Genomic DNA, 55,684 nt, shown 5'->3' on the forward strand with positions numbered 1-55,684 from the left:
GTGGCCGCGTTCGAGGGTTGGAACGACGCAGGCGACGCAGCTTCCAGCGCGGTCGCGCATCTGGACCGGGAGTGGAAGGGCGAGGTGTTCGCGGCGCTCGACGCCGAGGACTACTACGACTTCCAGGTCAACCGCCCCACCGTGTGGCTGGACAACGGTGTCCGCAAGATCACCTGGCCGACGACCAGACTGTCGGTGGTCAGGGTCGGCGGCGACAAGCCCCGTGACCTCGTGCTGGTCCGGGGCATCGAGCCGTCGATGCGCTGGCGCTCGTTCTGCAACGAGCTGCTGGGCTTCGCGCACGAACTGGGCGTGGAGCTGGTGGTGGTCCTGGGCGCCCTGCTCGGCGACACCCCGCACACCCGTCCGGTTCCGGTCAGCGGGGTCACGTCCGACGCGGATCTGGCCCAGCGGATGGATCTGGAGGAGACCAAGTACGAGGGCCCCACGGGCATCGTCGGCATCCTCCAGGAGGCGTGCACACACGCGGGCGTGCCTGCGGTGTCGCTGTGGGCGGCGGTCCCGCACTATGTGTCGCAGCCGCCCAACCCGAAGGCGACGCTGGCTCTCCTGAACCGTCTGGAGGACCTGATCGACATCCGCATCCCCCTGGGCGAGCTGCCCGAGGACGCGCGTGCCTGGCAGGTGGGCGTGGACCAGCTGGCCGCCGAGGACAGCGAGGTCGCGGAGTACGTACAGACGCTGGAGGAGGCCCGGGACACCGCCGAGCTGCCCGAGGCGACGGGCGAGGCGATCGCCCGCGAGTTCGAACGCTATCTGCGCCGCCGCGACGGCACCGGCCCGGCGGGCCCCGGCACGGCCCCCGGCGGCCACGCCACCGCGGACGGCACGGACAGCGCGTCGTACCTCCGGGACAACCCGACGCCCCGCCCGAAGCCACAGCCACCGAAGCCGCCCCAGCTGCCGAGCACGGACGACGAGGACCCCACAGAGGACTGACCGGAAGGGCCGGTGCGCGCGACGCGCACCGGCCCTTCCGCCGTGTCACGGAAGTCCGTCAGCGGTCCACGGCGACCACGGCGTACGTCGTCTCGGGCGTCGGCGTCGTCGAGAAACGGGCGTTGGGCAGATACAGCCGGTTCCGGTACGCGGCGACCGTGGTCGGCACATCGAAGTCCGGGTCGGTGATACGCCGTTGGAAGACCCCGCTGCTCCCGTCCTGGGACAGCGTGAACACGTCGACCGCGTTCTGCCGGTTCTGTACGACGTACAGCGTGCGCCCGACGAGCAGCAGACCGTCGCCGTTGGTGAGCGGCGCCGCGTCCCCGAGCCCGACGAGCTTGGTGACCCCCGTGCGCGGGTCCACCCGGTGCAGCCCGCCCACCCCTGACTGGACGACGAGCAGCGCCTTCCCGTCGGGCGTGGCGGTGATGCCGTTGGCGTTGACGACCTCGCCGGGCACCTGGCTCCAGTCGCCGCTCAGAGCGATCCGTACGACGTCACCGGCGCCCGGGAGCGCGCCGCCCCGGCCTAGCGGGAGGACGTACAGGGCCGGCTGGAAGGAGTCGGTGAAGATCGCCGCGCGCCGGGTCAGGAACACGTCGTTGGCGAACGTGGAGGTCGCCGTGGTGAGGGCGTACGAGGCGAGGACAGCACCGGTACGGCTGTCCACGACCCGGGCTCCCTGGGCACGGGCGGCGACGAACAGGCGTCCCTGGCCGTCGAGTTTGAGCCCGACGGACGGGGTGCCGGGCCCGGCCGAGATGATCTCGCCCGCGCCGGTGCGCAGGTCGGCGCGGTAGATCGAGCCGTCGCCGAGCGAGCCCAGGTAGGCGTAGGGGCCGATGCCGGTGGCTATGCCTTCCGGACGGAAGCCGTTGGGCAGGGGTATCAGGGTCGGCAGGGTCTTCGGGGAGGCGGCGGCCGGTGAGGCGACCAGGGCGGCGGAGACGGTGGCGGCGCCCGCCGCGAGCAGTCCGCGGCGGCTGACGTGGCATGCGAAGGAACCGTGTGTGGGAGCCACGGGGCTTCCTTCCAGGAAGGGACCGGCAGTTGGCCGGTCCTGCGGGTCAACTGACCCTGACACCACATCACATGTCGACTCGCGCCACAGCTTCCCCGGGAGAGTCGACAGCACCTCGACAGCTGTGGACGCACAGGGGCGCCGGGCGGCTGAACCCGCCCGGCGCCCCACGCCACTCGCTACGGGTACTCCGTTACAGCGCTACGCCCAGCAGTGCGTCCACGGCACGGGACACCACACCGGGGGCGCCCTCGTCCGTACCGCCCCGCTCCGACTGGAGGACAGCCCAGCGGTCCACGGCGGCCAGTGCGGCCGGGGCGTCCAGGTCGTTCGTGAGAGCCTCGCGCAGCTCCTCGACCAGCGCGTCGGCGGACGGCCCGTCGGGCCGGGACACGGCGGCCCGCCAGCGCCCGAGCCGCTCGACGGCGTCCGCGAGAACCTGGTCGGTCCACTCCCAGTTGTCCCGGTAGTGGTGGGCGAGCAGGGCGAGCCGTATGGCGGCCGGGTCGACCCCGTCGCGGCGCAGCGCGGACACGAAGACGAGGTTGCCCTTGGACTTCGACATCTTCTCGCCGTCGAGCGCGACCATGCCGGCGTGGACGTACGCCTTGGCCATGGGGAACTCGCCGGTCAGTGCCTGGGCGTGCGAGGCGCCCATCTCGTGGTGCGGGAAGACGAGGTCGGAGCCGCCGCCCTGCACGTCGAAGCCCATGCCGAGGTACTCCAGGGCGATGGCGACACACTCGATGTGCCAGCCGGGGCGACCCCGGCCCAGCGAACCGCCGTCCCAGCTCGGTTCGCCCTCCCGGGCGGCCATCCACAGCATCGGGTCGAGCGGGTTCTTCTTGCCCGGCCGGTCGGGGTCACCGCCGCGCTCGGCGGACAGCAGGCGCATGGCGGCGGCGTCCAGGTGGGACACCTGGCCGAAGTTCGGGTCCGACTCGACGGAGAAGTAGACGTCCCCTTCGAGCTCGTAGGCGGCGCCCGCGTCCCGGAGCCGCTCGACGAGCGGGACGATGCCGGGTATCGCCTCCACGGCGCCGATGTACTGCTTCGGGGGCAGCATCCGCAGGGCGGTCATGTCCTCCCGGAAGAGGGCGGTCTCCTTCTCGGCGAGCCCCACCCAGTCGATCCCGTCGCGCACGGCCCGCTCCAGCAGCGGGTCGTCGACGTCGGTGACGTTCTGGACGTAGTGAACCTGCCGCTTGGTGTCGAGCCACACGCGTTGCACGAGGTCGAACGCGTTGTAGGTCGCCGCGTGACCCATGTGGGTCGCGTCGTACGGGGTGATGCCGCAGACGTAGATACGGGCGACGGGACCGGGGTCGAGGGTGACGAGACCGCCGGTCGCGGTGTCGTGGATCCTCAGGTCGCGGCCCTGACCAGTCAGGGCGGGGACCTCGGAAGCGGGCCAGGCATGCATGTCATGAGCGTAACCGGACGGATGTTCCGTATACGAGCCGGACCGGGTCCAGATGGCCGGGAAGAGGGTCTTGTGAGATTCCTCCCCATGTGCAGGTGGCCCTACGGGACGCCTGCCACAGCCCCGCGCACCCTCACACGGGCGGCCACGGGATCGCCGGCCACTCCCCGCTGGGCTCCGGATGCTTCCCGGACGCCAGCAGCGCGTCCACCCGTGCGCGCGTGGCCTCGATCTCGTCGCCGGTGACCAGCTCGGCCAGCCGTACCGCCAGCGCTCCGCCCTCCCCCAGCGCGGCCTTCAGCCCCGTGAGCACCTCGACGGCCTCCGGTGTGAGGGGCTCCCCGGCCCACCCCCACAACAGCGTCCGCAACTTGTTCTCGGCGTTGAAGGTGACCCCGTGGTCGATCCCGTACAGCCGCCCCTCGTCGCCGGGCAGCAGATGCCCGCCCTTGCGGTCCGCGTTGTTGATCACCGCGTCGAGCACGGCGAGTCTCCGCAGCCGCTCGTCGTCGGCGTGCACCAGCAGTGCCGTCTTCCCCTCGCCGACCTCGGCGAAGGCGATCGCCTTCCAACCGGGGCCGGGTTCCTCACCGTCGACCAGGGCGAGCAGCCCCTCGCCCTCGTCCGCCGCCGCGTCGATCCACAGCTGGCACATCCCCTCGCCGTAGGGCCCCGCGCGCAGCACGGTCGGCGGCACGAGCCCCCAGCCGGTCGCCTCGGAGACCTCGAACGCCGCCATCTCGCGCTCGGCCAGGGTCCCGTCCGGGAAGTCCCACAGGGGCCGTTCACCGGCCACGGGCTTGTAGATGCAGGCGGCCTCCTGCCCCTCGTACGAGACCGTGCAGTACAGCGCCGCGTTCGACGCCTCGCTGATCCGTCCGCGTACGGTCAGCTCGCCCTCGGCGAGCAGTTCGGCGGGCGTGCGGGTGGCTGTCACGCTCCGCGGCGGTATCCGTTCTGGCGCGGACATACGTGTCCTTCCGGGTCGAGCGGGAGGCTGCACAGGGGGCACGGCGGCCGGCCGGCGTTGACGACGTCGAGGGCGCGCCTGGCGAAGGCACGGGCCTGCGCGCCGGTGAGCCGGACGCGCAGCATCGGGGGGCCGTTCTCCTCGTCCTGGAGGAGCCGCTCCTCGGCCTCGACGAGGTCCTCCTCGGACTCGGCGTCCAGTTCCACCAGGGCCTGCGCCTCGACGATCATGCGCTGCTCGTCGCCGTCCCAGGCGAGCGCCATGGTGCCCACCCGGAACTCCTCCTCGACAGGGGTGTCGAGGGGGCGGGTGTCGGACACCTCTCCGGGGGCCACGGCCGGGACGGAGGCGTTGCCCCCGCTACGGCGTACGACCTCGTCGAGCAGTTCTTCCATGCGTTCGGCGAGCGCGGCGACCTGGGTCTTCTCCAGGGCCACGCTGGTCACCCGAGGGCCGGCCGTGGCCTGGAGGAAGAACGTACGGCGCCCGGGCAGTCCGACCGTACCGGCCACGAAGCGGTCCGGTGGGTCGTAGAGGAACACCTGACGGGACACGTCCTGTCTCCATTGAATCGAATGATTTTCGGCATCCGCGGCGCTGCCGCGACCGCTTCACCCTACTGCTGCCGACGATCACGGTGCGCCCGCACCACCTCCGACCGCGGCGTCCTCGCCCGGGGGTTCCTCGCGCGGCGCCAGGGAGGCGAAGTCGCCGGTGTCCCCGAGGCGGACGAGAAAGGGCCTGAGGCGGGTGTAACGGATCGCGGTGATGGAACAAGGTTCTACGGACACCCGTTGAAAGAGGTCGAGATGAAGCCCGAGCGCGTCCGCGACCAGGGACTTGATGATGTCGCCGTGCGAGCACATGAGGTAGACGGCGTCGGCGCCGTGATCGGCCTCCACGCGCGCGTTCCACTCACGTACGGCTTCGGCCGCGCGCGTCTGCATGGCCCGCATGGACTCACCGCCGGGAAAGGCGGCGGCGGACGGGTGGGCCTGGACGACCTGCATCAGCGGCTCGTCCGTCAGCTCGGCGAGTTTGCGCCCGGACCAGTCCCCGTAGTCGCACTCCGTGATCCGCTCCTCGGTGTGCGGGCGCAGTTCCGGCCTGGCTTCGAGAAGCGGCCGGATCGTCTCCTGACAGCGCTGGAGCGGGCTGGTGACGACCTCGGAGATCGGCAGTTCGGCGAGGCGCCCGGGCAGTGCGGCGGCCTGCGCGGCGCCCCGCTCGTCGAGGGCGACGCCGGGTGTACGGCCGGCGAGCACTCCAGAGGTGTTGGCGGTGGACCGTCCGTGCCGGACGAGGATCAGCGTGGGCATGCGGCCCAGGGTAGGCGTACGGCTCCCGCAGGGCGGCCGGGGTGCTTTTCCGGCCGGGCGGCGGGAGAATGCGCATCGTGATCGTCGACTGCGCCATCTACCGTGACGGACGCCGTACGGAGGAGCCCGCGGACTTCTCCGACGCCCTCGACGAGTGCCGTGCGGACGACGTCGGCGACGCGTTCGTCTGGGTCGGCCTGCACGAGCCGACGGAGAAGGAGTTCGAGCAGGTCACGCAGGATTTCGGACTGCACCCCCTGGCCGTCGAGGACGCCCTCAAGGCGCATCAGCGGCCGAAACTGGAGGTGTACGACGACTCGCTGTTCATGGTGCTCAAGCCGGTCGGGTACGAACCGAAGGCCGACATCGTCTCCTCGGGCGAGATCATGGTCTTCATCGGCGACTCCTTCGTGGTGACCGTGCGGCACGGCGAGGAGGCGCCCCTCGCGGCAGTACGGCACCGCCTGGAGGCGGAGCCCGAGATGCTGCGGCACGGCCCCACCGCGGTGCTGTACACGATCGCCGACGCCGTCGTCGACCACTACGTGGAAGTGGCGGACGAACTGGGCACCGACCTGGAGGAGTTGGAGGCGGAGGTGTTCTCACCGTCGGGTGGGGGCTCGCGCCACACGGCGTCCCGCATCTACACCTTCAAACGGCAGATCCTTGAGTTCCGCCGCGCCACCGGCCCCTTGGCGACACCGCTCGGCAGGCTCTCGGGCACGGGCCTGTTCGGCGCGCGCGTGCCCTTCGTCCACGAGAAGGCCGAGCCCTTCTTCCGGGACGTCAGCGACCACCTCACGCGCGTGAACGAGTCCGTGGAGGGCCTGGACCGCCTGGTATCCGACGTGCTGTCGGCCCACCTCGCGCAGATGAGCGTCCGGCAGAACGACGACATGCGGAAGATCTCCGCGTTCGCGGCGATGGCCGCGTTCCCCACGATGGTCGCGGGAATCTACGGCATGAACTTCGACCACATGCCGGAACTCCGCTGGGTCTGGTCGTACCCCGCGCTGATCGCGGGGATGGCCGTGGTGGAGGTCCTGCTCTACCGGATGTTCAAGCGCCGGGGCTGGCTGTAACACGGTTGTCTGGCCGCCGTGCCCCGTTGGGCGGCACGGCTCAGGCGAACTCGGGCGACACGGTCGCCGGGCCGCCCAGGGCGTCGCGTCGCTCGGGCATCCGCAGGGAGACCATGCGGCGCCAGCCGACGGCGCGCTCGTAGACGTACACCGCGCGGATGCCCGCCGCGAGGAGCGCCGTCTTGGGCCTCCGCCAGCCCAGGACACGCCCCATGTGCGACATCACCGCGAGGCTGACGTCCCGGTAGACGCGGATCTCGGCGAGCGCGCACTCGCGCAGCGTCCGCTGGATGGCCCGGCCGTGGCCTGCGGCCGCGAAGCGGAGGAGTTCCTCGTGGCAGTAGGCGAGGTGGTTGTCCTCGTCGCGGGAGATCATCCGCACCGCGCGGCCGAGGTCGGGGTGGTCACCGAAGTGCCTGCGCAGCAGCTCCATCTCCTCGGAGGCGCGCTGCTCGGTGACGCGGCTGTGGGCGAGGTAGGTGACGATGTCCCGCACGGTCAGCGGTTCGTCGCTCTTGAGCTTCTCGTGCGGGAGACCGATGCCCCGCCGCTCCAGCAGCATCGTGTAGTCGGTGTCGGCCGGGACGTCGACGGGCTGGAGACCACGCTTCTTCATGAGGGCGTTGAAGATCCGCCCGTGCTTGTCCTCGTCCGCGCCGTGGCGGCTGATCCTGGGGGCGAGTGCGCGTTCACTCGCCGGGACGAGCGCGGCGATCCGGGCGTTCTCCCAGCCGCCCTGGGACTCCCCGCCGGCCGCGATGGAGCAGAAGAGGCGGAAGGAATCGTCGTTGTCGAGGATCTCCTGGAACAGGCTCCTGGCCGAAAGCATCAGAGGCACCTCTCGCAGGTCTGCGGTGTTCCGCGAACGTGGAGGAACGTTGAAGAACGTGTCAGACAACGAGTCAAATGCGGTACCTGGAACGCTGCAACAGCTGTGCCGGACAACTCCGCCGAAAGAAGGACCAGCGGGGGCGCGCCGGGACGTAAGTACAGGTGTCCGGAGGGTGCCGGGGCCGTAACCACCGGGTCCGCGGCGCGTTGTGCTCCGTGACGGCCGTGGCGGGGAAGACCCCCCGAGCCCCCACCACGGCCGCGGAACTTCTTGCTCCTTCTCCTTCCCCTACGCGAGTCCGGCGCGCTCCAGGGCGTCGGTGCCGGCACGGAGCGAGGCGAGGCGCTCGTCGAGCGTGAAGCCGGCCGGGGCGAGGGTGAGCGTGGTGACACCGGCCGCGGCATAGGCCTGCATCCGGTCGGCGATCCGGTCCACCGAGCCGAGCAGCGTCGTCTGGTCGATCAGGTCGTGCGGAATGGCCGCCGCGGCGCCTTCCTTGTCGCCGGACAAGTACTTGTCCTGGATCTCGGCGGCTTCCTTCTCGTATCCCATGCGCTGGGCGAGCTGGTTGTAGAAGTTCTGCTTGCGGCTGCCCATGCCGCCCACGTACAGGGCGGTGTACGGCCGGAAGGTGTCGGCGAGCGTCGCCACGTCCTTGTCGTCGCCGACGGCGAGCGGCAGCGTCGGGCAGACGTCGAACCCTTCGAGGGTCTTGCCGGCCTTCTCGCGCCCCGCGCGCAGGTACTGGATGGCGGTGTCCTCGATGTGCGCGGCGGACGGGAAGATCAGCAGCGCCCCGTCGGCGATCTCGCCGGTCTGTTCGAGGTTCTTGGGACCGATCGCGGCGATGTAGAGCGGGATGTGCTCGCGCTCGGGATGCACGGTCAGCTTGATGGGCTTGCCGGGGCCGCCGGGCAGCGGCAGCGTCCAGTGCTCACCGTCGTGGGAGAGCCGCTCACGGCTCATCGCCTTGCGTACGATCTCCACGTACTCGCGGGTGCGGGAGAGCGGCTTGTCGAACTTGACGCCGTACCAGCCCTCGGAGACCTGCGGCCCCGAGACACCGAGGCCGAGCCGGAACCGCCCACCCGAGAGCGAGTCCAGTGTCGCGGCGGTCATCGCGGTCATCGCGGGCTGCCGGGCCGGAATCTGGAAGATGGCCGAACCGACGTCGATGCGCTCGGTCTGGGCGGCGACCCAGGTGAGCACGGTGGCCGCGTCCGAGCCGTAGGCCTCGGCGGCCCAGCAGACGGCGTATCCGAGGCGGTCGGCCTCCTGCGCGACGGCCAGATTGTCCGCGTCCATTCCGGCGCCCCAGTAGCCGAGGTTGATCCCGAGCTGCATGGCCGATTCCCCTTACCGATCAGTAACGTCCCTTGTACGACCGACACTAGCGCGTCAGCCCCCGGCGGCGATGGGGCGTGGATCTCGCCGGCCCGGAGTTTGGGTCCCCCGGGGGATGGGACGGGCAGGGGCGGTGGGGGCGAGGAAACCGTTGTCCACAGGCAACCCACTTGGTCAGCTCTGGCCAGTAATCTCGGCGTTCATGGAGCAGAGGCATCTCGGCCGTACCGGCCTGCGTGTGTCCCGGATCGGACTCGGCACCCTGACATGGGGCCGGGACACCGACGAGCATGACGCCGCGGCCCTGTTGAAAGCGTTCTGGGAAGCGGGCGGAACGCTCGTCGACACCGCGGACGTGTACGGCGACGGAGAGGCCGAGTATCTGCTCGGGCAGCTCATGGAGGGGCTCGTACCGCGCCGCGACCTGGTCATCTCGACCAAGGCCGGCAGCGTCCCCGACCCCGACCGCCGCGTCGACGGCTCCCGCGGCCACCTCCTCGCCGCCCTCGACGCCTCCCTCACCCGCCTCGGCACGGACTACGTCGACGTCTGGCACATCCACGCCTACGACCCCGACACCCCCCTGGAGGAAACCCTCCAGGCCCTCGACCTCGCCGTCAGCAGCGGACGCGCCCGATACGCCGGCGTCTCCAACTTCTGCGGCTGGCAGCTGGCCAAGGCGGCGACCTGGCAGCTCTCGGCACCGGGCATACGGACGCGGCTGTCCAGCACCCAGCTGGAGTACTCGCTGCTCCAGCGCGGCATCGAACGCGAGGTGCTGCCCGCCGCACTCGACCTGGGCGTCGGACTCCTGCCCTCCTCGCCGCTCGGCCGCGGCGTCCTCACGGGCAAGTACCGCAACTCGACCCCGGCGGACTCCCGGGGTGCCTCGGAGCATCTGGCGCCCTTTGTCGCCCCGTATCTCGACGACACGGCGAGCCGCATCGTGGACGCGGTGCAGACGGCGGCCGACGGACTCGCGGTGACGCCGTTGCAGGTGGCGCTCGCCTGGATCCGCGACCGGCCCGGCGTGGCCGCCCCGATCGTCGGCGCGCGCAACGCGCAGCAGCTCACGGCCGCATTGTCAGTGGAGACCCTTAGTCTTCCTGACGAGATCTGCCGGGCGCTCGACGACGTGTCAGCACCCGTGCACCGCTATCCCGATCACGACTGGAGCACGCTGTGACCACGGAGCCCGACACCACGGAGGAAGCCGAGCCGGGGACCCCGGGCACCCCCGAGGAGGCCGCCCAGGACACGGCGGACGATTCGTCGACCGAGCAGACCGCGACCGCAGAAAGCACCGAGAACAGCGGTGGCGTCGCCGGGCAACTGTCCGAGGCCGAGGCCGAACTGGCCGCCCAGCGGGAGCTCCGGGAGCGGATCGAGCGGCGCAAGGCCGAGAAGAAGGGGCCGATCGCGAGCGGCACCAAGCTCAGCGGGACGGCCGCCGATCTGATGGCGGCCGTCCGGGCCGTGGAGAGCGGGGAGAAGCCCGCGGCGGCCATCGCCTTCCGCGCACCGGAGTCCCGGCCCACGTCCGGGCCCGGAACCCCTGCCGCACGACCTTCGGTCCCCCCCGCCACCTCCCCCTCCTCCGCCTTCTCGTCCACGGCCGTTCCCGCAAGGCGGCCCCAGCCCGTCGCGCCCGCCGTCGGCGACACCGCGTCCACTCCGGAAGCCGTCGAGGCCGTGCGGGGCGTACTGACCGAAGGGGGCGCGCCGGACACCCTCGCGCTCCAGGTCGTGGCGGCGCTCGGCGCCGGAGCGGACGAACAACTGCGCGCGGATCCCTGGCAGTTGCTCCAGGTCGCCGGGGTGCGGCCCGAACAGGCCGACGGGTTCGCGCGGGCCTTGCTCGGCGCCGAGTGCGGTCCGGACGACGAGCGGCGGGGCCGGGCGCTCACGGTGTGGCTGCTGGAGCAGGCCGCCGTGGCCGGACACACGGTGCTGGACGCCTCCGCCCTGACCGCCGCGCTCACGCAGCGCGGCGTGCCGGACGCGGACACCGCCGTACAGAGCGCGGTCGCGGAGGGCGAGGCCCTGGAGTTCCAGGACGCGGTCGAGGAAGCCGCACTACCCGCTGCGGGCGGACAAACCGACGAGGACGACGCTGACGACGAGGCCGCCGAGCGCCCTGTTCGCGTGCTCATCGGGCTGGAGCGGTACGCGCTCGCCGAGGAGAGCCTCGCCGACGGGCTGGCCCGGATCGTCAACTCGCTGCCCAAGGAGGCGGCCGAGGACTGGGAGTCGTCGGCCAGGGCGTCGGGCTCCGGTTCCGCGGCCGAGTTGATCCGTGCCGTCGCCGGACACGGGCTCGTGCTGCACAGCGGCGGCGACACGGCACGCGCCGAACCGGCCGCCCTCGTCGCCGCTGCCCGTTCTCTGGGCCTGCGGGTCTGCGCGGCGGCCCACACACCCGACGGGCGCCGCCGTTTCGCGGCACTTCTCGCGCCCGAGACCGCGCCCGAGGACGCCTCCGACGCGGTCTCGGAGCCAGGGTCGGAGTCGGACTCCGTCGTCACCGTCGCGGGACTGCTGGCCGGGGCCGAGGGGCCCGGGCGGGACGCCGAGGGGGCGTTCGAAGTCGATCTGCTGGTCGTGCTGGACGCGCCGCAGCTCGACGTGGAGAGTGCGGCCATGGTCGTGGAGTCGCTGCCGGACGGCGCCCGGCTGGTGCTGAGCGGTGATCCGGCGGTGCTGTGGTCGGCCGGACCCGGGCGGGTCTTCGCCGATCTGCTCGCCGCACGCGCGTGCCCGCACATCGTCTCGCGCACACCCGATCCCGGCCCGATCGGCGAACTCGTCTCGGGCGTCTCCGTCGGCGAGCTCACCCAGGTCGAGGCGCCGGGCAAGGAAGTCGTGATCGTCCCCGTGCGGGACGCGGGCGAGGCGGTGCACCGGACCGTGCAGCTCGTCGCGGACTCGGTGCCCAGGGCGCTCGGTGTACCGCCGGAGCAGACCCAGGTGATCACGCCGGGGCACGGCGGCGCGGCGGGCACGCGCGCGCTCAACTCCGCCCTCAAGGAGCGGCTGAACCCCGGCCCGGGCCGCTTCGGCGGCTTCGACCCGGGCGACCGGATCGCGTACTCCCCCGCGCCGGGACGGACGGTGCCCGGGCAGGTCGTCAAGGCCGACGCGGACGGGCTGCACCTGGAGTGCGGCGGCGCCCCCGTCGTCGTACCGAAGGAGCGGGTCGAGGCGAGTGTGCGGCACGGGTGGGCGCTCACCGCCCACCAGGCGGTCGGGCTGCACTGGCCGGCCGCCGTCGTGGTGCTGCCCGGGGACGCGGCCCCGTCGCTGACCCGGCCCTGGGTCTACACCGCCTTCGGTCGCGCGGAGCGTCATCTCTCCGTGGTGCACGGCGTGGACCAGGCGCTGCCCCGCGCGGTCGCGGAGGTCCCGGCGAAGGCCCGTACGACCCGGCTGCCGGGCCTGCTCCGGGCCCAGGTGCCGCCGACCGCCTGAGCAGGCGGGTGAACGGGGACGAACGACACAGCGGCGGTCACGGGAAGCCCTGCCTCCCATGACCGCCGCTCTCAGGACGTCACGCCGGATTCGCCGGCCGGCTATCGCCGGCGATCGGCGTCCAGTGGCTCCAGGTCCTCGTCCTCGTCCAGGCCCGCTGCCACCAGGTCCGGATCGAGCTCGTCCTCCAGCAGGTCGTCGTCGTCCTCGATCACGTCGGCGTCGTCGTCGAAGACCGCGCTGACGTCGAACCGGCAGACCACCCGCTCCGCGTCGACCTGGTCGAAGGGAGCCTCCAGCCACTCGCCGGGATCCGCCGGCTCGTCCGAGGCCGTCACCCACAGGGTGGAGTCGGCCTCCTCAAGGCCGAACTCCTTGTGCCGGGAGGCGATCTCGTCCGGCTCGAACTCGCCGAACAGGATGCCAAGAGCCCCGTGCACCGTGCCGGAGACCTCGGCGCCCACGCCGTCGTCGTCCACGGCCTCCACCCGCTGGGCCTGCGCCAGCAGCCGTTGCGGCTCCACCACGGCGTAGTCGCGGCGGATGAGCACACTCAGCGCGTTCGGCTCCTCGGGGCCGGCGTACGGCGGCAGTGCGTCGTCCGTACCCGGGATCTCGAAGGGGGTGACCTCGTCATAACGGTCGTAGAGCAGCTCGTCGTACACCTCGGCGGCCGCGGCCAGCTGGTTGAACGCCTCATAGACATCGGGGTCGTCCTCCCCAGACCGGCGTTCGACCGCCGCCAGGTGGCGGTCGAGCGCGGTCTTGACCGCCTCGGCGGCGGCGCGTACCTCGGCAGCGGTGGGCTGCGCAGCATCAGACATAGAGCAGACGCTATCCGTACCGGGCCTCTGCCCGCACAATAGATGCGATGCCGGAATACGAATTTGTCGACGTGTACGTACCACGCGGGGTCACCCGCAAGGAGGCCACACGTCTGCTCACGGACCATGCCGAGTACGGACACTGGGAGTTGGACCGCCTGAGCCTGCTCCGCGACGGCAGCCGCAAGGTGCGGTTGCGGAGGCGGATCATCCGCCAGGTACGGGCCACGTGGTGAGGTGACCGCGCGGAAACGGAGCGGGCCCCGCAGCTGCGGGGCCCGCTCCGTTCAGCACGCCGCCCGGTGACCGTGCGACGCGTTCCTCCCGTTCGTACCTTTCGTACGGAATCTCCCGTACGGATCTACGCCGAGGCGCGTGCCTTGCGGTAGAGCACGGAGCCCGCGAGCAGCATGCCCGCGCCCATCGGCAGGGCAACGCCCAGCGGCAGGTCCCCACCGGTGTGCGCGAGCTGCGCGGCGGCCCGGGGCTGCGGAACCGTCGGTGCACCGTTCTGGTCGACATACGTGGGGCCGGCCGGAGGCGTCACACCGTGCGCGGTACTGGGCGGTGCGAGCGGAGACACCGGCTGGGCCGGAGTTCCCGGGTGGTGCGGAGTGACCGGGACCTGGGGAGTGACTGGGACCTGGGGAGTGACCGGGACCTGAGGAGTTCCCGGGGTTCCCGGTTGCGCGGGGCCGCCCGGAAGCTGGGGGCTTTCCGGCTGCTGCGGGTTTCCGGGCGGGGGCGGGGTCTCGTGACCGCCGCTGGGGGGCGTGCACGGCTCGTCGGTCTCCGGAGGCGGCGCCGGGTGGCCGCCGCCGCCGTGGTCCCCGGTGGTCGAGCAGTCGTTGCCCGCCACCGCGTTGCCGATGCCGATGACGTCGACGGTGTTGCCGCACAGGTTGACCGGTGCGTCGACCGGGGCCTCCACCTGGTTGCCGGACCCCACGCCCGGCGAGTCGGTGGCGTATCCGCCGGCGTGCGAGCCTTCCCAACCGTGCCAGTCGGCCCAGTCACCGGAGCCGCCGGGGCTGCCCGGGTATCCGAAGCCGCCCGGGGCGCCGGAGTCGCCGTACCAGCCCTGGCCGCCGTACCCGTCGTGACCGCCGTAGCCGCCGCCGTACCCTCCGGGTGAGCCGTGCCCGCCGTAACCGCCGTCGTCGCCGTATCCGCCGGACGAGCCGTGGCCTCCCTGGCCGCCATGACCTCCCTGGTTGCCGTGATTCCCCTGACCACCGTGGTTGCCCTGGTCGCCATGACCGCCGTGCTGGCCCTGGTCGCCGTGTCCGCCCGGGGCGCCGTGGCCGCCGCTACCCTTGCCGCCTCCGCCGTTGGCGCACTTGTTGCCCATCGCCGGGTTGAGCAGGCCGACGGCGCTCACGGTGTTGCCGCAGGCGTTGACCGGCACGCTCACCGGCGCGCTCACGGTGTTGCCGGACAGCACGCCGGGTGAGTTGGAGGCGGCGCCGTTCGCACCCGAGTCTGCGTGCGCCTGGGCGCCGCCGGCGGCGGCCATCACGCCGGTGGCGGCCGCCACGGTCATCAGGCCCTTGCGGGTGACCTCTCGCATTGCTGCATCCCTGCCTTCACATGATGTGTCGTGAACCTTCCGGAACGACCTGTCGGCCCCGGAGCGCAAGCGTTCCGGGGCCGACAGGCTCAGACTCTCTGGGAGTCAGAACCTCACGAAGTGAGGTGCAGCATCAGTTGTTGACGCAGGTGTTGCCGAAGGCGGGGTTCAGCAGACCGATCACGGAGATCGTGTTGCCGCAGACGTTCACCGGGACGTGAACGGGAACCTGAACAACGTTGCCGGACAGAACACCCGGGGAGTGCACGGCAGCACCCTGGGCACCCGCATCGGCGACGGCCAGGCCCGCACCCGCGAGAACCAGACCACCAGTGGCAGCCGCAGCGGCGACGACCTTCTTGATCATTATTCCTCCTTGTTGGCAATGCGATCCCGAGTAGCGGACCGCATCACCAGTAACGAGGAGGGGGCATTAGGGCTACGACCCTATGAGCGCATTCACTCTTCTCAGTCAGTCACGCACATGCGGACGATTGTTGGAGTGTCGTTCAATCGGGTAATTCCGGGCGGATTCGCAGACGTTGGGAACCCGGTGGAACCCCCGGGAACACAGGCCCGGGCGCGGGATTCAGGATGCCCCGATGAAGCGGTCGAGCACACGCACCCCGAACTTCAGCGCGTCGACCGGCACCCTTTCGTCAACACCGTGGAACATGCCCGCGAAGTCCAGCTCCGGCGGCAGCTTCAGCGGCGCGAAGCCGAAGCAGCGGATGCCGAGGTCCGCGAAGGACTTGGCGTCGGTGCCGGCCGAGAGCATGTAGGGCACGGCCCGGGCGATCGGGTCCTCGGCGACCAGCGCGGTCTGCATGGCGTCCACGAGCGCCCCGTCGAAGGAGGTCTCCAGTGCCTTGTCCGCGTGCACGTCCTCGCGCTTCACGTTCGGGCCGAGGATGCGGTCCAGGTCGGCGAGGAACTCCTCCTCGTAGCCGGGCAGATATCGGGCGTCGACGTGCGCGGTGGCCTGGCCCGGAATGACGTTGACCTTGTAACCGGCGCCCAGCTGGGTCGGGTTGGCGGTGTTCTGCAGCGAGGCGCCGATCAGCTTGGCGATACCGCCGAGCTTGGCGAGCGTCGCGTCCATGTTCTCGGGGTCCAGCTCGGTGCCCAGCGCGTCGCCGAGTTCGTCGAGGAAGTGGCGGAGCGTCTTGGTGACCCGGACGGGGAACTTGTGCCGTCCGAGGCGGCCGACGGCCTCCGACAGCTCGGTGATCGCGTTGTCCTTGTGGATCATCGAGCCGTGTCCGGCGGTGCCGTCGACGGTCAGCTTCATCCAGTGCATGCCCTTCTGGGCAGTCTCGACGAGATACAGCCGCAGGTTCTCGTTGACGGTGAAGGAGAACCCGCCGACCTCACCGATCGCCTCCGTCACGCCCTCGAACAGGTCGGGGTGCCGGTCGACGAGGTGCCGCGCGCCCCACGTACCGCCCGCCTCCTCGTCCGCGAGGAAGGCGAGGACGATGTCGCGCGGGGGCTTGCGGCCGGTGCGCAGCCGGTCGCGGACGACCGCGAGGGTCATCGCGTCCATGTCCTTCATGTCGACCGCGCCCCGGCCCCACACACATCCGTCCGCGATCTCACCCGAGAACGGGTGATGCGTCCAGTCCGCCGCGTTGGCCGGTACGACGTCGGTGTGGCCGTGGATGAGCAGCGCCGGCCGGGACCGGTCCTCGCCCTCGATGCGCGCCACGGTGGAGGCGCGCCCCTTGTGCGACTCGAAGATCTGCGGCTCCAGCCCCACCTCGGCGAGCTTCTCGGCGACGTACTCGGCGGCCTTGCGTTCGCCCGGTCCCGAGTGGTCGCCGAAGTTGCTGGTGTCGATCTGGATGAGCTCGCGACAGAGGTCCACGACCTCGTCCTCGCCGGTGACGCCCTTGGCCGTGTCTGTCCTGCCCGTCCCGCTCACGGTGCTACCTCCCACTGTTCCTGCTGGTGGTCATCCCTCATCCTCCCCCGCCGAACCGTCGCTCCCAAAGGCCGGTCCGGGCCCGTCACACACCGTTCACGCGGCGACAGGGGGTGATCGGTCACCCCGGAAAGCCTGGTAATGTTTCCTTCGTCGCCACGGGGGGAACCCCGCGCGACAGACACCTTGTCCGGGTGGCGGAATGGCAGACGCGCTAGCTTGAGGTGCTAGTGCCCTTTATCGGGCGTGGGGGTTCAAGTCCCCCCTCGGACACTTGCTCTCGTCAGTCGCCAGGACCCCACTCGATGTGGGGTCTTTTGCGTTGCGCCACCGCACCCCGAGCCGCTGCCGAGCAGCGCCCATGACGCCCCTGACGGAGCGGCAGTTGGGGACGGAAACGGACCGCCCGCTGACCATTTGGCCGCCTTTTCGCTGGGTGTGGGCGATATCTCGTCCGTCCGGGCGTCCCTGAAGATCACCAGGTCAGCGCGTCGGCCACGGCTCCCGCACGTCCGGCGCACCCCCCGTACGGCGCTCTCACCAGGCATGCGTACTGGCGCGAGCATAGGCTCGTACTAAAATTTCCGGCTTGTTACGGAACGGAGCTGGAGCCGGACAACCCCAGGCATACCTGCGGGCCCCCGCCAGCGACCCGGAGGTTTCCGGGAACGAGACGCGAGGACTGATGGCAGCCACACACGAGAGCAGTGCTCTCGGTCTGCTCGAAGAAGAGATCCGCGAGCGGTTCGGCGACAAGGCACGTTTCTCCGCGGGGCCCGCCGCCTCGCCGCGCACTCTCGTCGACATCTTCGACGCCGCAGTACGTTCGTACCCGAACGAGCCCGCCCTCGACGACGGCTCCACCGCGCTCAGCTACCGGGCGCTGGCCGTCGAGGTCGAGGCCGTACGGCGTCGGCTGAGCGCCGCGGGCGTCGGACTCGGGGACCGCGTCGGGGTCCGGGTGCCGTCCGGCACCAATGAGCTGTACGTCGCCATCCTGGGCGTCCTCGCCGCCGGTGCCGCCTACGTTCCCGTGGACGCCGAGGACCCGGACGAGCGGGCCGAGCTGGTGTTCGGGGAGGCCGAGGTACGGGCCGTCGTCGGCGCCGGGTGCGAGATCACCGTTCCCGGGGCGCGCAGTGAGCTGCCCGCGCGGCGGCCCGGGGTCGAGCACGACGCCTGGATCATCTTCACCTCCGGCTCCACCGGGAAGCCCAAGGGCGTCGCCGTGAGCCATCGCAGCGCCGCCGCGTTCGTGGACGCCGAGGCCGCGCTGTTCCTCACCGACGATCCCGTGGGACCCGGCGACCGGGTCATGGCGGGGCTCTCCGTGGCCTTCGACGCCTCCTGCGAGGAGATGTGGCTGGCCTGGCGCTACGGGGCCTGTCTGGTGCCCGTACCGCGCTCCCAGGTCCGCAGCGGGGCCGATCTGGGGCCCTGGCTGGTCGAGCAGGAGATCTCCGTCGTCTCGACCGTGCCCACGCTGGCCGCGCTGTGGGAGCCCGAGACCCTCAACGACGTGCGGCTGCTGATCTTCGGCGGGGAGGCCTGCCCGCCCGAGCTGGTGCAGCGGCTGGTGACGGAGGGGCGCGAGGTCTGGAACACCTACGGGCCCACCGAGGCCACCGTCGTCGCCTGCGCCTCCCTGATGACCGGGGAGGAGCCCATCCGCATCGGGCTGCCCCTCAACGGCTGGGAGCTCGCCGTCGTCGACGAGGCGGGCGAGCCCGTCGCCATGGGCGCCAGTGGGCAACTGGTGATCGGTGGGGTCGGACTCGCGCGGTACCTCGACGCGGAGAAGGACGCCGAGAAGTACGCGCCCCTCGAATCCCTCGGGTGGGAGCGGGCCTACCGCAGCGGTGACCTCGTCAAGGCCGAGCCCGAAGGGCTGATCTTCCTCGGGCGGGCCGACGAGCAGATCAAGCTCGGCGGGCGCCGTATCGAGCTGGGTGAGGTCGACTCGGCGCTCCAGGGGCTGCCCGGTGTCGCCGGTGCCGCCGCCGCCGTACGGACCGCCCGCAGCGGCAACCAGCTGCTGGTCGGCTATGTCGTGACGCAGGAGGGCTGGGACCAGGCCACCGCCGTGGAGCGGCTGCGCGCCGAGCTGCCCGCCGCTCTGGTGCCGATGCTCGCGCCGGTCGCCGAGCTGCCGACGCGCACGTCCGGCAAGGTCGACCGCAACGCCCTGCCGTGGCCGCTGGAGGGGCTGGAGACCGGCCCCGCCGCCGTGCTGTACGGCACCGAGGCCTGGCTCGCCGAACAGTGGAGCGAGGTCCTCGGCATCCCCGTGGGCAGCGCGGACGACGACTTCTTCGCGATCGGCGGCAGCAGTCTCGGCGCCGCCCAGCTGACCACCCGGCTGCGGACGCGCTACCCGAGCGCGGCCGTCCTCGACATCTACCAGCAGCCCGTGCTGCGCAAGCTCGCCCGGCATCTGGAGGAGTCCGCGCAGGACGACACCAGCGGACGGGTCATCGCGCCGGTTCCGCTGCGTGCCAAGGCCGTTCAGCTTCTGCTGCTGGTCCCCCTGTTCACGCTGCTCGGGCTCCGGTGGGCGGTCGCGCTGGCCGCCGCCGGGAACGTACTGCACTGGTTCGGGGCCTATCCGTGGGCGCCGGCCACGTCGTGGTGGGCGGTGGCCGCCGGGGCCGCCGTGCTCTTCTCGCCGCCCGGGCGGCTCGCCCTCGCGGCCGGTGGGGCGCGGCTGCTGCTGCGCGGGGTGAAGCCGGGACGGTATCCGCGCGGTGGCAGTGTGCACCTGCGGCTGTGGACCGCGGAGCGGCTCGCCGAGTTCAGCGGGGCGACCTCTCTGACCGGGGCGTGGCTGGAGCGGTACGCGCGTGCGCTGGGCGCCAAGGTCGGCGCGGAAGTCGATCTGCACTCCCTGCCGCCGGTCACCGGCATGCTCAAGCTGGGGCGCGGGGCGGCCGTCGAGTCCGAGGTGGACCTGTCGGGACACTGGCTGGACGGGGACCGACTGGAGATCGGGCAGGTCAAGGTGGGTGCCGGCGCTGTCGTCGGGACGCGTAGCCTGCTCTTCCCGGGGGCGCGCGTCGGCAAGCGGGCGGAGGTGGCGCCGGGTTCGGCGGTCGCCGGGACGGTGCCGACCGGGCAGCGGTGGGCCGGCGCACCGGCCCACAAGCTCGGCAAGGCCAAGCGGAACTGGCCCAAGGAGCGTCCGCAGCGCGGGCGGGCCTGGCGGGCGATGTACGGCGTCGCCGGGTTCGCGTTGAGCGCGCTGCCGCTGCTGGCGGGTGCGGTCGCACTGCTGGTCGCGGGCCTGTTCGTCGACCCCGACGCCGGGCTCGGGACCGCTCTGCGGGGCATCGCGCTCGCGCTGGTACCGGCCACCCTGGCGTTCGGCCTGGCCTATGCGCTGATGCTCCTGATCGCCGTACGGCTGCTGAGTCTGGGCCTGCGCGAGGGTACGCATCCCACGCACAGCCGTATCGGCTGGCAGGCCTGGACGGTCACCCAGCTCATGGACCGTTCCCGCGAGACCCTGTTCCCGCTGTACGCCGGGCTGATCACGCCGGTGTGGCTGCGGCTGCTCGGGATGCGGATCGGGCGCGGCGCCGAGGTGTCGACCGTGCTGGCGCTGCCCAGCCTGACGACCGTCGGCGAGGGCGCCTTCCTGGCCGACGACACCCTGACCGCGCCGTACGAGCTCGGCGGCGGCTGGCTGCGGATCGGGCGGGCCGAGATCGGGCGGCGGGCCTTCCTGGGCAACTCCGGGATGACCGCGCCGGGCCGGTCGGTGCCCGACGGCGGGCTGGTCGGTGTCCTCTCGGCCACGCCGAAGAAGGCCAAGAAGGGCAGCTCGTACCTGGGCCTGCCGCCGATGAAGCTGCCCCGGTCGGCGAGCGGCGGCGACCAGAGCCGTACGTACGATCCGCCGGCGCGTCTGCTGTGGGCGCGGGCGCTGGTGGAGCTGTTCCGGATCGTGCCGGTGTTCTGCTCGGCGGGGCTGGCCGTGCTGACGGTGGCCGCGTTCAGCGTGCTGGGTGGGTGGTTCTGGCTGGTGGGCGGGCTGGTACTGCTCGCTGTCGGGGCCCTGGCCTGTGTGCTGTCCATCGTGGCCAAGTGGGCGCTCGTGGGGCGTCACCGCGCCGGTGAGCATCCGCTGTGGAGCGGGTTCGTGTGGCGCAACGAGCTGGCGGACACCTTCGTCGAGGTCGTCGCCGTGCCGTGGCTCGTGGGTTCGGTGCCGGGTACGCCGGTGATGTCGGCGTGGCTGCGCGGGCTCGGCGCGCACATCGGCAAGGGGGTCTGGGTGGAGAGCTACTGGCTGCCCGAGACCGACCTGGTGACCCTGGGCGACGCGTCCACCGTGAACCGGGGATGCGTGCTCCAGACACACCTCTTCCACGACCGGATCTTGCGGACGGATACTGTGGTCCTCCGTGAGGGCGCGACGCTGGGTCCTGGCGGGATCGTCCTGCCCGGTTCCACGGTCGGGGCCCGGTCCACTCTGGGTCCCGCGTCGCTGGTCATGGCGGCGGAGTCCGTTCCCGACGACACCCGCTGGCTGGGCAACCCGATCGAGTCATGGCGTTCCTGAAGGCGGTGGGCGCGGCTCGTTCGGGTACCGGAGCGGGGGTGGGTTCATCTCCGGCACCTCGTACGAGCACATCGCAGGGAGCAGACTCAGCAGTGAGCGTTCAGCAGACAGTGGGTTCGGACCCGTACTTCCCGGCCAACGGTGATCCCCGTTACCGGGTGCACCGGTACGAACTCGCGCTGGACTACCGCCCGGGCCCGAACCGGCTGGCGGGCACGGCTCGCATCAACGCCATAGCGGGCCGGTCCTCGCTCGCCGAATTCCAGCTGAACCTGGGCGACTTCAAGATCGGCCGGGTGCGGGTCGACGGCAAGACCGCGCACTACACGCACCGGGGTGGTCGACTGCGCATCCGCCCCGCGAAGCCGCTCCGTACCGGGGCCGCGTTCACCGTCGAGGTGCACTGGGCGGGCAACCCCAAGCCGGTCAGCAGCCCCTGGGGCGGGATCGGCTGGGAGGAGCTGGAGGACGGGGCGCTGGTGGCGAGCCAGCCGGTCGGGGCGCCGTCCTGGTACCCGTGCAACGACCGGCCCGCCGACAAGGCGTCCTACCAGATCTCGATCACGACGCCGTCCGCGTACTCGGTGGTGGCGGGCGGTCGGCTGCTGACGAGGACGACGAAGGCTTCCACGACCACGTGGGTGTACGAGCAGTCCGCGCCGACGTCGAGTTATCTCGTCGGGCTGTCGATCGGGAAGTACCAGACCGTCCTGCTCGGTGACCCGGGTCTTGGCGGGGTGCCCCAACACGGGCACATTCCGGCGGAGTTGCTCCCCGAGTTCTCCCGGGACTTCGCGCGCCAGCCCGCCATGATGGAACTCTTCGAGGAGCTCTTCGGACCGTATCCGTTCGGTGAGTACGCGGTCGTGGTGACCGAGGAGGAACTCGATGTGCCCGTCGAGGCACAGGGGTTGTCGCTGTTCGGCGCCAACCACGTGGACGGCGCCCGGAGTTCGGAGCGGCTCGTCGCGCACGAGCTGGCCCACCAGTGGTTCGGCAACAGTGTGTCCATCGCCGACTGGCGGCACATCTGGCTGAACGAGGGGTTCGCCAAGTACGCGGAGTGGCTGTGGTCCGAGCGCTCCGGTGGGCGCAGCGCGCAGCAACTGGCCGCGGTGGCCCACCGGTTGCTGGCCGGGCGGCCACAGGATCTACGACTCGCCGATCCCGGCCGCAAGCTGATGTTCGACGACCGGTTGTATCAGCGCGGCGGGCTCACCGTGCACGCGGTGCGGTGCGCGCTGGGCGACGAGGCGTTCTTCCGGATGCTGCGGGGGTGGGTCGCGCTGCATCGGGGCGGATCGGTGAGTACGGCCACGTTCACGTCGTACGTGGGACGGTTCGCGGCGGAGCCGTTGGACGAGCTGCTCGCCTCGTGGCTCCACGAGGTGGCGCTGCCCGCGTTGCCCACACCGAGGACGCAGGGGCCGCCACCGGTCAAGGGAGGACCGCGGGTGCCCGCACGGCCCTCCTATCCGCCGTCCACCGCGTAGCGGGTACATGCGGTGCGGGTACATGCGGTGCGGGAGAATGGCGGGCATGGCCCGACGTACTCCGCATCCCCGGCGGCAACGCCCCTCCACCCCGGTTCAGAGCTCCGCGTGTCCGTGCGGTCTCGCGGAGACGTACGAGAAGTGCTGCGGCCGGTTCCACCGGGGTGAGGCCGCGGCGCCGACCGCCGAGGCCCTGATGCGCTCCCGCTACAGCGCCTTCGTGCGGCGGGACGAGCCCTACCTCCTGCGCACCTGGCACCCGCGCACCCGCCCCGTCGGCGTCGAGTTCGACCCCGGGACGCGGTGGACGGGGCTGGAGGTCGTCGCAGCGGGCGACGGTACGGCGTTCCACACCACCGGGACCGTCACCTTCCGGGCGTCCTACCGGGGCGGTTCGCTGGCGGAGCGGAGCCGGTTCGAGCGGGTCGACGGGGCGTGGGTCTACGTCGACGGGGACATCGAACAGGGCGACCAGGGCAGCCGGACCGTCTAGGGCGCGAGGATGTCCAGTTCCTGAAGGGCTCCGACCACGATCTCCCTGGTGAGCCGCTCGGCCCGCTCGCCGTCGCCCTCGCGGACCGCCTCGGCGACCTGTACGTGCAGGGTGACGGCGGCCGGGTCGGGGTCCTCGAACATGACCTCGTGATGGGTGCGGCCGGCCAGGACCTCCGCGACGACATCCCCGAGGCGGGCGAACATCTCGTTGCCCGAGGCCTCCAGGATCACCCGATGGAAGGCCACGTCGTGGACCAGGTAGCCGTCCAGCTGGTGTCCGCGCGACTTGGCCACCATGCCCAGCGCGCACTCGGTGAGCCGCGCGCACTGTTCCGCGGTGGCGAACTTGGCGGCCAGGCCCGCGGCGACCGGTTCGATCGCGGAACGCAGCACGGTGAGGGAGCGCAGTTGCTGCGGGCGGTCGGCGCCCGCCAGGCGCCAGCGGATGACCTGCGGGTCGTAGACGTTCCACTCGGCCTTGGGCCGGACCGTGACGCCGACGCGGCGGCGGGACTCGACCAGGTGCATCGACTCCAGGACCCGGACCGCCTCCCGCATCACCGAGCGGGACACGTCGAAGCGCTGTGCCAGTTCGTCCGTGCGCAGGACGCTGCCCGGCGGGTACTCGCCCGCGGTGATCGCAGGTCCGAGGGTGTCCAGTACATGGCCGTGCAGCCCTCGGCCCGGTGTGCTCATGCACTCAGCGTACGTGGCGCGTCACACTCTCAAAAAGTCAGACTTATTGATGCGGAGGTCTTGAATTTGTCGTACCTAATGCGTTTCATTGCGTTCATGCAGAAGACGCGCACCCCCCACGTCGTCGTGGTCATGGGCGTCGCGGGCACCGGGAAGACCACCATCGGTCCCCTGCTCGCGGCTCGGCTCGGCGTTCCGTATGCCGAGGCCGACGACTTCCATCCCCCGGCCAACATCCACAAGATGACGGCCGGGACCCCGTTGACCGACGACGACCGCCGGCCGTGGCTGGACGCCATCGGCGAGTGGGCGCACGGCCGGGCCGGGCTCGGCGGGGTGGTGAGCTGCTCGGCCCTGAAGCGGTCGTACCGGGACCGGCTGCGGGCCGCCGCGCCCGACGTGGTCTTCGTGCACCTCACCGGTGACCGGGCGCTCATCGAGGACCGGATGGCGCACCGGCAGGGCCACTTCATGCCGACGGCGCTGCTCGACTCCCAGTTCGCCACCCTCCAGCCGCTCGAGGCGGACGAGGCGGGCGTCGCGGTGGACGTCTCCGGCACCCCCGAGGAGATCACCGCCCGCGCCGTGGCGGCGCTCGGCGGCCTCGGCAGCCCGGACGGCCCCGAGGCGCACTCCACAGCACCTTCGCAGTAACCCCGTCGTCCCCGACAGTCCCTCTCCAGAAGCAAGGGAACCACCGTGACCAGACTCAGCGTCGAGATGCTGGCAGCGGACACCGTCGAGCCGATCACCTCGGCCGGCCATGCCCAGTTGGGTGTCGCCGTGCTCGCGGGCATCGCGCTCATCGTCCTGCTGATCACCAAGTTCAAGCTGCACGCCTTCCTGGCCCTGACCATCGGCTCGCTCGCGCTGGGCGCCTTCGCGGGCGCGCCGCTCGACAAGGCCATCGCCAGCTTCACCACCGGGCTCGGCTCGACGGTGGCCGGCGTGGGTGTCCTGATCGCCCTGGGCGCGATCCTGGGCAAGCTGCTCGCCGACTCCGGGGGCGCCGACCAGATCGTCGACACGATCCTGGCTCGGGCGTCGGGCCGGACGATGCCGTGGGCGATGGTCCTGATCGCCTCGGTGATCGGCCTGCCCCTGTTCTTCGAGGTCGGCGTCGTGCTGCTGATCCCGGTCGTGCTGATGGTCGCCAAGCGCGGCAACTACTCCCTGATGCGCATCGGCATCCCGGCGCTCGCGGGCCTGTCCGTGATGCACGGCCTGGTCCCGCCGCACCCCGGCCCGCTGATCGCGATCGACGCGGTCGGCGCCAACCTCGGCGTGACCCTGGCGCTCGGTGTCCTGGTCGCCATCCCGACGGTGATCATCGCCGGCCCGGTGTTCTCGCGGGTCGCGGCCCGCTGGGTCGACGTGCCCGCCCCTGACCGCATGATCCCCCAGCGCCCGTCCGAGGACCTGGAGAAGCGTCCCGGCTTCGGCGCCACCCTGGCCACCATCCTGCTCCCCGTCGTCCTGATGCTGTCCAAGGCGCTGGTCGACATCATCATCGACGACCCGACGAACATGGCGCAGCGCGTCTTCGACGTGGTCGGCTCCCCGCTGATCGCCCTGCTCGCCGCCGTACTCGTGGGCATCTTCACGCTGGGCCGCCCTGCCGAGTTCACCAAGGAACGGATCTCCCGGATCGTCGAGACGGGCCTCGCGCCCATCGCGGGCATCCTGCTGATCGTCGGCGCCGGCGGTGGCTTCAAGCAGACGCTGATCGACTCCGGGGTCGGCAAGATGGTCCTGGACATCTCCGAGGACTGGTCGATCCCCGCCCTGCTGCTGGCCTGGCTGATCGCGGTGGCGATCCGGCTGGCGACCGGTTCGGCGACGGTCGCCACGGTCTCGGCGGCCGGCCTCGTGGCCCCGCTCGCGGCCGACATGTCGACGACCCACGCGGCCCTGCTGGTCCTGGCCATCGGCGCCGGCTCGCTCTTCTTCAGCCATGTCAACGACGCCGGATTCTGGCTGGTCAAGGAGTACTTCGGCCTGAACGTCGGCCAGACCCTCAAGACCTGGTCGGTCATGGAGACCATCATCTCCGTGGTCGCGGGCGGCCTGGTCCTGCTGCTCTCACTCGTGATCTAGGGGGTACGAGAATGACTGGACGTACGGGAACGAGTCACCCTCTGTTCGACATCAGCGGGCGTACCGCCCTGGTCACCGGGTCCAGCCGGGGCATCGGTTTCGCCCTGGCCCGGGGCCTCGCGGAGGCCGGCTGCACGGTCGTCCTCAACGGGCGCGACGGCGACCGGCTGACCAAGGCCGCCGCCGAGCTCTCCGGAGACATCCGCACCGCCGCGTTCGACGTCACCGACGGCTCCTCGGTCGCCGCCGGGATCGCGGACATCGAGGAGCGGGTCGGCCCGCTCGACATCCTGGTCAACAACGCGGGCATGCAACTGCGGGCCCCTCTCCTGGAGTTCACCGAGTCCGACTGGCACCGCATCCTCGACACCAACCTCACCAGCGCGTTCCTGGTGGGCCGGGAGGCGGCCCGCCGGATGACGGAACGCGGCCACGGCAAGATCATCAACATCTGCTCGGTGCAGAGCGAGGTGGCCCGCCCGGGCATCGCGCCCTACACGGCCACCAAGGGCGCGCTGAAGATGCTCACCAAGGGCATGTGCGCGGACTGGGGCCCGCACGGGGTCCAGGTCAACGCCCTCGGCCCCGGCTACATCGAGACGGAACTGACCCAACCCCTGGTCGACGACCCGGAGTTCAGCGCCTGGGTGCGCAAACGCACCCCGGCCGGGCGGTGGGGGCGTACGGAGGACCTGGTGGGCGGGGTGCTGTTCCTCGCCTCCCCGGCGGCGGACTTCGTCGGCGGTCAGGTGCTGTACGTCGACGGCGGCATGACCAGCGTCCTGTGACGCGGACACGAAAGGGGTTCTCCCGATGCTCGGTTGCGTGATCCACGGCGAGGGCGACCTGCGGGTCGACGAGCTGCCGGTGCCCTCCCCCGGACCCGGTCAGGCGCTGGTGGCGGTCCGGTGACGCGGACACGAAAGGGGTTCTCCCGATGCTCGGTTGCGTGATCCACGGCGAGGGCGACCTGCGGGTCGACGAGCTGCCGGTGCCCTCCCCCGGACCCGGCCAGGCGCTGGTGGCGGTCCGGTACGGCGGTGTCTGCGGCTCGGACCTGCACTACTGGCGGCACGGCGGGGTCGGCGACTTCCGCCTCAAGGAACCGATGGTGCTGGGCCACGAGGTCGTGGGGACGGTCGTCTCATACGGTGACGGAACGTCAGGACCCGCTGTGGGTAAGGAGGTTGCCGTGCACCCGGCGACCCCGTGCGGAGTGTGTCCGGAGTGCGCGTCCGGGCGGCGCAACGTCTGCCGGGACACGCGTTACCTCGGCAGCGCCGCCCGCACACCCCACGTCCAGGGCGGCTTCGCGGCTCGACTGGTCGTCCCCGCCGACCAGTTGAGGCCCGTACCGGCAGGCCTGCCGCTGCACCTGGCGGCCCTCGCCGAACCCCTCTCGGTCGCCCTGCACGCTGTGCGCCGGGCCGGGGACGTCTCCGGCCGGCACGTCCTCGTCACCGGCGCCGGACCCATCGGGTGCCTGGTCGTCGCGGCGGCGAAGGCGGCCGGTGCGGCCCGCGTGACGGTCACGGACCTGCTCCCGCAGGCCCTGCGGTACGCGGCGGTCGCGGGCGCCGACTCGGTCGTACGGGCGGACGATCCCGGCGATCCCGGGTGGCCGGCCGAGGTGGACGTGGCCGTCGAGGCGTCGGGGGTGGCCGCGGGTCTTGACACCTGCCTGCGGCTGGTGCGCCGGGGCGGGGTCGTCGTGCAGCTCGGGCTGCTGCCGCCCGGGCCCAGCCCCTTCGCGGGCAACCTCGTCGTCACACGGGAGATCGAACTGCGGGGCGCCTTCCGCTTCGACACGGAGTTCGACGACGCGCTGACCCTGCTTGCGGCTGCGCCGGCGCTGGACGGGCTGGTCAGTGCGGTGATCCCGGTCGAGGAGGCGGGGTCGGCGTTCGTGCTGGCGGCGGACCGGGGCAGGTCGTGCAAGGTGCTGCTCGATTTCGGCGGGAGCGCTCCGCTGGGGGCGTGGACCGCCGGTTCGTCGTCTGCGGGTTAGTCGACCGCGGGTCCGCTGTGGCTGGTCGCGCGGTTCCCCGCGCCCCTTCGGGGGCGCCCGGCACCGGATCGTCGGCTCAGGGGCGCCACAGCGGATGCTCGCTCTCCGCCCACCTCTTGCTCACCGAGCCCGTCCGGAGGCCCCGGCGGGCCTCCGGGTCGCCCAGGGCCATGCCGATGTGGCCGGCCAGGACGATGCCGATGGTGAGCGCCAGCCAGTCGTGGACGAAGGTCGCGCTGGTGCGCCACATCAGCGGGGTGAGATGGGTGAACCACATGAGCAGGCCCGTGCCGAGCATGACCAGGGTGGCGCCCGCGATCCAGGACGCGTAGATCTTCTGGCCCGCGTTGAACTTGGCCGCCGGGCGCGAGGTGCTGCGCTTGTCGCGTCGTAGGGCCGCGCGCAGCCAGACCCGGTCGTGCGGGCCGAAGCGGTTGAGGTGGCCCAGGTCGGCGCGGAAGGCGCGGGAGGCCAGTCCGGCCAGGACGGGTACCGGCAGGGCGAGACCCGCCCATTCATGGACGCGGACCACCAGTTCGCGGCGGCCGACCAGCTCGGCGAACACGGGGAGATACAGACAGGCCGCCGTCACCACGCACACGCCCATCAGCGCGGCCGTCGCGCGGTGCACCCACTTCTGGGAGCGGCCGAAGCGGCGTACCTCCGAGGTGGAGGGCGCCCGGGCGTCAGCTCGTAGGCTCATCGTCGCGTCCGTTCGATTTGCCGACCCAGGCGTCGATGTCGTAGCCGCGGTTCTCCCAGTAGCCGGCCCGTACGTTCTCGGTGACCGTGATGCCGGAGAGCCACTTGGCGGACTTGTAGAAGTACATGGGGGCTACGTAGAGGCGGACCGGGCCGCCGTGGCTGTGGCTCAGGTCCTTGTCCTGCATGCGCAGTGCGACCAGGACGTCCGCGCGGCGGGCCTGGTCGAGGGTGAGGCTCTCGGTGTAGGCGCCGTCGAAGCAGGTGAAGCGCACCGCTCCGGCCGAGGAGCGCACTCCCGCCGCGTCCAGGAGCCGGGACAGCCGTACCCCTTCGAAGGGCGTGCCGGGCACCCGCCAGCCGGTGACGCACTGCACGTCCTTGACCATCCTGGTCTGAGGCATCGCGCGCAGGTCGGCCAGGGTGTACGTGGTGGGTCGGTCGACGAGACCGTCGATCTTCAGCTGGTAGTTCCGCGCGTCCTTGCGGGGTACGGAGGACGTCACCGAGTAGTAGCGGAAGCCGCCGCCGTTCGGGAGGAGGCCGGTCAGGCCGGTGGGGTCGTTCTCCGCCGCGCCGGCGAGGAAGGACTCCATGCCGCGCTGGAGGGTGGGCGCGGCGACCACGCCGAGGGCGCCCAGACCGAGGGTGCCGAGCAGCACCCGTCGGCCGATGGGTGTACCCCGGTCGGGCCCTTCGCGTTCTTCGGGTCGTTCGGGCTCTTCGGGTCGTTCGGAGTTCACGTATCCATTCGAACACCCGCGACCCCTGTGGAGCCAGGGATCGCGGGTGCGCGTCAGACTTCCGTAACCGCTTCTCACCCTCTTCTCAGGCGGCGGCCCCGGAACGGGTGCTCAGGAGGACGCTTCCGCGGATTCCGCCGACTCCGCCGCCTTGTCCAGCTGGAACGCCTGGTTGCCGAGCCCGATGCGTGCGTGCACCTCGGGCCTGCGGGAGCGCAGGACCAGGCCCTGGACCAGGCCGAGGACCACGGCGGCGCCGATGACGCCGGGCAGCACCCAGTTGAGGGAGGAGTCCGGGCCCGTACCGACCAGGATGTCGAAGTCCTTGATCGTGTAGAAGGCGATGACGAGCAGCGCGGTGCCCGCCAGCGCGGAGGTCACCAGACGCCAGGCCTGGGCGCCGACCGCGCCACGACGGGCGAAGAAGACGATGACCGAGAGGGAGGCCGCCGCCATCAGCACGATCACGCCCAGGGCGCCGATGTTGCCCAGCCAGGTGAACAGCTTCAGCACGGGAGTGGTCGGGTCGCCCACCGGTCCGTCGTCGGAGACCGCGAAGGCGGCCACGAGCGCCACGGCCACGACGGTCTGCAGGAGCGAGCCGGTGCCGGGCGCACCGCTCGCGCCGGTGGTACGGCCGAAGGTCGCGGGCAGCAGCCCTTCGCGGCCCATGGCGAAGGCGTACCGGGCGACGACGTTGTGGAAGCTGAGCAGCGCCGCGAACATGCCCGTCACGAACAGGACGTGCAGGATGTCCGTGAAGGTGCCGCCGAGCCGGGACTCGGTGAGGGAGAACAGCAGTCCGGCGCTCTCCTTCTGCGCGGTGCCGATGATCGCGGAGGGGCCGGCGGCGACGGTGAACGCCCATGAGCTGATCGCGAAGAAGACGGCGACGAAGCTGACGGCGAGGAACATCACGCGCGGGACGAGGACGTGCGGCCGGCTCGTCTCCTCGGCGTACACGGGGGCCTGTTCGAAGCCGGTGAAGGCGGCGATGCAGAAGCACAGGGCGGTGCCGACGCCCGCGCCGGTGAGGGTGTCCGGGTTGAAGGCGTGCAGCGACAGGCCCTCCTTCGCCGGGTCGGCGACGGCGGCGATGTCGAAGATGACGACGAGGGCGACCTCGATGACGATCAGCACGCCGAGCACGCGCGCGTTGACGTCGATCTTCAACCAGCCGAGCGCTCCGACGGCCAGCGCGGCCAGCAACGCCGGTATCCACCAGGCGATTTCAGTGTCCAGGTAGGTGGAGAACAGCCCGGACACTTCGAAGCCGAAGATGCCGTAGATGCCGACTTGGAGGGCGTTGTAGGCGACGAGCGCGAGCATCGCGGCGCCCGCCCCCGCGGTGCCGCCGAGTCCGCGCGAGATGTACGCGTAGAAGGCGCCCGCGTTGTGGACGTGGCGGCTCATCTCGGCGTACCCGACGCTGAAGAGGACGAGGACGACGCCGAGGAGGACGAACAGGAGGGGCTGGCCGACGATGCCCATCACCGCGAATGTAGTGGGCATGACACCAGCTACCACCATGAGGGGAGCGGTTGCGGCGAGCACGGAGAGCAGCAGCCCTCCGGTGCCGAGGCGGTCGGCGCGCAGTGCGCGGTCCTGCCCCTTGAACGTACTGATGCCGTTGCTGCCGGCACTGGGTCTACTCGTGCTCGAACTGCCCGTCGTCATCGCGGGGTTGTCCTTTCGGGCGTATGGAAATTTTCAGTGGTGCGTGAAGCGTGGGGCGTTACACCGTGCCGAGCGCGGTGGCGCGGGCGGCACGGAAGGCGGTGAACGGGTCGCGGTCCGGGTAGGACCACGGGACGGGCGTCTGGTGGTGGCCGATCCGGTGGAACAGTGCGGCTGCCTCCGCGCCCCTGCCCTCGCAGAACTTCGCGTGGGCAAGGAAGTTGAGGTCGATCAGGCGGCGCGGATGGTCTTCGCGCTCCCACTCCAGCCACCAGTCGAAGGCCGCCTTCATCACCTGGCGGGCCCGCCGCCCGACCCAGTGCCCGGAGGACGCCGGGTCGGTGGACTCCAGGCCCGCGGCGGCGAGGACGCGGTAGCGCTCGGCGTGTGCGACGACCGGCAGGATCGCCAACGGCGAGTCGGCGGGGGCCTGTTCGACGGCCCAGTTGGCGAAGTCGTACACCTCGTGCAGCGGGTCCTGGCCGGCGGAGGTACGGCGCTCGGCGAGGCGCGCGATCATCAGATGGTGGGCGTGGTGGTGGTCCGGGTAGCGGTGCCGGACCTCGTCGAAGAGCTGCACGACGGTCTCCTCGGTGCCCATGTTCCGCTCCAGCCGGAGCAGCCCGAGCCAGGGCGTGGGGTCGGCGGGAGCGAGCGCGGCGGCGGCGTGGCAGGCGTCGCGGGCCCGGACCGGCTTGTCCTTGCCCGAGAGGACCCGCTGGACAGTGGCCGCGGCGAGCAGGACGGAGGCGTCGGCGGACTCCGGTTCGGCGACGAGCCAGTCGCGGGCCCAGGCCGCGGTACCGGACTCCAGGGCGAGGACGGTGACCCGGTGCCCCCGGCGGTCCCAGTCGTCGCCGGTGGAGGTGAGCAGTGCGCGGACGTCCTGCCAGCGCCCCTGAGCCAGCGAGGCGCGCGCGGCGACGAGTTCGGTGTCGTCGAGCGCGGCGTCGAAGGCCTGGGCGGCGCGTTTGCGGCCACGGCCCAGAGGTGGTGGAGGTGGAGACACCGCGGGGAACTTCCTCACACGACGCGGTCTGTTGACGGCGATCGTTCGACAGCCATCGGTTGATCACGGACAGCAAACCCTCCACGAATGCTTCACGTCAAGGCCGGAAATGTATGCGACACGTGTCAATTAAGCATCTGTGTAGGACGGTTGACCTACCGAACGACAGACCCCCGCACGACCCTCCAACCCCACAGAGATGACGTTAAGTCGCGACACGGCCACCGCCCGGACATGGACGTGACCCTGCCGACTCCACGATTCCGTCACATCCCCGGGGCAGGACTCGTCGGGGGCGGATACAGTCGGCCTTTACCACACCCGACAATCTGCCCCGCCATCGAGGTACCTCGCGTGTCCGTCCTGGTTCTGACTCTCGCCGTGAGCGCCGCCTGCTGCCTGGGCCTCGGCTTCGTCCTCCAGCAGAACGTGGCCCGGCAGGCCCCCCTGAGCGACTTCCTCTCCCCGAGGCTGCTGCTGGACCTGGTGCGGGTGCCGCGCTGGCTCGGCGGCATCGGTCTGATGGTGGCGGGCATGGTGCTGGGCGCGATCGCGCTGAGCCAGGGCGAGGTGTCCCTGGTGGAGCCGCTGCTCGCGACGAACCTGCTCTTCGCGCTCGCCCTCTCCCGCAGGCAGACGAAGCAGCCGCTGGGCCGACAGGGCTGGACCGGCCTCCTGCTCCTGGCGGGCGGGGTGACGGCGTTCATCGTGGCGGGCGAACCGCGCGGCGGCACGGCCGTCACTGACCCCTGGCGCCACTGGTTGATCATCGGCGCCATGCTCGGGCTCGCCCTGCTCCTCACGACGTTCGCGAAGCGCTCGCGCCTCAGCGCCGGCCCGGTCCTGCTGGCCCTGGCAGCGGGCCTGCTCTACGGCGTCCAGGACGCCCTGACGCGGGTCAGCGGCCAGCGTTTCACGGAGGGCGGCCCGACCCACCTCCTCACCGGCTGGCAGCCGTACGGCGTACTGCTCCTCGGCCTCACCGGCCTGATCCTGGTCCAGAGCGCCTTCGAAACCGCTCCCCTGCGCATGTCCCTCCCCGCACTCACGGCGGCCCAGCCCCTCGCCGGGATCATCTGTGGCGTCGGCTTCCTCGGCGACCGGCTGCGCACCGACACCGGGGCACTCGCCTGGGAGGCGGCGGGCCTCGCGGCGGTGGTCGTGGGCATCGTCCTCCTGGGCCTCCACCCGGCGATGCCGAGCGGCTGCACACAGCGGGCGATGAGCTTTGATGGCGGTCATGAGCACTCACTCCCACGAGAGCACTCCCGCTGACCCTGCTGACCCTGCTGACCCTGCTGACGAGATCCTCGACATCGTCGACGAGAACGACGAGGTCGTGGGCCGGTCGCCAAGGGGCGAGGCGTACGCGCGCGGGCTGCGTCACCGCTGCGTCTTCATCCAGGCCAGGGACGCCCGGGGCCGGCTCTTCGTCCACCGCCGCACCGCCACCAAGCTGGTCTTCCCCTCCCTGTACGACATGTTCGTCGGCGGAGTCGTGGGCGCGGGCGAGTCGTACGACGGCGCGGCCCTGAGGGAGGCCGAGGAGGAACTCGGCGTCACGGGCCTGCCCCGCCCCGAGCCCCTCTTCAAGTTCCTGTACGACAACGGCGCCGGCCAGAGCTGGTGGTCGGCCGTGTACGAGGTCCGCTGCGAGCTTCCTGTCCACCCCCAGGCGGAGGAGGTCGCCTGGCACGCGTTCCTGCCGGAGGACGAGGTGGAACGGCGGCTGGGCGAGTGGGAGTGGGTGCCGGACGGTCTGGCCGCCTACGAGCGCCTCAGGGCGTACCGGTCACCGAAGAGCCCGTAAGGTTCCTACATGTGATCGATTTTGCACGGAACGTCCGTATGTGGTTCGCCCCCCAGGGGATCGGCGAGGAGGGCCGCACCCCCGACTACCGCTTCTCGCTGGCCAACGAACGCACCTTCCTGGCCTGGCTGCGTACCGCGCTGGCACTGATCGGCGGCGGGTTCGCCGTGGACCAGTTCCTGCCCGACCTGCGGTGGGGGTGGCGCGTGGGGCTGGCGCTCGCGCTGCTGTCGGCCGGGGTGCTGTGCTCACTGCGGGCCGTCAACCACTGGGTGCGGTGCGAGCGGGCGATGCGCCGCGGTGAGGACCTGCCGGTGTCCCGCTTCCCGGCGCTGCTGAGCCTCGCGGTCGCCGTGGTCGCGGTCGCCATGGTGGTCGTCGTGCTGGTCCGGGGGACAGGGTGAGCGAGGCCCGGGTGGGCGAGGGGGAGGTACGGGATCCCGGGCTGCAGCCGGAGCGGACCCGGCTGGCGTGGCGGCGTACGACGCTGTCGAGCACCGTCGCCGCCGTGCTCGCCGGGAAGTCCGCGCTGCACGGCGGGCCGTCGGCGGCCGGAGTCGCCGTCTGCGCGGTGTGCTGCGTGCTGTGGCTGTGGTTCCTGGCCGTCGCCCACCGGCGGATCCGGACGCTCGCGGCGACGGGCGACGACGGTCCGCCGGCGCTCGCCGCCCGGCACGCCACCGCCGCGACGCTGTGCGCGGTCGCCCTGGCGGTGTGCGGGGCGGCGCTCGTCCTCTGAAGGCCGGAACCTGCCGCCGGCCGGACCGTCAGGCCTCGTCGGGCCAGTCAACCGTCACGACGATCTTGCCCTTGGTACGTCCCTCCGCGTTCAGCCGGTGCGCCTCCGCCGCTCGTTCCAGGGGGAACGTGTCGGACACATGCAGCGAGAACACATGCTGTTCGACCAGGTCGGAGAGGTGCGCGAGGTCCGCGGCGTCGGGGCGTACGAAGTAGTAGCTACCGCCGAGACCGACGACGTCCGGGTCCGCGATCGACACCAGGCGGCCCCCGGGAGCCAGCAGCCCCACGGAGTCCTTCAGCGTGTCGCCGCCGACGGTGTCGAACACGGCGTCGACGCCCCCGGGGGCCAGTTTCCTCACCCGGTCGGCCATGCCCTCGCCGTACGTCACCGGGTTGCCGCCCAGTTCACGCACGAAGTCGTGGTTGTGCACGCTCGCCGTGCCGATGACGTGTGCCGCGCCCAGGTGGCGGCGGGCCAGCTGGACGGCGACGGAGCCGACCCCGCCCGCCGCCGCGTGCACCAGGACGGTCTCGCCCGTGCGGACGTGGAGCGACTTGGCGAGCACCTGATAGGCGGTGAGTCCGACGAGCGGCAGCCCGGCCGCCTCCTCGAAGGAGAGGTTGCGGGGCTTGCGGGCAAGGGTGCGCACCGGGGCGGCGACGTACTCGGCGAAGGTGCCGCGCGAGAGGAAGTCCTCGCGTACGTAGCCGATGACCTCGTCGCCCACGGCGTACTCGGAGACGGAGGCACCCGGGCGCACCACGACCCCGGAGACGTCCCAGCCCGGTGTCACCGGGAAGACGGGCTCCAGGATGGCGTCGAGGTAGCCCTCGCGGCACTTCCAGTCCACCGGGTTGACCGATGCCGCCCGCACCTTGATCAGCACGGAGTCGGGCCCGACCTTGGGGTCCGGGGCGTCCTCCGTGTACTCCAGGACGTCGGGACCGCCGTACCGGCTGTAGGTGATGGCCTTCATATGTCTGGTCCTCCGATTTCCTCACGCCCGACGTTCCGGGGTGCGCGCGCGCCACGCAAGTCGAATAGCCTGATATGGGCGGATTGCGTGGCAGCCTGTCCGAGGTCACCACCCGCACTCTCCACCACTTCCGTACCCGCGATTGTCCGAAGGCGAGCATCATGAGCACCTCCACTCTTCACCGGGAACACCCGACCCACGAGCACAGCCACGGCCAGGACTGCGGCCACACAGAGGTGCGGCACAACGACCACGTCGACTACGCGCACGACGGTCATCTGCACCGCGCGCACAACGACCACTGGGACGAATGCGAGCCCGGCGGGCACGTGGCGCACGAGGCCCACGACCATGCGCACGGGGACGGCTGCGGGCACCCGAGCGTTCTGCACGGCGACCACGTCGACTATCTGCACGACGGCCACCGGCACGCGGCGCACCAGGACCACTGGGACGATCACTGACCGCTCCCGGCCACCGGCACCGCACCCCCGCCCTACCCGACCGGCGTCTCCTTCCGCACACTGGAAGCGAGACGCCGGTCACGTTTCGCTCACCCACTGGACGACATACCGACCGGTCGGCATCATGATGCACATCCTGTTTCCGTACGCGTAGGAGCGATGATGCCCCCGGACGACCTGCCAGGTCTCGATCTCGACCGGCTGCGCGGCCTGCTCGACGGCGAACGCCCCGGACTCGTACAGGGCCCCCTGACCGGCCGACTGATCGAGGGCGGCCGTTCGAACCTCACCTACGCGGTCACCGACGGCATCACCCGGTGGGTCGTACGCCGCCCTCCGCTGGGCCATGTCCTGGCCACCGCGCACGACATGCGGCGCGAGCACCGGGTGATCAGCGCCCTGCATCCGACCGCCGTGCCGGTCCCGCGTCCCGTGCTGCTGTGCGAGGACCCCGAGAACGGGGCGGCACCCGGAGCGCCCTTCTACGTCATGGAGTTCGTGCCGGGCACGCCGTACCGCACCGCCGGGCAGCTCGCCCCGATCGGCCCGGCGCGGACCCGGGACGTGGTGCTGTCGCTGGTGGACACGCTGGTCGAGCTGCACGCGGTCGACCCCGCCGAGGTGGGCCTCGCGGACTTCGGCCGGCCCGAGGGCTTCCTCGACCGGCAACTGCGGCGCTGGGGCAAGCAGTTGGACGCCTCCCGCAACCGCGAGCTGGCCGGCATCGACGAGTTGCAGGCGGCGCTCGGCCGGGCCCTGCCCGACTCCTCCGCCCCGGCGATCGTGCACGGCGACTACCGGCTGGACAACGTGCTGATCGACTCGGACGACAGGATCACGGCGATCCTCGACTGGGAGATGTCGACGCTCGGCGACCCGCTCACCGACCTGGGCCTGCTGGTGATGTACAGCATGCCGCTGGGCGCGCCCGACTCCCCCGTCTCCACGACCGCCGAGGCCGCCGGACACCCCTCCCCCGCCGAGCTGATCGAACGGTACGCGGCGCGCTCGGGGCGCGACGTCTCGGCGATCGCCTGGTACACGGCGTTCGCCTGGTTCAAGCTGGCCGTGATCCTGGAGGGCATCCACTACCGCTACACGCTGGGCCAGACGGTCGGCGCGGGCTTCGACCGCATCGGGGACCTGGTCCCCGTCTTCATCGAGCACGGCCTGACCACACTTCACACAGGTCTCCAGGAAGGCTGATCCGTCATGGACTTCGCGTTCGACGCGCGCACCGAGGAACTGCGCGCCAAGCTCCTCGCCTTCATGGACGAGTACGTCTACCCGGCCGAACAGGTCGAGCACGAGCAGCGCGGGCGGCTGGCCTCGCCGTGGGACACCCCTGCCGTGGTCGAGGAGTTGAAGGCCGAGGCCCGCGGTCAGGGCCTGTGGAACCTCTTCCTGCCCGACGCCCGGCACGGCGCCGGCCTCACCAACCTCCAGTACGCCCCGCTCGCCGAAATCACCGGCCGTTCCCCGCACCTGGCGCCCACCGCGCTGAACTGCGCGGCACCGGACACCGGCAACATGGAGGTGCTGGCGCAGTTCGGCGACGAGCAGCAGAAGAAGCAGTGGCTGGAGCCGCTCCTCGCGGGCGAGATCCGCTCGGCGTTCGCGATGACCGAGCCCGAGGTGGCATCGTCCGACGCGACGAACATCGAGACGCGGATCCGCAGGGACGGCGACGACTATGTCATCTCGGGCCGCAAGTGGTACATCTCCGGGGCGATGAACCCTCGCTGCCAGATCTTCATCGTCATGGGCAAGACCGACCCCGACGGCGCCGACATCCGCCGCCAGCAGTCGATGATCCTGGTCCCCAGGGACACCCCCGGCGTCACGGTCAAGCGGGCGATGCAGGTGTTCGGCTACGAGGACCACTCCCACGGCGGCCACGCCGAGGTGGTCTTCGACGAGGCACGGGTGCCCGCGGCGAACCTGATCGGCGAGGAGGGCAGCGGCTTCGCCATCGCACAGGCGCGGCTCGGCCCCGGCCGCATCCACCACTGCATGCGGCTGATCGGCATGGCGGAGCGGGCGATCGAGCTGATGTGCCGCCGGGCCGTCTCCCGGACGGCCTTCGGCAAGGCGCTGGCCCAGCAGGGCGTGGTCCACAACTGGATCGCGGACGCGCGGGTCACGGTGGAGCAGCTGCGGCTGCTGGTGCTGAAGACGGCGTGGATGATGGACACGGTGGGCAACAAGGGGGCGCACGCGGAGATCCAGGCGATCAAGATCGCTACGCCGCGTGCGGTGGTGGACATCATCGACAAGGCGATTCAGCTGCACGGGGCGGGTGGGGTGAGCCAGGACTTCCCGCTGGCGGAGCTGTGGGCGAGTGCGCGGACGCTGAAGCTGGCGGACGGGCCGGACGAGGTGCATCAGCGGTCGCTGGCCCGGCGTGAGCTGAAGCGGTACGTGTAGTTCTCTCGCCCCCGCCGCCCCTACCCGTCCCATCCTGAACCTGGGGGCTGCGCCCCCAGACCCCCCTTCGCGCTGAAGGCGCTCGTCCTCAAACGCCGGACGGGCTGAAAGATCAAGCCCCGGCCGGCACCCCCAGCCCGTCCGGCGTTTGAGGACAAGGCCCGTTCAGGGCCGACGCGGGGGTTCGGGGGCGCAGCCCCCGAGGATGGGACGGGTAGGGGCGGCGGGGGCGAAGAAAACCGCTGCCTACGGCCGCAGCGCGCGCAGCAGCAGGTCCGCCAGTTGCTCCGCGACCTCTGTCGGGGTCAGGGGGCCCTCCGGGCGGTACCAGGTCGACAGGTGGTGGATGGAGCCGAAGTGGTAGTCGACCACCAGGTCCGCCGAGGTCGCCCGGGAGAAGACGCCCGTCTCCTGGCCCTCCTCGATCAGGGCCCGGAAGCGCTCGTGGTAGCGGCGTCTCTCCGCGCGTACCTGCTTGTTCTTCTCCGGGCTCAGATGATGCATCGAGCGGAAGAAGATCATCGCGTCGTCGAGATTCTCGATGGTCGTGACCACGACATCCGCCGCCGCCCGCCGCAACCGCTCCTCCACCGGGGCATCCGCGTTCGCGAACGCGTCCAGCCGCTCCTGCTGAACACGCAGCACGCGCGCGTACACCTCGTGCAGCAGATCGTCCTTGGACCCGAAGTAGTGGTACAGCGCCCCCTTGGTGACCCCGGCCGCCTCGACGATCTCCTGCACGGACGTGCGGTCGTACCCCTGTTCCGCGAAGAGCCGGGTGGCGGCGGCCAGCAGCCGCTGCGGGACCGGCGTACCGTCGCCGTCCGTCGTCCTGGGCACTACCGCCACCAGCCTTCCCAACGTTCCACCGATTGACCGAACGGCCCGAACAGCCGAACGGGGTGCCTACTGCGAGTCCCGGGACCGCGTACGCAGTTCCCGACGGAGGATCTTTCCTGTCGCCGTCTTCGGCAAGTCGGCCAGGATCTCCACCTGCCGCGGGTACTTGTAGGCGGCCAGTCTCTCCTTGCAGTAGACGGCGAGCGCGTCCGGGTCCCCCTCCGCGCCCGGGCGCAGGCTGATGTACGCCTTCACCGTCTCCCCGCGGTACCCGTCGGGCACCCCGACGACGGCTGCTTCCCGTACCGCCGGATGGGTGTACAGGACGTCCTCGACCTCGCGCGGCCACACCTTGAAGCCGGACGCGTTGATCATGTCCTTCTTCCGGTCGACGACGTACAGCCAGCCCTCGGCGTCCATGAAGCCGATGTCACCGGTCCGCAGCTCCCCGTCCGGGAAGGTCTCCGCGGTGGCCTCCGGGAGCCGCCAGTAGCCGGGAACGACCTGCGGCCCCCGTACGAGGATCTCGCCCTGTTCCCCGAAGGGAACCTCCGCGCCCTGCTCGTCGACGATCCGTACGACGGTGTCGGGGCCCGGCACGCCCACGGCGAGGGTGCCGGAGACCGGGTCGACAGGGGCCTCCAGCGCGGGCGGTACGGAGGCACAGGGGGCGGTGCACTCGGTGAGGCCGTAGCCGTTGTGGATGTACGGGCCGAAGCCGGCCCGGAACTTCTCCACCAGGGCGGGCGGCAGCGGGGCTCCGCCGGAGGAGATGTGCCGGAAGGAGGAGAAGTGGTCGGGGGCGCAGTCCGGATGCGCGGCCAGCGCCATGAAGGCCGTCGACGGGCCGACCGTGTAGTGGGGGCGGTGCTCGGCGAACGCGTCCAGGACGACACCGGGCTCGAAGCGGTAGGCGAGCACGAGCGTGCCCGCGCTGTTCAGACTCGCGCCGAGCTGACAGACCATGCCGGTGATGTGGAACAGGGGCGCCATCGCGAAGTAGACGGGCGCCTCGGGCAGCGGGAGGCCCGTCCGCTGCCGTTCCGCGTTGTACATGATGTTGGCGTGGGTGTTCGTGGCCCCCTTGGGGACGCCGCTGGTGCCGGAGGTGTAGCTGATCAGCGCGATGTCGGCGGGGCGCGGATCGCGGCCCCCGGGGTCGGGGGCCGCGTGGCCGTACCGGGCGACTGCCGTGAGGTCCTCGGCGTCCGGGGCCTGCGGGAGCCGCTCGAACGCGAGCACGCGCGCGTCGCCGCGGGTCTGGAAGTCCAGCTCGCAGCCCGTGAGCACGATGCGCACCGGAGAGTCGGCCGCCGTCTCCCTCAGGTACGACTCCCAGGCCCGGTCGGAGCAGATCAGCGCGGCCACGTCACCGTCCCGCAGGACGTGCGTGACCTCGCCCGACTTGTACATCGGGTTGACGGGGACGACGGTCGCGCCCGCCTTCCAGGCCCCCAGCACGGCGACCACGAAGAGCGGCGAGTTCTGCAGCAGGACGGCGACCCGGTCGCCGCGCTCCAGGCCCCGGGTGACGAGATACCCGGCGACGGAGTCGCTCAGCTCGTCGACCTCACGGTGGCTGAGCCGCCCGTCGAAGTAGGCGAGGAAAGTGCGGTCCGGGACCTCGGCGGCGGTCCGGCGGAGCGCGTGGACCAGCGAGTCGTCGGGGCTGATCGGCCCGCGCTGGACGTCGTCGAGCAGGCCCAGCCAGGGCTGCGCACCGTACCGGGAGCCGGAGTCCGGTGCGAGGTCGGAGTCGGTCATCGGGTGGCCTCCCACTTCCGCTGGATGTGGTTCATGTTCGTCAGCCAGTGGTCGGGGTCGGTGGCCCGCGCCCGGTAGTAGTCGGCGACCTCGGGGTGCGGCAGGATCAGGAACCGGTCCTCCTCGATGCCCTGGAACAGCGCCTCCGCGACCGCCTCGGGCTCGATCGCGGTCGGCGCGAGCACCAGGTCGCCGGCGCTGCCGGTCCCGGCCAGCATGTCCGTACGCACACCCTGCGGGCAGATGGCGTGCACCTTGAGCCCGCGGTGGCGGTACGTCAGCGACAGCCACTCCGCGAAGGCGTAGGCGCCGTGCTTGGTCACGCTGTAGGGCGCCGCGCCGATCATGGTGAGCAGCCCGGCGGCTGACACGGTGGACACGAAACGGCCGCTGCCGCGCTCCAGCCACTCCGGCAGCAGCTCGTTGGCCGCCCGGACGTGCGCCATCACGTTCACGTCCCAGGCGAGCGCCCAGACCTTCTCCTCGGCCGCCTCGGACCCGCCCGAGGCGAGCCCGGCGTTGGCGCAGTAGACATCCACGGTCCCACCGAGCGCGGCACGGGCTTCGGCGACGACGGCGGACGCGTCACCGGGTACGGCGATCCCGCCGATCTCGTCGGCGACGGCTCCCGCCTTGTCGGCGTCCAGGTCATTGACCACGACCCGGGCCCCTTCGGCGGCGAACCGCCGGGCCAGCGCGGCCCCGATCCCGCCTCCCGCTCCGGTGACCACCACTCCGGCACCCCGCACGACTCCCACGATCGGTCTCCTTCGACACGAAACGGCTCCAACGCCCGACCAGACTAACCAGTCGGTATGTAACAAAGAAAGGGCAGGGAATCCCACCCAGGGGCGCGGGGCTGTGTCTATCTGCGGCTCCGCCGCGGGGCGCGACAAGCCACATACAGCCCGCACCCTACGAACCACAGGCGGTAGCGCATACGGTGCCAATACCCAGCCGCACCACCCCCGGAGGGAACCCCCATGCCCCTGTCCAGACGCGGCCTCCTCACCACAGCGACCGCGGCATCCCTGCCGGCGTGCACGGCCGCAGCCCCCACCCAACACCGCCCAAAACGACTCCGCACCGGATTCGAGAACCTCACCGCCGGGAACTACGCCCCCCTCACCGGCAAGAAGGTCGGCCTCGTCACCAACCCCACCGGCGTCACCAGGGACGTACGCCACATCGTCGACGTCATGCACGCGGACGACCGGGTGAATCTGACCGCCGTCTTCGGCCCCGAGCACGGATTCCGGGGCACCGCGCAGGCCGGCGGTTCCGAGGGGCGCTACGACGACCCGGCGACCGGGCTCCCCGTCTACGACACGTATCTCAAGAGCGGCCGGCCGCTCGCCGACGTCTTCACCGCCTCCGGTGTCGACACCGTCGTCTTCGACATCCAGGACGTGGGCGCCCGCTTCTACACGTACATCTGGACGCTGTACGACTGCATGGAGGCGGCCCAGCTGGCGGGCAAGACCTTCCTGGTGCTGGACCGGCCCAATCCGGTGACCGGGCGGGCCGCCCAAGGGCCCGTGCTGCACAAGGAGTTCGCGACGTTCGTCGGGCGGCAGCCGATCGCCCAGGCCCACGGGATGACGGTGGCGGAGCTGGCACGGCTGTTCAACGAGGAGTTCCTGGCCGCACCGGTGGAGCTGGACGCCGTACTGATGTCGGGGTGGCGGCGGTCGGAGTTCTACGACGCGTCCGGGCTCCCCTGGGTGCCGCCGAGCCCGAACATGCCGACGCCCGACACCGCGCTGGTGTACTCGGGGACGTGTCTTTTCGAGGGGACGAACCTGTCGGAGGGGCGCGGTACGACCCGGCCGTTCGAACTGCTCGGCGCCGAGGGCGTCGACCGGCGGTGGGCCGTCGCGGCGGAGCGACTCGGGCTGCCCGGGGTGCACTTCAGGGAGGCGTACTTCGCGCCGACCTTCTCCAAGTTCCAGGGGAAGACCATCGGCGGCGTACAGATCCATGTGCACGACCGGGCGGCCTACGACCCGGTGCGTACCGGGGTCGCGTTGCTGGTGACCGCCAAGAGGGCCTGGAGCGGCTTCACCTGGCGCTCCGACAACTGGATCGACAAGCTGACCGGATCCACTCTGGTGCGCACGATGATCGACGCGGGTGCGGACACCGACGAGGTCGTGGCGGGCTGGCAGCGGGAGCTGGCGGCGTTCCGGCGTATGCGCAAGAAGTACCTCATCTACAAGTGAGCGTGACGTATGGCCAACTCCCCCCGTTAGCAGGACGATACGCCCCACATCACGACACCACGGGGGACGGGGTTTGTCATGGCGGATCTGGAGATGAGCGTTTCTCCGTACTGGGAGCTGACGTTCGACGCGGACGGCGACACCGACGGGCGCAGGCGTGATCGGCTGCTCGCGGAGGTGGGCCCGCGCGAGGTGCGTGACCTCATCGTCTTCGCCCACGGCTGGAACAACGACCGGTCCACGGCGACCGGGCTCTACAGCAGGTTCTTCGGCGCGGTCCCCGCCCTCGCACCCGCGACCGCCAGGATCGGCTACGTGGGCGTGGTGTGGCCTTCGATGCGCTTCACGGACGAGCCGATCCCCGACTTCCGACGGTCCATGACCGCCACCGCCGCACCGGAGGCGACCGGCCGTCCCGGGCTCGACAAGGGCACCCGGCACGCGCTTGTGGAAACCTTCCCCGGGCGGGCCACGGTCGTCGAGCAGATCGCCCGGCTGCTGGACCGACAGCCGGACGGCGACGAGGCCCTGGAGGAGTTCGGCGGGCTGGTGCGGCTCCTCGTCGAGGTGTCGCCCCAGACACCGCAGACGGGGTTCGCGGCGGACCTCCTCGGGGACGGCGAGCCGGAGGGCGACCCCGGGATGCTCGCGGGGAGCACGGCGGCGGTCTGCGAGGAGTTCGCCCTGGCCCTGGCCGGGCCTGAACCCCCGGGCGCCGGGGCCGAGTTCGCGCTGCCCGGGCTGCCCAATCCGTGGAACGGCGCGAAGGAGCTGTTGCGGCAGGCCACGTACTACGCGATGAAGCGGCGGGCCGGAACCGTCGGTGAGCGGGGGCTCGGGCCGGTGATCGGGCGGCTCGCCGAGGCGGCGCCCGGGGTGCGGGTGCATCTCGTCGGGCACAGCTTCGGCGCACGGCTGGTGTCGTTCGCGCTGCGCGGGCTGCCCGAGGGGGTGCGCACGGTGAAGTCCGTGACGCTGCTCCAAGGGGCCTTCTCGCACTACGCGTTCGCTGCCGAGCTGCCGCACGACGCGCGTGCGGCGGGTGCGCTGAAGGGCCGCCAGAACCGTATCGACGGTCCTCTGGTGTGCTGCTACTCCCGGCACGACGGGGCGCTCAGCACGTTCTATCCGCTGGCCTCGCGCACGGCGGGCGACAGTCAGGGGGTGCTCGCCGCAGAGCGGTCGGTCATGAACTTCGGCGTCGCGAAGGCGCTGGGCCCCAAGTGGGGCGCGATGGGCCACGACGGTGTCCAGGCGGTGCCGGGGACGGTCCGGCTGACGATCGCCGAAGCCCTGAAACCGGCGAAGCTGCCGGTGGGCGGGTGCGTGAACGTCGACGCGTCGGCGGTGGTCAGGAGCGGTGGGCCCCCGTCGGGAGCCCACAGCGACATCTGCCACTCGGAGTTGGCACAGGTGGTGCTGGCGGCGGGCCGTATCCGCTGACCCGCCGCCGGCACCCCGGTTGTCGCCGGCTACTACCGGTTGTTACCGGTGTGACGTGAACTCGACGACCTGCTGGTAGGTCGGCCGGTTCTGCCAGCTGATGTTGTAGTGCTTGATGCCTCCCAGGGTGCGCTGGACGATCGAGTCGGCGCACCACTGGTTGCCCGCGGCGCACAGGGTGTCACCGGGGTAGACCTGGGCGGCCGTCTTGCCCGCCGCGGTCTTCAGGGTGCTGATCAGGATGTCCCGGCAGCCGCTGAGCGTGCCGCCGCCGCAGTACTTCTGCGTCAGCCCGCCCTGCACCGGGTCACCGAGAACCGCCCGGATGTCCTTGTCGACGTAGCTCCACCAGCCGTACTGGAAGGAGCTTCCCGCGTGCGCCCCGGTGGGGCCGTGTGCGGCCGAGGGTGCCTCGTCGACGGGGAGGTTGGTGGTGATGGCGGTGTACAGGTCGGTGCCGAGGCCCGGCTGGAACTCGGCCTGTACCAGCAGCGGCCACCAGGCGTCGAGGATGCGGATCGCGTCGGCGTTGGCGTACGCCTTCGAGCCCGCCGAGGTCTCCGTGCGCTTGGCGCCCGCGGTCACCCATGCGGACAGCTTGCTGACGGCCGCCGCGGCCGTGGTGTCGGTGACCGTCGAGCTGTTGATGACCCGCAGCAGCTTCGGCAGCACGTCCTCGGCCCGCAGATCGGCGAGCGCGGCGTCGGCCATCGCCTTCACCAGCTGCGCCCGCGTCACTCCGCCCGCCGTGACGAGCTTCTTGACGCGGTCCTCCAGGAGGTTCCCGCGGTGGACGGAACCGTCGCCCCACGAGGCGCTGGTGTAGTCCTTGGCCTGTTTGTTGTTCCAGGAGATGTAGTAGTCCTGGTCGATCGAGTTGGGGTGGGCGGAGGCCGGCGTGTAGTCGGCGGTGTTCGTCGTCGGGTTCCAGTTCCGCCACTCGTACGCGGACTGCGCCCAGACCGGGAACTCGGCGTCGACGCCGCTCGCGCGCACCGGGTTGTCGCCGCTGTTGTAGTACGCGGTGTGCGTGGAGTCGGCGTAGAACCAGTTGAAGGTGTAGTTGATGTGCTGCACGGCGGACTGGAAGGTTGCCGGACTCTTCACGTAGTCGGGGTCGTTGAGCATCTGGAAGCCGATGATCGAGTCGGCCTCGTGCATGTAGGAGGAGCGCAGGTTGGTGTAGGCGACCTTCTTCCCGCCGACCGTCGCCCGATGGCTCACCGGGCCGTACTTGGTGCGGTAGACCTGCATCCGGTAGGAGCCGGCGGCCGTGCCGTCGGCCGTGGTCGGCTTCCAGGCGTTGGTCTGCTCGATCTTCTCCATCGCGGTGCAGGTGCCGTGGTAGAGGTAGTGGACGTCGTCCTGGCAGAGCTCGACCGCGTACGAGTCGATGATGTCCTGCCCGGAGGTCGTCGCGCTCCACGCGTAGTCCTGGCCGCGGCCGAGTTCGACGTACATGCTGAGCCCCGCGAAGGAGGCGCCGCGGGCGCTGAGGCCCGGGCCCTGGATCTCCTGGAGCATGAGCAGCTGCGGGGCGAAGTAGCCCGTCTGCGGGCCGAAGACGGCGATCGGGTGGCCACTGGCGGTCTTGGCGCCGCTCACCACCAGGGCGTTGGACATACCGCGCTTGGCGGAGGTGAGGGCGGTGGCCGTCGCCGTGGTGGAGGCGGTGGTCGCGGTCGTGGTGGCGGCGCTGCCCGTACGGTCGTACACCAGCGGTTCCTCGGCGACCGTGCCGGCGTCGGGCAGGGCCTCGCCCTGCGGGTCGGCGGGCGCCGTCGCGTAGGGGAAGCTCTCGCCGTTGTGGACGGTGAGGACGGCCTCGGGGTCGTTGCGCTCCCGGAAGGCCTCCCAGACCTTGGTGCCCTGGACGACACCGTACTGGGACTGGGCGGCCATGAGGGAGATCGCGTTGTTGACCTCGCCGCCGCCGCCGGAGCCGAAGAGCGCGCCGATCACGGAGGCCAGCGCGACCAGGTCGGTGGGCTTGAACTTCTGGATGGTGCCCGCGTTGGTGACGGAGTCCTTCCAGCCGGTGAGGACGTACTCACCGGGGAAGTAGCGCCCGCTGTCGGAGGCGTCGATGTACGCGTTGATGCCCGCGACATAGGCGTTGACGTCGGCGAGTGCCTGCTGACCGCGGGCGCCGTTGGTGGCGACCGCGTTGTCTATCTGGGCCTGGAGGTCGGCCTCGGTGTACGGGGCGTGGCGCCAGAACTCCTGTTCAAGGCCCTGGTTGGAGGGATCGCCGCCCGCGAAGGGCGTGAGCTGTCCGCGTCCGACGTGCCGGAAGACGTCCATCAGCCAGAGGCGGTCCTGGGCTGCGGCGTACCCGGCGCCGAACTCGGTGCCGTAGCGGGTGGTGCCTGTGATGTGCGGCACACCCGTCTTCTTGTCACGGACGATCGTCACGTCGGTGCGGCCGGCCGGAGCCAGGGTGGAGGCGACCTGGTCGGCGGCGACCCCGAACGAGGCGTCGTTGAAGAAGTTGTTGATGGTGGCGTTGGTGAGACCGGAGTAGCCCGTGGCCAGGTTGGCATAGGGCCCGAGCTGGTCTTCCGCGTGCTCGGGCTGGGATCCGAAGGCCTGGTTCAGGAGGATCTGGGCGAGGGTCGCGTTGCCGTTCTGCCCTGGCGGCAGGATGTCGGAACACTGGGCACCGCAGTAGTCGTTCGCCGCGGCGGCCTGGGCTTCGGTCGCCGGGGAAAGCGGAGAAAGCGGCGACAAAAGACCGGCAATGAGTGTGCATACAGCCGCGGTCTTCAGGAACCCGAAGAGTCCGCGGGGAGTTCTCAGTCTGTCGAAGGTTCTATCGACGGTGTTGCCTGGGGTGCGCCGTGACATGGCAGCTCCTCCGGACCGGGGGGTGGGCCACTCCGAACGGAGTGGGCCAGAGGTTACCGCCGGTATCCCCGCGATAGAAGATGAACATGCGTCACTTTTGAACAACGTGGTACAGCAATTGCGTTGGAGAAGTGCGGGGGCACTTCGGGGCGCTGGACGCACTCGCGGTCCGGCGCCGTGCTCAACAGGTGTTGCACAGACGGCAGACAGTTGCGGGAGGTAACCGTGAAGGGTGGTCCGGCGGACGGCTTAGAGCCGTTGACGTCGGTCCCGAGGGGGCCCGGCGAACGGCTTATGGCCGTCATCGGAAAACAGATGGAGCCGAATCGCTTGTCGATACGTCTATTCGGCGACGTCCGTTCGACGACGCCGAAGTGACCGAAGTACAGGTGCAGATGTGACGGAGGTGCAAGGCGATGGCCGGTTTCCGGAGTCTGGCGAGACAGGTGCGGGACCCGCGGTGCGATCTGGCACTGCGGCGGTACTCGCTCCGTAAGTGCCTTGAGCGGTTCGCCCCTTACGGGCACAGGGCGACCTGGGACCACCTGTGCTCCCGGGCCGGGTTCGGACCGGAGGACCGGTCCCCCGATCCAGCGCGGCTCGTGGCCGCACTGGACGAGCTGGAGGAAGCGCGCTCGGTCTGGCTGGCCTACGAGGTGGAGTTCGCGAAGCGCCGCAAGAAGGAGAAGTTCGACGGGCTGCGCCGGCCCGGAAGCGTGGACGACTGGCATCGGCTGACCTGGGGTGGGTTCGGGGTGGCCTGGTGCGACGATCCGGGGGTGCACCCCCATGAATCGCTGGCCGAGGTGCTGCGACGGCTGATCGCCGCCCTGGAGCGCGAACCGGGCTCGGTGTGCCCGGTGTGCGACGGGGAGCGCCTCTCCTGGAAGTACGACCTGGCCCATGAGCCGTCGTCGGGTCCTGTCTGCACGGAGTGCGGCATCGTGGTGCCGCGGCCCGTCCTGACCCCAGAGGCCCTGGCGGAGTCCAGGCGCGGACGACTGCTGCTCGCGTCGGCCTGAGCACGACGGGGGTGCGCCGGGGATGCCGCACCCCCGATCGAACCGGCCTGCCGGCACCTGCTGTCAGTGGCGACCTGCACCATAGGGGCATGATGCAGGTGTGTCTCAACGGGTCCCGGGGCGCCGCGGACGGCGTGCTGGTACCGATGTCGCCGGGAGCGATGGCCGACTCCGCGGCCGATGCCGTCCTGGCCGGGGCCACGGACATCCACGTCCATCCCAAGTCCCCCTGCGGACAGGACACCCTGTCACCGCGCGCGGTCGCGGCGACGCTGACGGAGATCCGGTCGCGGGTCACCGTGCCGGTCGGCGTGACCACGGGCGCCTGGTCCGAGCCGGATCCGGCTCGCCGGTCGGCTCATGTCCGGGGCTGGACGGTGCTGCCCGACCACGCCTCGGTCAACTGGCACGAGCCGGGCGCGGAGGAGCTGGCGGCCCTCCTCATCGGCCTCGGGGTGGGCGTCGAGGCCGGCATCTGGTCCGGCACGGACGGCGCGGCACGGTTCGCCGCGTCCCCCCTCGCCCCCAAGGTGCTCCGCGTCCTCGCGGAGGTGACGGACACCGACCCGAACACGGCCGCGGACACCGCGCGCACCCTCCTCTCCGAGCTCGGTACGTCGCCCCACGGCCGCCCGGTCCTGCTGCACGGCGAGGACGGCGGGGCCTGGCCGGTGCTCCGCCTCGCGGGCCGACTGGGCCTGGCGACCCGGATAGGCGTCGAGGACACCCTGTACCTGCCTAACGGCGAACGTGCGGTGTCCAACGCCGAGTTGGTGCGGGCAGGGTTGGCGGAGCACACGCGCCCCCTGTAAGGGCGCGGGGAACCGCGCGACAAGCCACAACGAACCCGCGGTCAAAGACCCACACCCCTGGCGGAGCCCATAGCAGCAACAAAATCCATGGCTCCACCCCTTTCCCGTAGGGAGAGTTGGCGGCGATGAAACCCAACTGAGCCACCCAAGGAGCCCCCATGTCGACGCTGCGCGTCACCGCCGAAGTCCTCACCGTCCATGAGCACCCGAACGCCGACGCGCTCGAACTGGCCCAGGTGGGCCTGTATCGCGCCGTCGTCGCCAAGGGTGTGTACCGGACGGGAGACGCGGCCGTGTACATCCCCGAGCAGTCCGTCCTGCCGGGCGAACTCGTCGAGGAACTCGGTCTGACCGGGCGGCTGGCCGGGAGCAGTTCGGACCGGGTCAAAGCGGTCCGGCTGCGCGGCGAGCTGTCGCAGGGCATCGTGTGCCGGCCCCGCGCGCTCGACGGCGTCGACCTCGCACAGGCCGCAGCCGAGGGCACCGACTTCGCGGAGCGGCTGGGCATCGTCAAATGGGTGCCGCCGATCCCGCCCACCATGAACGGCGACGTCGAGTCCGCGCCCGACCTCATGAGCTGGGTCGACATCGAGAACATCCAGCGCTACCCCGACATCTTCACGCCGGGCGAGCCGGTCGTCCTCACCGAGAAGCTGCACGGCTCGGCCTGCCTGCTCACCTATCTCGCGGACGACGGACGCGTCCAGGTCTCGTCGAAGGGATTCGGCGCCAAGTACCTTGCCCTGAAGGAGGATCCGCGCAATCTGTACTGGCGTGCGGTGACCGCCCACCGCGTCGCTGAGACCGCGGCCCACCTCGCCGAGCGACTCGGGGCGCGCCGGGTCGGCATCTTCGGCGAGGTCTTCGGGGCGGGCGTGCAGGACCTGACGTACGGCGCGGACGGGCGGCGCGAGACGCTCGGCTACGCCGTGTTCGACGTGTCCGTGGAGGTCGACGGGGAGGTGCGCTGGCTGGACGCGGAAGCGCTGCTGGACGGCCGACTGCCGCTCGTGCCAAGGCTGTTCGAGGGTCCGTACGACATCGACCGGGTCCTGGAGATCGCGAGCGGGCGCGAGACGGTGTCCGGGCGTGGGCTGCATTTGCGGGAGGGTGTCGTGATCCGGCCGGCCGTGGAGCGGTACAGCGCGGTCACCGGCGGGCGGGCGATCGCCAAGGCGGTCAGTCCGGCGTATCTGACGCGCAAGGGCGGGACGGAGTACGAGTAGCCGGACCGGCGCCGTTCCTCTCCACCATCAGGCGGGATCCTGCCTGGCGTTCGCCGAAGACGTCGTCCGGGTTGGACAGGACGCAGCCCTCCAGGGACAGACAGCCGCAGCCGATGCAGTCGGTGAGGTGGTCCCGGAGGCGGTTCAACTGCTTGATGCGCTCGTCCAGTTCGGAGCGCCAGTTCTCGGAGAGGCGGGACCAGTCCTCCCGGGTGGGGGTGCGTTCCTCGGGGAGCTCGGCGAGCGCCTCGCGGATCGTGGCGAGCGGGATGCCGACGCGCTGCGCGGCCCGGACGAAGGCGACCCGGCGCAGCGCGTCACGGCCGTAGCGGCGCTGGTTGCCCGCAGTGCGGCGGCTGCTGATGAGGCCCTTGGACTCGTAGAAGTGCAGGGCGGAGACGGCGGCGCCGCTGCGGGCGGCGAGCTGGCCGACCGTGAGTTCATGGATCTTCTCGGGAATCTGGGGCACCCCTCCAACCCTACCCACAGGGGTCGGCCGCGGTCCGTTGACAGGGAATCCCCGGCCGACCATGCTAAGCAGTTGCTTAGACATAGTGGCGAGGAGGCCGGGAATGGCAGAGCCGAGGATCTTCACGGGTGCGGACGACCTGAAGGCGGCGGTGGGCGAGCAGTTGGGGTACACCGACTGGCTTGAGGTCGACCAGAAGCGGATCGACCTGTTCGCCGACGCGACCGGCGATCACCAGTGGATTCACGTGGACCCGGAGAAGGCCGCCACCGGCCCCTTCGGGACGACCATCGCGCACGGATACCTCACCCTGTCGCTGCTGCCGCTCTTCGGGCCGCAGCTGATCAAGGTCGAGGGCGTCAAGATGGGCGTCAACTACGGGACGAACAAGGTCCGTTTTCCCGCCCCCGTGCCGGTCGGCTCGCGCCTGCGCGCCACCGCGCGGATCGCCGGGGTCGAGGACGTGCCCGGTGGGGTCCAGGTGACGGTCGCCTTCAGCGTGGAGCGCGAGGGCGGCGACAAGCCGGTGTGCGTCGCGGAGTCGGTGTCGCGGTACTACCTGTGAGCCGGTGAACACCGGCTACGCGGCGGCCCCCACCATCCGCAGCACGAGGTCGGCGTAGAGCGCGCCGACCTCGTCCGGCGTGCGCGAACCGTTGACGTTGAACCAGCGGGCCACGTCGATGCACAGCGACAGCACGGCGAGTGTCGTGCCCGGCACGTCGGGGACGTCGAACTCCCCCGCCTCCACGCCGTCCTCGATGATCCCGCGCACCTCGGCATCGACCTGGCGGCGCAGCGCGAGGATCTCGGCACGGGCGTCGGGGCCGAGGGAGTCGAGTTCGTACTGCACGACCCGTGCGGTGGTGCGGCCCCCGGCGTGCCAGCGGACGAAGGAACTGACGGCCTCGGCCAGCCGTTCGGTCGCGGTGCCCTCGGTCTGTGCCGCCGTGCGCAGGATGTCGACGGCCTTCTCGTGGCCGATCCTGCTGATCCGGTGGAGCAGCTCTTCCTTGGTCTTGTAGTGGATGTAGAGCGCCGCCGGGCTCATGCCCGCGCGGCCCGCGATGTCACGGGTCGTCGTCGCGTGGTAGCCGCGCTCGGCGAAGGCCTCCACCGCGGCGACGAGCAGCCGCCGGGCCGCGTCGGGGGTCACCTCACCCCACGGCGCCGCCTCGCCGCCGGCCGTCTCCTCCGCCGTACTCATCGCCCGTTCGCCCCTTCCACCGACAGTGACCTCCCACTCTACCGCCGCGGGTGAGCGGGCGCTTAGAGTGCCCGCTCAGGGCTTTCCGGATCAGCGCTTCGGGATCAGAGCTTCTCGAAGGGGTCGTGCTCGGCGAGCAGCTTCTCCAGCCGGGCCTGGTCGACTCGGCTGACGATCTGTCCGGCCTCCTGGCGGTCGCGGATGACCTTGGCCAGGGTGAAGGCGGAGGTCACCAGGTAGAGGACGGCGATGCCGAGGAAGCCGCGCACCCAGGCGTCGGCGTGGAGCTGGAAGATGCCGATGGCCGTGGCCCCCATGGCGATACCGAAGGACGCGACGGCCTGGCCGTAGAAGGCCGCCGTGCTCTGCTGCTTGACCGGTGTCTCACTCATGGGGCCAAGAGTGCGCGGACGTGGGCCGCGCCACATCCGCCGAGATACTCAGACAGGTACTCAGCCCGGAGGACCGGAGGGAGCGGGCCAGGCCTCAGAAGGCCGACACTCCCGTCAGCGCGCGGCCGATCAGCAGTTTCTGGATCTGGCTCGTGCCCTCGTAGAGGGTCATCACGCGGGCGTCGCGCAGGAGCTTGCCCGCCGGGTACTCGTCGATGTAGCCGTAGCCGCCGAAGACCTGGAGGGCGTTGTTCGCGGCGCGGACGGCGGCCTCGGAGGCGAAGAGCTTGGCCTTGGAGGACTCGGTCGCGAAGGGCAGGCCCCGGTCGATCAGGTCGGCGACGCGCCAGGTCAGCAGCCGGGCCGCGTCGACGTCCACGGCGATGTCGCTGATCAGCTCCTGCACCAGCTGGTGCCGCGCGATCGGGCCGCCGAACTGCTCACGCTCACCCGCGTACCGGACGGCCGCGTCCAGGGCGGCCTGGGCTATCCCGACACACCCGGCGGCGACCGACATCCGCCCCTTCGCGAGCGCCGACATGGCCACGGAGAAGCCCTTGCCCTCGGGGCCGAGCATCGCCGAGGCGGGCACGCGGACGTCCTCGAAGACCAGTTCGGCGGTGGCCTGACCGCGCAGGCCGAGCTTGCCGTGGAGGGTGCGGCGGGTCAGTCCGGGGGTGTCGGTCGGTACGAGGAAGGCGGAGACGCCCTTGTGGCCGGGGGCGTCGGTGGAGCGGGCGAAGAGCAGGACCACGTCGGCCCAGGTGCCGTTGGTGATGAACATCTTCGTTCCGTCGACGACGTAGTCGTCGCCCTCGCGCACCGCCCGAGTGGTGAGGTTGCCCGCGTCGGACCCGGTGCCCGGCTCGGTCAGGCCGAAGCAGCCGACGTGGTCACCGGAGGTGAGCCCGGGCAGCCAGCGGCGCTTCTGGTCCTCGGTCCCCCAGTGCGCGACGGTCTTGGCGACCAGCCCCAGCGACACGGAGACGATTCCGCGCACGGAGGAGTCCCCGCGGCCGAGTTCCTCGGTCACCAGGCAGTACGTGAGATGGTCACCGCCCGAGCCGCCGTACTCCTCGTCGACGGTCAGCCCCAGGAAGCCCACGTCGCCCAGTTTCTTCACGATCGACCGGTCGACGTCCTCGGCACGGTCCCAGGCGACGACGTTCGGGGTGATCTCGCGCTCGACGAAGTCCCGGGCGAGCCGCTGGACGGCGGTCTGCTCCTCGCTCAGTTCCAGGTTCATGACGAGCCACCCCATTGACACCCATAGACATCGGACCGCGAAGAGGACCTAAATTAGCACTGCTAGTTTAAAGTCGCAGCCCTACTATGTGCGCCATGGCCCGACCGCGCAAGCCCCTCCTCAGCACCGACCTGATCGTCGAGACGGCACGGGCCCTGGTGGACACGGAAGGTCTGGCCGCCCTGTCGACACGTCGGCTCGCGGCCGAACTGGGGGTCAGCGGGCCGTCCCTCTACAACCACTTCCGGACGAAGGACCAGATCCTGGAGGCGGTCGCGGACTCGGTGAGCGTGCTGGTCGACCTGTCGATGTTCGAGGACGGACGCGACTGGCGTACCGCACTGCACGACTGGGCCGTCTCCTACCGGGCCGCGCTGCGCGATCACCCGAACATCGTTCCCGTCATGGCGCGCGGCCCCGGCCGCCGCCCCGCAGGCCTGCGTCTCGCCGACGCCGTCTACGGCGGGATGGTCGACGCGGGCTGGCCACCGGCCCAGGCCACGTCGATCGGCGCGCTGATGCGGTACTTCATCATGGGCTCCGCGCTCGGTTCCTTCGCCGGCGGCTTCGTGGACGACGAGAGCGCGTACGACCCGGCCGACTATCCCCACCTCGGACAGGCCCACCTCCTCGCCGAGCAGCAGCAGAAGATCGACGAGCGGGCCTTCGGGACCGGCCTCACCGCGCTGCTGGACGGGCTGGCGCAGCAGTACGAGCAGCTGAAGCGACCCGAGTAGACAGCCGGGCGCCGCCCCGCGCCTGCCTCGACCGGACCGAACGCCGTCCCCACCTCGCGGGCACCGCGGGCGCCGCTCCGTGTCGGCACGCCCTGGACGCCCGCCGGTGCGTACGCATCGGCTCGGAACGGGCGGTCAGGGTGACCCCGAGGGGGAACACCACTTCGCCCAGCTCCTCGGCACCGAGGCGACGGACCTGCGCCGAGCCCCCGTGCAGCCGTTCGTCCGTACAGCCGCACGTCCGAAAATCGCGAGCCCTCGCCGTCCGTCCTGCCTAGCCTCTGGAGCATGATGACCTTCTCCCCGTCCTCCCGCCGAACCCCTCGTGCGGAGGTGCTCGCCGCCGTCGCGGCCTGTGTGACCGTGGTGCTGTGGGCCTCCGCGTTCGTCTCGATCCGCAGTGCGGGGGCCGCGTACTCGCCGGGGGCCCTGGCGCTCGGGCGGATGCTCGCCGGGTTCGTGACGCTGGGGGCGATCTGTCTCGTACGGCGGGAGGGGTTGCCGCCCCGGTCGGCCTGGCGCGGGATCGCGGTCTCGGGGGTGCTGTGGTTCGGGGTGTACATGGTCGTCCTGAACTGGGGCGAGCAGCAGGTGGACGCGGGGACGGCCGCCCTGCTCGTGAACGTCGGCCCCATCCTGATAGCCCTGCTCGGCACCCGGCTGCTCGGCGACCCGATGCCGCCCCGGCTGCTCGCGGGCATGGCGGTGTCGTTCGCGGGCGCGGTGACCGTCGGGCTGTCGATGTCGGGCGGGGGCGGCACATCGGTGCTCGGGGTGGCGCTGTGTCTGCTCGCGGCGGCCTCGTGGGCCGCGGGTG

At 71.1% G+C, this 55,684-nt stretch carries 52 protein-coding genes, 1 tRNA gene and 1 pseudogene (2 of these 54 cut by a window edge); 29 read left to right on the forward strand and 25 right to left on the reverse strand.

Annotation, left to right across the window (positions count from 1 at the left end):
* Positions 1-960, forward strand: partial view of a PAC2 family protein gene (locus tag OHN74_RS07880; RefSeq protein WP_327693802.1) — the 3' portion only. The gene continues 45 nt to the left of window position 1, outside the view; the window shows 960 of its 1,005 coding nt (coding positions 46-1,005); its start codon lies off the left edge, out of view; it ends in the stop codon at positions 958-960.
* Between the two features lie 58 nt (positions 961-1,018).
* Here OHN74_RS07880 and OHN74_RS07885 read toward each other — a convergent pair whose 3' ends face one another.
* The 5 genes from OHN74_RS07885 to OHN74_RS07905 form a co-directional block, all read right to left on the reverse strand.
* Positions 1,019-1,984, reverse strand: a complete 966-nt coding sequence (locus OHN74_RS07885) for an SMP-30/gluconolactonase/LRE family protein (protein ID WP_327693803.1) — start codon at positions 1,982-1,984, stop codon at positions 1,019-1,021.
* A gap of 193 nt (positions 1,985-2,177) precedes the next feature.
* A complete protein-coding gene (mshC, locus tag OHN74_RS07890; RefSeq protein WP_327693804.1) occupies positions 2,178-3,407 on the reverse strand; it encodes a cysteine--1-D-myo-inosityl 2-amino-2-deoxy-alpha-D-glucopyranoside ligase in 1,230 nt (409 codons plus the stop codon).
* Positions 3,408-3,540: 133 nt separating this feature from the next.
* Positions 3,541-4,377, reverse strand: a complete 837-nt coding sequence (locus tag OHN74_RS07895; protein ID WP_327693805.1) for an SCO1664 family protein — start codon at positions 4,375-4,377, stop codon at positions 3,541-3,543.
* On the reverse strand, positions 4,341-4,931 hold the full coding sequence (locus tag OHN74_RS07900; protein WP_327693806.1) for a DUF3090 domain-containing protein: 591 nt from the start codon (positions 4,929-4,931) through the stop codon (positions 4,341-4,343). Before OHN74_RS07900 ends, OHN74_RS07895 begins: the two co-directional genes overlap by 37 nt.
* A 78-nt stretch (positions 4,932-5,009) precedes the next feature.
* Positions 5,010-5,696, reverse strand: coding sequence for a histidine phosphatase family protein (locus OHN74_RS07905; protein ID WP_327693807.1), 687 nt, complete (start codon positions 5,694-5,696; stop codon positions 5,010-5,012).
* Positions 5,697-5,773: 77 nt separating this feature from the next.
* On the opposite strand from OHN74_RS07905, the gene corA reads away from it, so the two are divergent.
* Entirely contained in the window at positions 5,774-6,778 is a 1,005-nt protein-coding gene (gene corA / locus OHN74_RS07910; protein ID WP_327693808.1) for a magnesium/cobalt transporter CorA, read from the forward strand.
* A gap of 40 nt (positions 6,779-6,818) precedes the next feature.
* Here the strand turns inward: corA and OHN74_RS07915 are convergent, their stop codons facing one another.
* Together OHN74_RS07915 and OHN74_RS07920 are read right to left on the reverse strand one after the other, a co-directional pair.
* On the reverse strand, positions 6,819-7,607 hold the full coding sequence (locus tag OHN74_RS07915) for a ferritin-like domain-containing protein (RefSeq protein ID WP_327693809.1): 789 nt from the start codon (positions 7,605-7,607) through the stop codon (positions 6,819-6,821).
* A gap of 291 nt (positions 7,608-7,898) precedes the next feature.
* On the reverse strand, positions 7,899-8,954 hold the full coding sequence (locus OHN74_RS07920; protein WP_327693810.1) for an LLM class F420-dependent oxidoreductase: 1,056 nt from the start codon (positions 8,952-8,954) through the stop codon (positions 7,899-7,901).
* Between the two features lie 202 nt (positions 8,955-9,156).
* Between OHN74_RS07920 and OHN74_RS07925 the strand changes: the two genes are divergently transcribed.
* Positions 9,157-10,140 (forward strand): aldo/keto reductase, encoded by a 984-nt coding sequence (locus OHN74_RS07925; protein WP_327693811.1) that lies wholly within the window; start codon positions 9,157-9,159, stop codon positions 10,138-10,140.
* On the forward strand, positions 10,125-12,422 hold the full coding sequence (locus OHN74_RS07930) for a helix-hairpin-helix domain-containing protein (RefSeq protein WP_443060542.1): 2,298 nt from the start codon (positions 10,125-10,127) through the stop codon (positions 12,420-12,422). Before OHN74_RS07925 ends, OHN74_RS07930 begins: the two co-directional genes overlap by 16 nt.
* Before the next feature lie 101 nt (positions 12,423-12,523).
* On the opposite strand, the gene OHN74_RS07935 is transcribed toward OHN74_RS07930, so the two are convergent.
* Entirely contained in the window at positions 12,524-13,246 is a 723-nt protein-coding gene (locus OHN74_RS07935; RefSeq protein ID WP_327693813.1) for a hypothetical protein, read from the reverse strand.
* 47 nt (positions 13,247-13,293) lie between these two features.
* Between OHN74_RS07935 and OHN74_RS07940 the strand changes: the two genes are divergently transcribed.
* Complete coding sequence (locus OHN74_RS07940; protein WP_327693814.1) at positions 13,294-13,482, forward strand: DUF5703 family protein; 189 nt, start codon at positions 13,294-13,296, stop codon at positions 13,480-13,482.
* 125 nt (positions 13,483-13,607) lie between these two features.
* Here OHN74_RS07940 and OHN74_RS07945 read toward each other — a convergent pair whose 3' ends face one another.
* From OHN74_RS07945 to OHN74_RS07955, 3 genes are all read right to left on the reverse strand, one after another.
* Entirely contained in the window at positions 13,608-14,816 is a 1,209-nt protein-coding gene (locus tag OHN74_RS07945) for a chaplin (protein ID WP_327693815.1), read from the reverse strand.
* Positions 14,817-14,949: 133 nt separating this feature from the next.
* Positions 14,950-15,183 carry a chaplin ChpH gene (gene chpH, locus OHN74_RS07950; protein WP_053742306.1) on the reverse strand — a complete coding sequence of 78 codons (234 nt, stop codon included), beginning with the start codon at positions 15,181-15,183 and terminating at the stop codon, positions 14,950-14,952.
* Between the two features lie 222 nt (positions 15,184-15,405).
* Positions 15,406-16,740 carry a M20/M25/M40 family metallo-hydrolase gene (locus OHN74_RS07955; RefSeq protein ID WP_327693816.1) on the reverse strand — a complete coding sequence of 445 codons (1,335 nt, stop codon included), beginning with the start codon at positions 16,738-16,740 and terminating at the stop codon, positions 15,406-15,408.
* A gap of 188 nt (positions 16,741-16,928) precedes the next feature.
* Between OHN74_RS07955 and OHN74_RS07960 the strand changes: the two genes are divergently transcribed.
* The 4 genes from OHN74_RS07960 (at position 16,929) to OHN74_RS07975 (ending at position 23,287) form a co-directional block, all read left to right on the forward strand.
* Positions 16,929-17,013 (forward strand) — tRNA-Leu (locus tag OHN74_RS07960).
* A 412-nt stretch (positions 17,014-17,425) separates the two neighbouring features.
* Entirely contained in the window at positions 17,426-21,301 is a 3,876-nt protein-coding gene (locus OHN74_RS07965; protein WP_327693817.1) for a Pls/PosA family non-ribosomal peptide synthetase, read from the forward strand.
* Between the two features lie 92 nt (positions 21,302-21,393).
* A complete protein-coding gene (locus OHN74_RS07970; RefSeq protein ID WP_327693818.1) occupies positions 21,394-22,794 on the forward strand; it encodes a M1 family metallopeptidase in 1,401 nt (466 codons plus the stop codon).
* Between the two features lie 46 nt (positions 22,795-22,840).
* Positions 22,841-23,287, forward strand: coding sequence for a YchJ family protein (locus tag OHN74_RS07975; protein ID WP_327693819.1), 447 nt, complete (start codon positions 22,841-22,843; stop codon positions 23,285-23,287).
* Here OHN74_RS07975 and OHN74_RS07980 read toward each other — a convergent pair.
* Entirely contained in the window at positions 23,284-23,985 is a 702-nt protein-coding gene (locus tag OHN74_RS07980) for a FadR/GntR family transcriptional regulator (protein WP_327693820.1), read from the reverse strand. The two genes, OHN74_RS07975 and OHN74_RS07980, sit on opposite strands and share 4 nt — an antisense overlap.
* Positions 23,986-24,081: 96 nt before the next feature.
* On the opposite strand from OHN74_RS07980, the gene OHN74_RS07985 reads away from it, so the two are divergent.
* The 4 genes from OHN74_RS07985 to OHN74_RS08000 all read left to right on the forward strand — a co-directional run bounded on the left by OHN74_RS07985 (position 24,082) and on the right by OHN74_RS08000 (position 28,090).
* Positions 24,082-24,639, forward strand: coding sequence for a gluconokinase (locus OHN74_RS07985; RefSeq protein WP_327693821.1), 558 nt, complete (start codon positions 24,082-24,084; stop codon positions 24,637-24,639).
* Between the two features lie 45 nt (positions 24,640-24,684).
* On the forward strand, positions 24,685-26,082 hold the full coding sequence (locus OHN74_RS07990) for a GntT/GntP/DsdX family permease (RefSeq protein ID WP_327693822.1): 1,398 nt from the start codon (positions 24,685-24,687) through the stop codon (positions 26,080-26,082).
* Between the two features lie 11 nt (positions 26,083-26,093).
* Positions 26,094-26,870 (forward strand): glucose 1-dehydrogenase, encoded by a 777-nt coding sequence (locus OHN74_RS07995; protein WP_327693823.1) that lies wholly within the window; start codon positions 26,094-26,096, stop codon positions 26,868-26,870.
* 149 nt (positions 26,871-27,019) lie between these two features.
* Positions 27,020-28,090 carry an L-idonate 5-dehydrogenase gene (locus OHN74_RS08000; RefSeq protein WP_327693824.1) on the forward strand — a complete coding sequence of 357 codons (1,071 nt, stop codon included), beginning with the start codon at positions 27,020-27,022 and terminating at the stop codon, positions 28,088-28,090.
* A gap of 76 nt (positions 28,091-28,166) precedes the next feature.
* Here OHN74_RS08000 and OHN74_RS08005 read toward each other — a convergent pair whose 3' ends face one another.
* The 4 genes from OHN74_RS08005 to OHN74_RS08020 all read right to left on the reverse strand — a co-directional run bounded on the left by OHN74_RS08005 (position 28,167) and on the right by OHN74_RS08020 (position 32,221).
* Positions 28,167-28,793 carry a cytochrome b/b6 domain-containing protein gene (locus tag OHN74_RS08005; RefSeq protein WP_327693825.1) on the reverse strand — a complete coding sequence of 209 codons (627 nt, stop codon included), beginning with the start codon at positions 28,791-28,793 and terminating at the stop codon, positions 28,167-28,169.
* Positions 28,777-29,535, reverse strand: a complete 759-nt coding sequence (locus OHN74_RS08010) for a molybdopterin-dependent oxidoreductase (RefSeq protein ID WP_327693826.1) — start codon at positions 29,533-29,535, stop codon at positions 28,777-28,779. Before OHN74_RS08010 ends, OHN74_RS08005 begins: the two co-directional genes overlap by 17 nt.
* A gap of 111 nt (positions 29,536-29,646) precedes the next feature.
* Entirely contained in the window at positions 29,647-31,212 is a 1,566-nt protein-coding gene (locus OHN74_RS08015) for an APC family permease (RefSeq protein WP_327693827.1), read from the reverse strand.
* Between the two features lie 58 nt (positions 31,213-31,270).
* On the reverse strand, positions 31,271-32,221 hold the full coding sequence (locus tag OHN74_RS08020) for a hypothetical protein (protein ID WP_327693828.1): 951 nt from the start codon (positions 32,219-32,221) through the stop codon (positions 31,271-31,273).
* A 354-nt stretch (positions 32,222-32,575) separates the two neighbouring features.
* On the opposite strand from OHN74_RS08020, the gene OHN74_RS08025 reads away from it, so the two are divergent.
* Genes OHN74_RS08025 through OHN74_RS08040 form a run of 4 tightly spaced genes read left to right on the forward strand, consistent with a single transcriptional unit; the run spans position 32,576 to position 34,770 of the window.
* The gene (locus tag OHN74_RS08025) at positions 32,576-33,496 is read left to right on the forward strand and encodes a DMT family transporter (protein WP_327693829.1); all 921 of its coding nucleotides are present in this window, start codon (positions 32,576-32,578) and stop codon (positions 33,494-33,496) included.
* Positions 33,462-34,031: an NUDIX hydrolase gene (locus OHN74_RS08030; RefSeq protein WP_327693830.1), complete on the forward strand. Its 570-nt coding sequence runs from the start codon at positions 33,462-33,464 to the stop codon at positions 34,029-34,031. Before OHN74_RS08025 ends, OHN74_RS08030 begins: the two co-directional genes overlap by 35 nt.
* Positions 34,032-34,042: 11 nt before the next feature.
* The gene (locus OHN74_RS08035; RefSeq protein WP_327693831.1) at positions 34,043-34,435 is read left to right on the forward strand and encodes a YidH family protein; all 393 of its coding nucleotides are present in this window, start codon (positions 34,043-34,045) and stop codon (positions 34,433-34,435) included.
* Positions 34,432-34,770 (forward strand): DUF202 domain-containing protein, encoded by a 339-nt coding sequence (locus tag OHN74_RS08040; protein ID WP_327693832.1) that lies wholly within the window; start codon positions 34,432-34,434, stop codon positions 34,768-34,770. The genes OHN74_RS08035 and OHN74_RS08040 overlap by 4 nt, the downstream gene beginning before the upstream one ends.
* Positions 34,771-34,798: 28 nt before the next feature.
* Here the strand turns inward: OHN74_RS08040 and OHN74_RS08045 are convergent, their stop codons facing one another.
* Positions 34,799-35,749: an NADP-dependent oxidoreductase gene (locus OHN74_RS08045; protein WP_327693833.1), complete on the reverse strand. Its 951-nt coding sequence runs from the start codon at positions 35,747-35,749 to the stop codon at positions 34,799-34,801.
* 161 nt (positions 35,750-35,910) lie between these two features.
* On the opposite strand from OHN74_RS08045, the gene OHN74_RS08050 reads away from it, so the two are divergent.
* The 3 genes from OHN74_RS08050 (at position 35,911) to OHN74_RS08060 (ending at position 38,640) form a co-directional block, all read left to right on the forward strand.
* Positions 35,911-36,213: a hypothetical protein gene (locus tag OHN74_RS08050; RefSeq protein WP_327693834.1), complete on the forward strand. Its 303-nt coding sequence runs from the start codon at positions 35,911-35,913 to the stop codon at positions 36,211-36,213.
* A 162-nt stretch (positions 36,214-36,375) separates the two neighbouring features.
* Entirely contained in the window at positions 36,376-37,419 is a 1,044-nt protein-coding gene (locus OHN74_RS08055) for a phosphotransferase family protein (RefSeq protein WP_327700038.1), read from the forward strand.
* A gap of 6 nt (positions 37,420-37,425) precedes the next feature.
* Positions 37,426-38,640: an acyl-CoA dehydrogenase family protein gene (locus OHN74_RS08060; RefSeq protein WP_327693835.1), complete on the forward strand. Its 1,215-nt coding sequence runs from the start codon at positions 37,426-37,428 to the stop codon at positions 38,638-38,640.
* Positions 38,641-38,886: 246 nt separating this feature from the next.
* Here OHN74_RS08060 and OHN74_RS08065 read toward each other — a convergent pair whose 3' ends face one another.
* The 3 genes from OHN74_RS08065 to OHN74_RS08075 form a co-directional block, all read right to left on the reverse strand.
* Positions 38,887-39,480, reverse strand: coding sequence for a TetR/AcrR family transcriptional regulator (locus OHN74_RS08065; RefSeq protein WP_164408821.1), 594 nt, complete (start codon positions 39,478-39,480; stop codon positions 38,887-38,889).
* A gap of 66 nt (positions 39,481-39,546) precedes the next feature.
* Complete coding sequence (locus OHN74_RS08070; protein ID WP_327693836.1) at positions 39,547-41,244, reverse strand: class I adenylate-forming enzyme family protein; 1,698 nt, start codon at positions 41,242-41,244, stop codon at positions 39,547-39,549.
* Positions 41,241-42,005 carry an SDR family oxidoreductase gene (locus tag OHN74_RS08075; protein WP_327700039.1) on the reverse strand — a complete coding sequence of 255 codons (765 nt, stop codon included), beginning with the start codon at positions 42,003-42,005 and terminating at the stop codon, positions 41,241-41,243. The genes OHN74_RS08070 and OHN74_RS08075 overlap by 4 nt, the downstream gene beginning before the upstream one ends.
* A 222-nt stretch (positions 42,006-42,227) precedes the next feature.
* Between OHN74_RS08075 and OHN74_RS08080 the strand changes: the two genes are divergently transcribed.
* Both OHN74_RS08080 and OHN74_RS08085 read left to right on the forward strand, forming a co-directional pair.
* The gene (locus OHN74_RS08080) at positions 42,228-43,466 is read left to right on the forward strand and encodes an exo-beta-N-acetylmuramidase NamZ family protein (protein ID WP_327693837.1); all 1,239 of its coding nucleotides are present in this window, start codon (positions 42,228-42,230) and stop codon (positions 43,464-43,466) included.
* Between the two features lie 78 nt (positions 43,467-43,544).
* Positions 43,545-44,909, forward strand: a complete 1,365-nt coding sequence (locus tag OHN74_RS08085) for a serine-threonine protein kinase (RefSeq protein WP_327693838.1) — start codon at positions 43,545-43,547, stop codon at positions 44,907-44,909.
* 42 nt (positions 44,910-44,951) lie between these two features.
* Here the strand turns inward: OHN74_RS08085 and OHN74_RS08090 are convergent, their stop codons facing one another.
* On the reverse strand, positions 44,952-47,756 hold the full coding sequence (locus tag OHN74_RS08090) for a penicillin acylase family protein (protein ID WP_327693839.1): 2,805 nt from the start codon (positions 47,754-47,756) through the stop codon (positions 44,952-44,954).
* A gap of 416 nt (positions 47,757-48,172) precedes the next feature.
* Between OHN74_RS08090 and OHN74_RS08095 the strand changes: the two genes are divergently transcribed.
* The 3 genes from OHN74_RS08095 to OHN74_RS08105 all read left to right on the forward strand — a co-directional run bounded on the left by OHN74_RS08095 (position 48,173) and on the right by OHN74_RS08105 (position 50,816).
* Positions 48,173-48,778, forward strand: coding sequence for a hypothetical protein (locus tag OHN74_RS08095; RefSeq protein ID WP_327693840.1), 606 nt, complete (start codon positions 48,173-48,175; stop codon positions 48,776-48,778).
* A gap of 89 nt (positions 48,779-48,867) precedes the next feature.
* Positions 48,868-49,590: a 3-keto-5-aminohexanoate cleavage protein gene (locus tag OHN74_RS08100; RefSeq protein ID WP_327693841.1), complete on the forward strand. Its 723-nt coding sequence runs from the start codon at positions 48,868-48,870 to the stop codon at positions 49,588-49,590.
* 158 nt (positions 49,591-49,748) lie between these two features.
* Positions 49,749-50,816: an RNA ligase (ATP) gene (locus tag OHN74_RS08105; protein ID WP_327693842.1), complete on the forward strand. Its 1,068-nt coding sequence runs from the start codon at positions 49,749-49,751 to the stop codon at positions 50,814-50,816.
* Here the strand turns inward: OHN74_RS08105 and soxR are convergent.
* Complete coding sequence (gene soxR, locus OHN74_RS08110; protein WP_327693843.1) at positions 50,770-51,285, reverse strand: redox-sensitive transcriptional activator SoxR; 516 nt, start codon at positions 51,283-51,285, stop codon at positions 50,770-50,772. The genes OHN74_RS08105 and soxR overlap by 47 nt on opposite strands.
* A 103-nt stretch (positions 51,286-51,388) precedes the next feature.
* Between soxR and OHN74_RS08115 the strand changes: the two genes are divergently transcribed.
* Complete coding sequence (locus OHN74_RS08115) at positions 51,389-51,850, forward strand: MaoC family dehydratase (RefSeq protein ID WP_327693844.1); 462 nt, start codon at positions 51,389-51,391, stop codon at positions 51,848-51,850.
* Between the two features lie 15 nt (positions 51,851-51,865).
* Here the strand turns inward: OHN74_RS08115 and OHN74_RS08120 are convergent, their stop codons facing one another.
* The 3 genes from OHN74_RS08120 to OHN74_RS08130 all read right to left on the reverse strand — a co-directional run bounded on the left by OHN74_RS08120 (position 51,866) and on the right by OHN74_RS08130 (position 54,130).
* On the reverse strand, positions 51,866-52,492 hold the full coding sequence (locus tag OHN74_RS08120; protein WP_327693845.1) for a TetR/AcrR family transcriptional regulator: 627 nt from the start codon (positions 52,490-52,492) through the stop codon (positions 51,866-51,868).
* A gap of 104 nt (positions 52,493-52,596) precedes the next feature.
* Entirely contained in the window at positions 52,597-52,884 is a 288-nt protein-coding gene (locus OHN74_RS08125) for a YiaA/YiaB family inner membrane protein (RefSeq protein WP_327693846.1), read from the reverse strand.
* Positions 52,885-52,978: 94 nt separating this feature from the next.
* A complete protein-coding gene (locus OHN74_RS08130; protein WP_327693847.1) occupies positions 52,979-54,130 on the reverse strand; it encodes an acyl-CoA dehydrogenase family protein in 1,152 nt (383 codons plus the stop codon).
* A 95-nt stretch (positions 54,131-54,225) separates the two neighbouring features.
* Between OHN74_RS08130 and OHN74_RS08135 the strand changes: the two genes are divergently transcribed.
* The 3 genes and pseudogenes from OHN74_RS08135 to OHN74_RS08145 all read left to right on the forward strand — a co-directional run.
* Positions 54,226-54,867 (forward strand): TetR/AcrR family transcriptional regulator, encoded by a 642-nt coding sequence (locus OHN74_RS08135; RefSeq protein ID WP_327693848.1) that lies wholly within the window; start codon positions 54,226-54,228, stop codon positions 54,865-54,867.
* An 11-nt stretch (positions 54,868-54,878) separates the two neighbouring features.
* Positions 54,879-55,066: pseudogene (locus OHN74_RS08140) on the forward strand (transcriptional regulator); the annotation flags it as partial.
* A gap of 92 nt (positions 55,067-55,158) precedes the next feature.
* On the forward strand, positions 55,159-55,684 hold the 5' portion of the coding sequence (locus tag OHN74_RS08145; protein WP_327700040.1) for a DMT family transporter. 449 nt of this gene lie beyond the right edge of the window; only the first 526 of its 975 coding nucleotides appear in the window; its start codon is at positions 55,159-55,161; its stop codon lies off the right edge, out of view.

The organism is Streptomyces sp. NBC_00459 (genome assembly GCF_036013955.1).
GTDB lineage: Bacteria > Actinomycetota > Actinomycetes > Streptomycetales > Streptomycetaceae > Streptomyces.

Coding starts and splice junctions, on each gene's coding strand:
- OHN74_RS07935 (WP_327693813.1), bottom strand. CDS start 13,246: ATGTCTGATGCTGCGCAGCCCACCGCTGCCGAGGTACGCGCCGCCGCC.
- OHN74_RS07965 (WP_327693817.1), top strand. CDS start 17,426: ATGGCAGCCACACACGAGAGCAGTGCTCTCGGTCTGCTCGAAGAAGAG.
- OHN74_RS08045 (WP_327693833.1), bottom strand. CDS start 35,749: ATGAAGGCCATCACCTACAGCCGGTACGGCGGTCCCGACGTCCTGGAG.
- OHN74_RS07940 (WP_327693814.1), top strand. CDS start 13,294: ATGCCGGAATACGAATTTGTCGACGTGTACGTACCACGCGGGGTCACC.
- OHN74_RS08130 (WP_327693847.1), bottom strand. CDS start 54,130: ATGAACCTGGAACTGAGCGAGGAGCAGACCGCCGTCCAGCGGCTCGCC.
- OHN74_RS08115 (WP_327693844.1), top strand. CDS start 51,389: ATGGCAGAGCCGAGGATCTTCACGGGTGCGGACGACCTGAAGGCGGCG.
- OHN74_RS08050 (WP_327693834.1), top strand. CDS start 35,911: ATGAGCACCTCCACTCTTCACCGGGAACACCCGACCCACGAGCACAGC.
- OHN74_RS07895 (WP_327693805.1), bottom strand. CDS start 4,377: ATGTCCGCGCCAGAACGGATACCGCCGCGGAGCGTGACAGCCACCCGC.
- OHN74_RS07985 (WP_327693821.1), top strand. CDS start 24,082: ATGCAGAAGACGCGCACCCCCCACGTCGTCGTGGTCATGGGCGTCGCG.
- OHN74_RS08135 (WP_327693848.1), top strand. CDS start 54,226: ATGGCCCGACCGCGCAAGCCCCTCCTCAGCACCGACCTGATCGTCGAG.
- OHN74_RS08120 (WP_327693845.1), bottom strand. CDS start 52,492: ATGAGTACGGCGGAGGAGACGGCCGGCGGCGAGGCGGCGCCGTGGGGT.
- OHN74_RS08080 (WP_327693837.1), top strand. CDS start 42,228: ATGCCCCTGTCCAGACGCGGCCTCCTCACCACAGCGACCGCGGCATCC.
- OHN74_RS08085 (WP_327693838.1), top strand. CDS start 43,545: ATGGCGGATCTGGAGATGAGCGTTTCTCCGTACTGGGAGCTGACGTTC.
- OHN74_RS08000 (WP_327693824.1), top strand. CDS start 27,020: ATGCTCGGTTGCGTGATCCACGGCGAGGGCGACCTGCGGGTCGACGAG.
- OHN74_RS08055 (WP_327700038.1), top strand. CDS start 36,376: ATGCCCCCGGACGACCTGCCAGGTCTCGATCTCGACCGGCTGCGCGGC.
- OHN74_RS08030 (WP_327693830.1), top strand. CDS start 33,462: ATGAGCACTCACTCCCACGAGAGCACTCCCGCTGACCCTGCTGACCCT.
- mshC (WP_327693804.1), bottom strand. CDS start 3,407: ATGCATGCCTGGCCCGCTTCCGAGGTCCCCGCCCTGACTGGTCAGGGC.
- OHN74_RS07945 (WP_327693815.1), bottom strand. CDS start 14,816: ATGCGAGAGGTCACCCGCAAGGGCCTGATGACCGTGGCGGCCGCCACC.
- OHN74_RS07915 (WP_327693809.1), bottom strand. CDS start 7,607: ATGCTTTCGGCCAGGAGCCTGTTCCAGGAGATCCTCGACAACGACGAT.
- OHN74_RS07975 (WP_327693819.1), top strand. CDS start 22,841: ATGGCCCGACGTACTCCGCATCCCCGGCGGCAACGCCCCTCCACCCCG.
- OHN74_RS07925 (WP_327693811.1), top strand. CDS start 9,157: ATGGAGCAGAGGCATCTCGGCCGTACCGGCCTGCGTGTGTCCCGGATC.
- OHN74_RS07905 (WP_327693807.1), bottom strand. CDS start 5,696: ATGCCCACGCTGATCCTCGTCCGGCACGGACGGTCCACCGCCAACACC.
- OHN74_RS08060 (WP_327693835.1), top strand. CDS start 37,426: ATGGACTTCGCGTTCGACGCGCGCACCGAGGAACTGCGCGCCAAGCTC.
- OHN74_RS08095 (WP_327693840.1), top strand. CDS start 48,173: ATGGCCGGTTTCCGGAGTCTGGCGAGACAGGTGCGGGACCCGCGGTGC.
- OHN74_RS08090 (WP_327693839.1), bottom strand. CDS start 47,756: ATGTCACGGCGCACCCCAGGCAACACCGTCGATAGAACCTTCGACAGA.
- OHN74_RS08100 (WP_327693841.1), top strand. CDS start 48,868: ATGATGCAGGTGTGTCTCAACGGGTCCCGGGGCGCCGCGGACGGCGTG.
- OHN74_RS08070 (WP_327693836.1), bottom strand. CDS start 41,244: ATGACCGACTCCGACCTCGCACCGGACTCCGGCTCCCGGTACGGTGCG.
- OHN74_RS08015 (WP_327693827.1), bottom strand. CDS start 31,212: ATGACGACGGGCAGTTCGAGCACGAGTAGACCCAGTGCCGGCAGCAAC.
- OHN74_RS07995 (WP_327693823.1), top strand. CDS start 26,094: ATGACTGGACGTACGGGAACGAGTCACCCTCTGTTCGACATCAGCGGG.
- OHN74_RS07920 (WP_327693810.1), bottom strand. CDS start 8,954: ATGCAGCTCGGGATCAACCTCGGCTACTGGGGCGCCGGAATGGACGCG.
- OHN74_RS07980 (WP_327693820.1), bottom strand. CDS start 23,985: ATGAGCACACCGGGCCGAGGGCTGCACGGCCATGTACTGGACACCCTC.
- OHN74_RS08125 (WP_327693846.1), bottom strand. CDS start 52,884: ATGAGTGAGACACCGGTCAAGCAGCAGAGCACGGCGGCCTTCTACGGC.
- OHN74_RS08005 (WP_327693825.1), bottom strand. CDS start 28,793: ATGAGCCTACGAGCTGACGCCCGGGCGCCCTCCACCTCGGAGGTACGC.
- chpH (WP_053742306.1), bottom strand. CDS start 15,183: ATGATCAAGAAGGTCGTCGCCGCTGCGGCTGCCACTGGTGGTCTGGTT.
- OHN74_RS08105 (WP_327693842.1), top strand. CDS start 49,749: ATGTCGACGCTGCGCGTCACCGCCGAAGTCCTCACCGTCCATGAGCAC.